This is a genomic window from Spirosoma terrae, from assembly GCF_010435915.1.
Classification (GTDB): domain Bacteria; phylum Bacteroidota; class Bacteroidia; order Cytophagales; family Spirosomataceae; genus Spirosoma; species Spirosoma terrae.
This window is the reverse complement of record NZ_JAAFZH010000016.1, coordinates 57672-115342: the sequence shown is the minus strand read 5'-3', so window position 1 is coordinate 115342 and position 57671 is coordinate 57672. Positions and strand designations below refer to the sequence as shown.

Annotated in this window: 54 protein-coding genes (2 of these 54 cut by a window edge); 28 read left to right on the top strand and 26 right to left on the bottom strand. The window is 46.8% G+C overall.

Annotated elements, in window-relative coordinates; translation table 11 throughout:
• The 7 genes from GK108_RS25680 to GK108_RS25650 all read right to left on the bottom strand — a co-directional run.
• Positions 1–591, bottom strand: the 5' end (the start) of a protein-coding gene (locus tag GK108_RS25680; protein WP_163954442.1) for a hypothetical protein. 1437 nt of this gene lie to the left of the window's left edge; the window shows 591 of its 2028 coding nt (coding positions 1–591); the start codon lies at positions 589–591; the stop codon falls past the left edge of the window.
• 178 nt (positions 592–769) lie between these two features.
• Positions 770–2665 (bottom strand): YgiQ family radical SAM protein, encoded by a 1896-nt coding sequence (locus tag GK108_RS25675; protein ID WP_163954441.1) that lies wholly within the window; start codon positions 2663–2665, stop codon positions 770–772.
• Positions 2666–2768: 103 nt separating this feature from the next.
• Positions 2769–3137, bottom strand: a complete 369-nt coding sequence (locus tag GK108_RS25670) for a nuclear transport factor 2 family protein (protein ID WP_163954440.1) — start codon at positions 3135–3137, stop codon at positions 2769–2771.
• 14 nt (positions 3138–3151) lie between these two features.
• Complete coding sequence (locus GK108_RS25665) at positions 3152–3607, bottom strand: DUF2147 domain-containing protein (RefSeq protein WP_163954439.1); 456 nt, start codon at positions 3605–3607, stop codon at positions 3152–3154.
• Positions 3608–3966: 359 nt separating this feature from the next.
• Positions 3967–5103: an efflux RND transporter periplasmic adaptor subunit gene (locus tag GK108_RS25660; protein WP_163954438.1), complete on the bottom strand. Its 1137-nt coding sequence runs from the start codon at positions 5101–5103 to the stop codon at positions 3967–3969.
• Positions 5100–8342 carry an efflux RND transporter permease subunit gene (locus tag GK108_RS25655; RefSeq protein WP_163954437.1) on the bottom strand — a complete coding sequence of 1081 codons (3243 nt, stop codon included), beginning with the start codon at positions 8340–8342 and terminating at the stop codon, positions 5100–5102. The genes GK108_RS25660 and GK108_RS25655 overlap by 4 nt, the downstream gene beginning before the upstream one ends.
• A gap of 111 nt (positions 8343–8453) precedes the next feature.
• A complete protein-coding gene (locus GK108_RS25650) occupies positions 8454–9887 on the bottom strand; it encodes a TolC family protein (protein ID WP_163954436.1) in 1434 nt (477 codons plus the stop codon).
• Between the two features lie 193 nt (positions 9888–10080).
• Between GK108_RS25650 and GK108_RS25645 the strand changes: the two genes are divergently transcribed.
• Positions 10081–10401, top strand: coding sequence for a hypothetical protein (locus GK108_RS25645; protein WP_163954435.1), 321 nt, complete (start codon positions 10081–10083; stop codon positions 10399–10401).
• A gap of 9 nt (positions 10402–10410) precedes the next feature.
• Here the strand turns inward: GK108_RS25645 and GK108_RS25640 are convergent, their stop codons facing one another.
• Positions 10411–11007: a Crp/Fnr family transcriptional regulator gene (locus GK108_RS25640; RefSeq protein ID WP_163954434.1), complete on the bottom strand. Its 597-nt coding sequence runs from the start codon at positions 11005–11007 to the stop codon at positions 10411–10413.
• A gap of 170 nt (positions 11008–11177) precedes the next feature.
• On the opposite strand from GK108_RS25640, the gene GK108_RS25635 reads away from it, so the two are divergent.
• Entirely contained in the window at positions 11178–11594 is a 417-nt protein-coding gene (locus tag GK108_RS25635; protein WP_163954433.1) for an OsmC family protein, read from the top strand.
• Positions 11595–11649: 55 nt separating this feature from the next.
• Here GK108_RS25635 and GK108_RS25630 read toward each other — a convergent pair whose 3' ends face one another.
• From GK108_RS25630 to GK108_RS25620, 3 genes are read right to left on the bottom strand one after another with little or no spacing between them, the layout of a single operon-like run.
• Positions 11650–11961, bottom strand: coding sequence for a peroxiredoxin family protein (locus tag GK108_RS25630; RefSeq protein WP_262887462.1), 312 nt, complete (start codon positions 11959–11961; stop codon positions 11650–11652).
• 14 nt (positions 11962–11975) lie between these two features.
• Positions 11976–12734: a DUF4369 domain-containing protein gene (locus GK108_RS25625; protein WP_163954431.1), complete on the bottom strand. Its 759-nt coding sequence runs from the start codon at positions 12732–12734 to the stop codon at positions 11976–11978.
• A 54-nt stretch (positions 12735–12788) separates the two neighbouring features.
• Positions 12789–13826 carry an aldo/keto reductase gene (locus GK108_RS25620; protein WP_163954430.1) on the bottom strand — a complete coding sequence of 346 codons (1038 nt, stop codon included), beginning with the start codon at positions 13824–13826 and terminating at the stop codon, positions 12789–12791.
• A 255-nt stretch (positions 13827–14081) separates the two neighbouring features.
• On the opposite strand from GK108_RS25620, the gene GK108_RS25615 reads away from it, so the two are divergent.
• From GK108_RS25615 to hemF, 6 genes are all read left to right on the top strand, one after another.
• The gene (locus tag GK108_RS25615; protein ID WP_163954429.1) at positions 14082–14759 is read left to right on the top strand and encodes a response regulator transcription factor; all 678 of its coding nucleotides are present in this window, start codon (positions 14082–14084) and stop codon (positions 14757–14759) included.
• On the top strand, positions 14756–16051 hold the full coding sequence (locus GK108_RS25610; RefSeq protein WP_163954428.1) for a sensor histidine kinase: 1296 nt from the start codon (positions 14756–14758) through the stop codon (positions 16049–16051). Before GK108_RS25615 ends, GK108_RS25610 begins: the two co-directional genes overlap by 4 nt.
• Positions 16052–16236: 185 nt before the next feature.
• Complete coding sequence (locus tag GK108_RS25605) at positions 16237–16707, top strand: hypothetical protein (protein WP_163954427.1); 471 nt, start codon at positions 16237–16239, stop codon at positions 16705–16707.
• A gap of 251 nt (positions 16708–16958) precedes the next feature.
• Entirely contained in the window at positions 16959–17228 is a 270-nt protein-coding gene (locus GK108_RS25600; RefSeq protein WP_163954426.1) for a hypothetical protein, read from the top strand.
• A 227-nt stretch (positions 17229–17455) separates the two neighbouring features.
• On the top strand, positions 17456–18082 hold the full coding sequence (locus tag GK108_RS25595) for an AlbA family DNA-binding domain-containing protein (protein WP_163954425.1): 627 nt from the start codon (positions 17456–17458) through the stop codon (positions 18080–18082).
• A gap of 24 nt (positions 18083–18106) precedes the next feature.
• Positions 18107–19021, top strand: a complete 915-nt coding sequence (gene hemF, locus GK108_RS25590; protein WP_163954424.1) for an oxygen-dependent coproporphyrinogen oxidase — start codon at positions 18107–18109, stop codon at positions 19019–19021.
• A gap of 54 nt (positions 19022–19075) precedes the next feature.
• Here the strand turns inward: hemF and GK108_RS25585 are convergent, their stop codons facing one another.
• Positions 19076–20182 carry an o-succinylbenzoate synthase gene (locus GK108_RS25585; protein ID WP_163954423.1) on the bottom strand — a complete coding sequence of 369 codons (1107 nt, stop codon included), beginning with the start codon at positions 20180–20182 and terminating at the stop codon, positions 19076–19078.
• Between the two features lie 94 nt (positions 20183–20276).
• On the opposite strand from GK108_RS25585, the gene lpxK reads away from it, so the two are divergent.
• The 4 genes from lpxK (at position 20277) to GK108_RS25565 (ending at position 25902) form a co-directional block, all read left to right on the top strand.
• Positions 20277–21332: a tetraacyldisaccharide 4'-kinase gene (gene lpxK / locus GK108_RS25580; protein WP_163954422.1), complete on the top strand. Its 1056-nt coding sequence runs from the start codon at positions 20277–20279 to the stop codon at positions 21330–21332.
• Positions 21333–21384: 52 nt separating this feature from the next.
• Entirely contained in the window at positions 21385–23355 is a 1971-nt protein-coding gene (locus GK108_RS25575) for a putative porin (protein WP_163954421.1), read from the top strand.
• Between the two features lie 86 nt (positions 23356–23441).
• The gene (locus GK108_RS25570) at positions 23442–25187 is read left to right on the top strand and encodes a GMC family oxidoreductase (RefSeq protein ID WP_163954420.1); all 1746 of its coding nucleotides are present in this window, start codon (positions 23442–23444) and stop codon (positions 25185–25187) included.
• Between the two features lie 79 nt (positions 25188–25266).
• A complete protein-coding gene (locus tag GK108_RS25565; protein WP_163954419.1) occupies positions 25267–25902 on the top strand; it encodes a gluconate 2-dehydrogenase subunit 3 family protein in 636 nt (211 codons plus the stop codon).
• 92 nt (positions 25903–25994) lie between these two features.
• On the opposite strand, the gene GK108_RS25560 is transcribed toward GK108_RS25565, so the two are convergent.
• Positions 25995–26678: an SDR family NAD(P)-dependent oxidoreductase gene (locus GK108_RS25560; protein WP_163954418.1), complete on the bottom strand. Its 684-nt coding sequence runs from the start codon at positions 26676–26678 to the stop codon at positions 25995–25997.
• A 241-nt stretch (positions 26679–26919) separates the two neighbouring features.
• Between GK108_RS25560 and GK108_RS25555 the strand changes: the two genes are divergently transcribed.
• The 4 genes from GK108_RS25555 to GK108_RS25540 all read left to right on the top strand — a co-directional run bounded on the left by GK108_RS25555 (position 26920) and on the right by GK108_RS25540 (position 29916).
• On the top strand, positions 26920–27480 hold the full coding sequence (locus tag GK108_RS25555; RefSeq protein ID WP_163954417.1) for a hypothetical protein: 561 nt from the start codon (positions 26920–26922) through the stop codon (positions 27478–27480).
• Between the two features lie 77 nt (positions 27481–27557).
• A complete protein-coding gene (locus GK108_RS25550) occupies positions 27558–28250 on the top strand; it encodes a 16S rRNA (uracil(1498)-N(3))-methyltransferase (RefSeq protein ID WP_163954416.1) in 693 nt (230 codons plus the stop codon).
• Positions 28247–28906 carry a DUF4159 domain-containing protein gene (locus GK108_RS25545; RefSeq protein WP_163954415.1) on the top strand — a complete coding sequence of 220 codons (660 nt, stop codon included), beginning with the start codon at positions 28247–28249 and terminating at the stop codon, positions 28904–28906. Before GK108_RS25550 ends, GK108_RS25545 begins: the two co-directional genes overlap by 4 nt.
• 200 nt (positions 28907–29106) lie before the next feature.
• A complete protein-coding gene (locus tag GK108_RS25540; protein ID WP_212592885.1) occupies positions 29107–29916 on the top strand; it encodes an acyl-CoA desaturase in 810 nt (269 codons plus the stop codon).
• A 79-nt stretch (positions 29917–29995) separates the two neighbouring features.
• Here the strand turns inward: GK108_RS25540 and GK108_RS25535 are convergent, their stop codons facing one another.
• From GK108_RS25535 to GK108_RS25525, 3 genes are all read right to left on the bottom strand, one after another.
• The gene (locus tag GK108_RS25535) at positions 29996–30523 is read right to left on the bottom strand and encodes a 5' nucleotidase, NT5C type (RefSeq protein WP_163954414.1); all 528 of its coding nucleotides are present in this window, start codon (positions 30521–30523) and stop codon (positions 29996–29998) included.
• Between the two features lie 114 nt (positions 30524–30637).
• Positions 30638–32050, bottom strand: coding sequence for a dihydrolipoamide acetyltransferase family protein (locus GK108_RS25530; protein WP_163954413.1), 1413 nt, complete (start codon positions 32048–32050; stop codon positions 30638–30640).
• Between the two features lie 51 nt (positions 32051–32101).
• Positions 32102–33367, bottom strand: coding sequence for a competence/damage-inducible protein A (locus GK108_RS25525; RefSeq protein ID WP_163954412.1), 1266 nt, complete (start codon positions 33365–33367; stop codon positions 32102–32104).
• Positions 33368–33504: 137 nt separating this feature from the next.
• Here GK108_RS25525 and GK108_RS25520 point away from each other — a divergent pair, with 137 nt between their 5' ends.
• Entirely contained in the window at positions 33505–34263 is a 759-nt protein-coding gene (locus GK108_RS25520; protein WP_163954411.1) for a DUF4197 domain-containing protein, read from the top strand.
• A gap of 58 nt (positions 34264–34321) precedes the next feature.
• Here the strand turns inward: GK108_RS25520 and GK108_RS25515 are convergent, their stop codons facing one another.
• Complete coding sequence (locus GK108_RS25515) at positions 34322–34723, bottom strand: group III truncated hemoglobin (protein WP_163954410.1); 402 nt, start codon at positions 34721–34723, stop codon at positions 34322–34324.
• A gap of 33 nt (positions 34724–34756) precedes the next feature.
• Positions 34757–35104 (bottom strand): ArsC family reductase, encoded by a 348-nt coding sequence (locus GK108_RS25510; RefSeq protein ID WP_163954409.1) that lies wholly within the window; start codon positions 35102–35104, stop codon positions 34757–34759.
• A 109-nt stretch (positions 35105–35213) separates the two neighbouring features.
• Between GK108_RS25510 and gldC the strand changes: the two genes are divergently transcribed.
• From gldC to GK108_RS25495, 3 genes are all read left to right on the top strand, one after another.
• Positions 35214–35564, top strand: a complete 351-nt coding sequence (gldC, locus tag GK108_RS25505; RefSeq protein ID WP_163954408.1) for a gliding motility protein GldC — start codon at positions 35214–35216, stop codon at positions 35562–35564.
• A gap of 66 nt (positions 35565–35630) precedes the next feature.
• On the top strand, positions 35631–36818 hold the full coding sequence (locus GK108_RS25500; protein WP_163954407.1) for a thioredoxin family protein: 1188 nt from the start codon (positions 35631–35633) through the stop codon (positions 36816–36818).
• 131 nt (positions 36819–36949) lie between these two features.
• Entirely contained in the window at positions 36950–39355 is a 2406-nt protein-coding gene (locus GK108_RS25495; RefSeq protein ID WP_163954406.1) for an outer membrane beta-barrel protein, read from the top strand.
• A gap of 82 nt (positions 39356–39437) precedes the next feature.
• On the opposite strand, the gene GK108_RS25490 is transcribed toward GK108_RS25495, so the two are convergent.
• The 4 genes from GK108_RS25490 to ispG form a co-directional block, all read right to left on the bottom strand.
• Positions 39438–39992, bottom strand: coding sequence for a tetratricopeptide repeat protein (locus GK108_RS25490; protein WP_163954405.1), 555 nt, complete (start codon positions 39990–39992; stop codon positions 39438–39440).
• Positions 39993–40031: 39 nt separating this feature from the next.
• On the bottom strand, positions 40032–40409 hold the full coding sequence (locus tag GK108_RS25485) for an MmcQ/YjbR family DNA-binding protein (protein WP_163954404.1): 378 nt from the start codon (positions 40407–40409) through the stop codon (positions 40032–40034).
• A complete protein-coding gene (locus GK108_RS25480; RefSeq protein WP_163954403.1) occupies positions 40406–40594 on the bottom strand; it encodes a DUF6728 family protein in 189 nt (62 codons plus the stop codon). The genes GK108_RS25485 and GK108_RS25480 overlap by 4 nt, the downstream gene beginning before the upstream one ends.
• An 88-nt stretch (positions 40595–40682) precedes the next feature.
• Positions 40683–42695: a (E)-4-hydroxy-3-methylbut-2-enyl-diphosphate synthase gene (ispG, locus tag GK108_RS25475; protein ID WP_163954505.1), complete on the bottom strand. Its 2013-nt coding sequence runs from the start codon at positions 42693–42695 to the stop codon at positions 40683–40685.
• 309 nt (positions 42696–43004) lie between these two features.
• Here ispG and GK108_RS25470 point away from each other — a divergent pair, with 309 nt between their 5' ends.
• A complete protein-coding gene (locus GK108_RS25470; RefSeq protein ID WP_163954402.1) occupies positions 43005–43349 on the top strand; it encodes a hypothetical protein in 345 nt (114 codons plus the stop codon).
• Between the two features lie 62 nt (positions 43350–43411).
• On the opposite strand, the gene GK108_RS25465 is transcribed toward GK108_RS25470, so the two are convergent.
• Positions 43412–44284, bottom strand: coding sequence for a lysophospholipid acyltransferase family protein (locus GK108_RS25465; protein ID WP_163954401.1), 873 nt, complete (start codon positions 44282–44284; stop codon positions 43412–43414).
• Between the two features lie 84 nt (positions 44285–44368).
• Here GK108_RS25465 and GK108_RS25460 point away from each other — a divergent pair, with 84 nt between their 5' ends.
• Together GK108_RS25460 and GK108_RS25455 are read left to right on the top strand one after the other, a co-directional pair.
• On the top strand, positions 44369–45076 hold the full coding sequence (locus GK108_RS25460) for a WbqC family protein (protein WP_317166577.1): 708 nt from the start codon (positions 44369–44371) through the stop codon (positions 45074–45076).
• Between the two features lie 146 nt (positions 45077–45222).
• The gene (locus tag GK108_RS25455; RefSeq protein ID WP_163954400.1) at positions 45223–47754 is read left to right on the top strand and encodes an ATP-dependent Clp protease ATP-binding subunit; all 2532 of its coding nucleotides are present in this window, start codon (positions 45223–45225) and stop codon (positions 47752–47754) included.
• 70 nt (positions 47755–47824) lie between these two features.
• Here GK108_RS25455 and GK108_RS25450 read toward each other — a convergent pair whose 3' ends face one another.
• Together GK108_RS25450 and GK108_RS25445 are read right to left on the bottom strand one after the other, a co-directional pair.
• Positions 47825–49579 carry a GMC oxidoreductase gene (locus GK108_RS25450; RefSeq protein WP_163954399.1) on the bottom strand — a complete coding sequence of 585 codons (1755 nt, stop codon included), beginning with the start codon at positions 49577–49579 and terminating at the stop codon, positions 47825–47827.
• A gap of 153 nt (positions 49580–49732) precedes the next feature.
• Entirely contained in the window at positions 49733–50482 is a 750-nt protein-coding gene (locus GK108_RS25445; protein WP_163954398.1) for a phosphatidylinositol-specific phospholipase C/glycerophosphodiester phosphodiesterase family protein, read from the bottom strand.
• Between the two features lie 153 nt (positions 50483–50635).
• On the opposite strand from GK108_RS25445, the gene fabG reads away from it, so the two are divergent.
• The 4 genes from fabG (at position 50636) to GK108_RS25430 (ending at position 54377) form a co-directional block, all read left to right on the top strand.
• A complete protein-coding gene (fabG, locus tag GK108_RS25440; RefSeq protein ID WP_163954397.1) occupies positions 50636–51382 on the top strand; it encodes a 3-oxoacyl-[acyl-carrier-protein] reductase in 747 nt (248 codons plus the stop codon).
• Between the two features lie 106 nt (positions 51383–51488).
• Positions 51489–53630 (top strand): VWA domain-containing protein, encoded by a 2142-nt coding sequence (locus tag GK108_RS25435; protein WP_163954396.1) that lies wholly within the window; start codon positions 51489–51491, stop codon positions 53628–53630.
• Positions 53631–53731: 101 nt separating this feature from the next.
• Positions 53732–53899 (top strand): hypothetical protein, encoded by a 168-nt coding sequence (locus GK108_RS31110; RefSeq protein WP_170305418.1) that lies wholly within the window; start codon positions 53732–53734, stop codon positions 53897–53899.
• Entirely contained in the window at positions 53877–54377 is a 501-nt protein-coding gene (locus GK108_RS25430; RefSeq protein ID WP_163954395.1) for a DUF6169 family protein, read from the top strand. Before GK108_RS31110 ends, GK108_RS25430 begins: the two co-directional genes overlap by 23 nt.
• Positions 54378–54399: 22 nt before the next feature.
• Here GK108_RS25430 and GK108_RS25425 read toward each other — a convergent pair whose 3' ends face one another.
• Positions 54400–56859: a helix-turn-helix domain-containing protein gene (locus GK108_RS25425; RefSeq protein WP_163954394.1), complete on the bottom strand. Its 2460-nt coding sequence runs from the start codon at positions 56857–56859 to the stop codon at positions 54400–54402.
• 133 nt (positions 56860–56992) lie between these two features.
• On the opposite strand from GK108_RS25425, the gene GK108_RS25420 reads away from it, so the two are divergent.
• Positions 56993–57671 carry the 5' portion of a Smr/MutS family protein gene (locus GK108_RS25420; RefSeq protein ID WP_163954393.1) on the top strand. Its footprint extends 350 nt past the window's final position, so the window shows 679 of its 1029 coding nt (coding positions 1–679); the start codon lies at positions 56993–56995; the stop codon falls past the right edge of the window.

Sequence of the window (57671 nt, the reverse complement as noted above, 5' to 3'; positions counted from 1 at the left end):
CCATTTTAGCGTTAGGTCTTTATCCAGTTTCACGAGCAGAACATCCAGGCGGACTCTGGGCGTATTTAACGTCGACTCGTATCCGGCAATCAGGAAACCGCCATCGGGCGAAGGAATCAGATCTCGTACTGTTCGCTGTAGGTTGTTGTCAACAGGTAACGGTAGGTATTGATTAAGAAGAAGTGCTCCGTCAGCGCCAATTTTGGTCAGTATAATATTGGCAGGATTAGAATCCGAATTACTGACAATCAGAAAGTCGCCCGTTGTAGTTGTTTGTACGCTATAGGGCGTACCAAACGTTGCCAGCGATGTGGTCCATAGTACGTTGCCGCCTGGCCCTAACTTCGTGATAAAAGGCTTACCGGTAAAAGCCGATTGCGACACAACAACACAGCCTCCATCCGTAGTACGAGCCATCGATAGTGAAAGGACGAGTTCTGATCGGAACTCTATCGGCAGAATAGTCCGGTCAAGCGTACGCTGCCAATAAACAGGAGGGACTGACTGTGCCAGTACCGTGGATGTTACGCCTAGCAGCCAGACAAGAATCAGCCACCCGGCGATGATTCGTTTGTGGTAGTTATTTTTCATAGATCGATAAATAGAAATGTGAGTTTTTTCATTTATCGAGCTATTGGCCGAAAGGTGAATGGCCATTCAGGATTTTTATTTTTTTAGAAATCGCGTTTCGGTTCTAAGGAAAAGGCCGTAAAAAAAGCCCAGCTTTTAGCTGGGCTGAATAGGCGAAAATCAAAAGTAACTACCGATTTTATCGTCTCTTTTTACCAGAAAACTTTCCTGACTGTTTGGGTTTACCCGTGTTTTCTTTCTTGGGGCTACCCAAAAGACGGTCAACCAAATCGGGGCGATTGAGTTTGTTAAGCCGATTCCGTATCCAGTCTTTGTGTTCGGCCTTGTACCAGAAGAAGTAGCGGTTCTGCGCTTGTTTCTCCTCGCGGGTTTTGGCCGTCCTAACCGGCTTCAACGTGTAAGGGTGAACTCCCGAATAGTAAATGACCTCGGCCACCGTCATTGGTGTCGGCGTAAAGTCCTGAACCTGTTCGAGCTGGAAGCCCATGTCTTTAGTCTCAGCGGCCAGATTCGCCATGTCCTGTTCTTCACAACCCGGATGCGACGAGATAAAGTACGGAATCAGTGGCTGTTTGAGGTTGTGTTTTTCCTGAATCTTGTCGTATTTCTTTTTAAACGTTTTGAAATACTTGAACGATGGTTTCCGCATGATCCGTAACGTATCGTCGGAGGTATGTTCAGGAGCTACTTTCAGTCGGCCCGATACGTGGCGCGTTGTCAGTTGCTCCATATATTCGTCGTGGTTGCCGTCTTCATTGTTTTTATTGAAATCATCGACCAGTAGATCATACCGAACGCCCGATCCAACAAATGCTTTTTTGATGGCTGGATTCGCATCTACCTTCCGATACAGTTCCGTTAACGGTTTATGCGACGTATCGAGGTTCGAACAGATAACGGGGTGAATACAGCTTGGACTCTGACAGCGGGCGCAGATCGCTTCGTCTTTGCCCTTCATTTTATACATATTGGCCGATGGACCGCCCAAATCCGAAATGTAGCCTTTAAATTCAGGATGCTTCGTGATTTCATCCACTTCTTTTAGCACCGATTTTTCGCTACGTGATGCAATAAATTTGCCCTGGTGCGCTGAAATCGTACAGAAACTACAACCGCCAAAACAGCCCCGGTGCATATTGACCGAGAACTTGATCATGTCATAGGCCGGAATTGGCCCACGCTTTTTGTATTTCGGATGAGGGAGACGGGTGTAAGGCAAATCGAACGATTTATCGATTTCGGCTTCGTCCATCGTTTTAAATGGCGGATTGATCACCAGCACCTGATCGCCCACTTTTTGGGTAATCCGGTTCGCCTGCCACTTATTCGATTCTACTTCAACAATCTTAAAGTTGGCTGCGTATTTTATTTTGTCTTCCAGACACTCTTCATGGCTGGCCAGAGCAACCGTGTTCCAGTTATTATAATCCCGGAGTTCGGTTTGATTGTTGTGCATAAATGCCACCTGATTGATGTTCCGCATCGACGAAAACGGTACACCTTTCTGGGCGAGTTTCAGAATTTCGCGGAGGGGCTGTTCGCCCATTCCGTACACCAGCATATCGGCCCCCGAATCGACCAGAATCGATGGCATAAGCTGATCCTGCCAATAGTCGTAGTGCGTTACCCGACGCAGCGACGCTTCAATACCACCGAGCAAAACCGGTACGTCGGGGTAAATTGTTTTAAGAATCTGGCTATAAACAATGGTAGCGTAGTCGGGACGGAAACCAGCTTCACCACCCGGCGTATAAGAATCGTTGGAACGTAACCGTTTGTTGGCCGTATAGTGATTGACCATCGAGTCCATACAACCCGCCGTTACGCCAAAGAAATATTTAGGACGCCCAAACTTTTTGAAATCACGCAGATCGTCTTTCCAGTTCGGTTGGGCGATAATAGCAACCCGAAAACCTTCGCTCTCCATGATGCGGCCAATCACAGCGGTTCCAAAGGCTGGATGGTCAACATAGGCATCCCCCGACACCAACACAATATCCACCTCATCCCAGCCTCTTTTTTCGACTTCTTTCATTGTCAGAGGCAACCAGTCTGTAAGGGGTCTTTCAATCATGAGTACATAAATTTGCTACCAAAAGAACATCGAATTTACAAAATAATTCAATGATTGATAACGAATTGTACCGATAAGTTCATTAGTTTTTATCCGTCTCGGTTTAGCTATAGTCGCTGATGCGACTAATTTTTCCCTGCTTCACTTCGAAAATACTTACTCCCCGAAGTTGTAGCTGCTGACCGGCTTTTAACCCGTTGGGAAGGTCCTGGGCTAACGTAGCAACGTAGTCAATTTCGACGGCAGCAGCCTCCGCGCCCTGCACGAGAAAGCGGACAATTTGCTTGCGCTCAGAGAAATAGTTGACAGATTGTAGTGCCAATTGCTCAAATTCCTGTCTGGAATTGAGCTGCATTACCCCAGACGTATTAGAAACGTTTTCAAAGATGATCTGCTCATCTAGCAGCGCTACCATGGCGGGTACATCTTTATTGTTGTAGGCGTCAATGTAGCCTAGAATGATCTCTTCCATAGTGGGTGTGAGATTTATTTAATTCGGGTCCACGTACTGGTTTTGCCCAGTAGCGGAATCCCCATGACGTAGCCATGCAGGTTGATGGCATTGGCATCTTTCATGGTTATATCGCAGTCGTATGTTTTCCCATCTTCCGGATTATAAATCTGACCACCTACCCATGAATTGTTGCCTTTATAGACCAGATTGGTCATAATATCCATGTGCATCAACGGCCGGTTCCGTAGTTTTTCGTCTGGATTCTGACGGTCAAGTTTCGGTCTTTTCGTAGATGGGTCGTCGGGTTCAGCCATCCAGACCAGCTTGCCATAATACTTATTGCCCTGCCTGTAAATTTCAACCTGATTCTTTTTGCGTGCGCTAAGCCATCGACCAACCAGGGCATCGGCATTATCAGGTTGAGGAACATAACCCGTAAGCGTAATGAGTAGGATTACCAGAAACGTTGAGAAGCGGAACGCAGTCATATGTTGGTAAAAGGGTTCATTGATCGTGTGATATAAACGCAAATCAGTGGGTGTTTGCTTTCGCAGACTGAAAAGTGATTGTGTGAAATTATCAAAAGACAATAGAACACAGATTGTTATGATTACTATGGTTTACGCTGATCTTACTGGAGAAAAAATGGGATAGAATAATGGTGGACAGGGTCGAATAAATCATAATTAATCATAACGATCTTAACAATCAGCGTTCTATTCCAGGTATTCAGCAACTTATTCATTTTGTTTAGAGTGTAACAGTTGGAGAAGGTTTAGCCTAAAAACAAAACACCCCGCAAGTACTTGACTGACGGGGTGTTGATTGAAAAAATACAGAGAGATAGTTAATGAGCTTTAACCGTCTGACCATCCCGGATTTCTTCGGTTGCCACTTTCACGATGGGTTCCCCCTGTTTCAACTCACCAAACACTTCAACCAGGCTATCGACAACATTACCTTTTTGGACCGACACCCACTGTGCATGGCTATTGTTAACCCGAATAACAAACATCTTCTCGCTTGAACTAACGACAGACGTAGTAGGCACAAACAGGGTACGGCCAGAGCGCTCTACGGGCAGGGTTACTTCGGCATACATGCCTGATTTTAGTTCGTGCGCGGCATTATTAACGTCGAATTCGGCCATCATTGCCCGATTGGCTTCTACCAGACTTTCAGCGCTACGGGCCAGTCGGGCATTAAACAGACGCTCAGGCATTGCGTTGACGGTAAACGATACGTTGCTTTTGCTACGTAGCTGATTGGCAAAGTTTTCCGGTATGGCCACCGTTAAACGGAGCGTACGGCTATCTTCCAGTACGAAGAGTGGTTTGCCACTATCGCCCGCACCAACCAGGGCTCCTGGGCTGATGTTACGTTCGGTAATCATCCCATCGAATGGAGCCGTAATGGTCAGGTATTGACGAAGCTCACTTTTAGCCTGATAGTTTGACCGGGCCGCCTGAACTGTTCCTTTCGATACGGCAACCATAGCACTGTCGGCCTGCATTTTTATTTGCGCCTGGTCCAGCTCGTTGGCTGAAACGGCCCCTTCCATCTTGGCCGTTTGCAAAATCCGGTTGTAGATTAGTCGGCTGGCACGTGCCCGAGTGGTTTGTTCAACCAGCGCGGCTTCCTGAGCCTGTAACTGGGCCTGTGCCTGACTGAGTTCAGATAATACTTCTGGGGCCTCCAATCGGGCCAGCAACTGGCCTTTACGAACAAACGTACCTCTGTCGACTGGAATCTCGCGCACGAATCCTTTGACTTTGGCATATATATTTACCCGATTCCAGGGTTTTAATTCGCCCGGCAACGTAACGCGTTTGCTAGGCTGCATTGCCTGAACCGTTGCCAGCGCAACTGTAGAGGCTTCCGGTTCTTTAGCCGTTTCATGGGCCTTGTCGTTGCCTGATGATGAGCAGGCAGCGATACCAGCCATAAGCGATACCGGCCAAACAAGTCTTAAGAGAGGTTTCATATGGATCGGGCCGCTGGTGCGGGAGTCAGTTGTTTGTCAAAAAATTTGCTTTCCGGATCTTCCGGGTCAAGTGATACCGATTGAATGCTGGCTTTAGCCTGAAGCTGATTAAATACGCAGGGAAGAATCAATAGAGCCGCAAACGTGGAAGCGACCAGACCGCCAATAACGGCCTGCCCGAGTGGTGCAATCTGATCGCCACCTTCGCCCAGACCCGATGCCATTGGCACCATCCCGGCAATCATGGCAATACTGGTCATCAGAATAGGACGAATCCGGCTGTTGGCAGCCAGCACTACGGCTTTTCGGGTATCGCCAACTTCCAGCCGCAGATTCTCGGCGTTGGTCACCATCAGAATGGCATTGGCAACCGATACACCGACCGACATAATCAAACCCATGTAGGATTGGAGATTCAACGTAGCACCGCAGGCCAACAGCATCAGCAACGCACCGGCTACCACCGCAGGAATGGCCGAAAGAATAACCAGTGATAATTTAAACGACTGATAGTTAGCCGCCAGCAACAGGAATATAATCACGATGGCAACCAGCAGACCCGTTTGCAGGCTACTCAGGGTGTCGGTCAGCAGATTGGTCTGACCACCCATTTCGACAATGACACCGCGTGGCGGTTCTCCCGCATTTTTAATGGCTAGTTCTACGGCTTTTTGAGCCGATCCCAGGTCCTTTTTCTGGAGGTTGGCCGTTATCGTTACCAGGCGGTTTGGCCCGGCCCGGTCATATTCGCCGGGGGCCGTTCCTTCCGAAAAGGTTGCTACGTCGGATAAGAGCGGATGCATTTCACCACTACGTAGCGGAATGTTGCCGATATCGTTTGTACTGCTCATTTGAAATTCAGGTATCTGCACCTGAACCTGATAAGCGAGGCCTTTCGATTCGTCGAGCCACAGGTTTTTGTCGGTAAAGCGGCTCGACGACGTAGCGGCTACCATCGAGCGGGCTACCTGCGTCGACGTAACGCCTAGTTGTCCGGCCCGTTCGCGGTTCATTGTTACGTTCAGAACCGGGTAGGACAAAGGCTGGGCAATCTGGACATCCCGCAGGAAGTCGATTTTAGCCATCTGCTCGCGAATCTTGTTGGCAAAGCGTCCGGCTTCTTTCAGGTCTTTGGCCGCAACCGTTACTTCGATTGGCGTTGAAGCACCCTGACTCATAATTTTTTCGGTCAGCTCAATCGGCTCAAACGAAATGGCGGCATTCGGAAGATCCTTAGCAATCCGTTTGCGAAGCGACTCTTTCAGATCATCCATGTTAACCGAATGTTCTTCGTTCAGCGAAACCTGCAAAACGGCTTCGTGTGGGCCACTATTGAACACGAAAATGTTAGACGTACCGTAGCTGGAAGGCACTGTTCCGACGTAGGCCGATGAAATTTCTACGTTTTCGGCGCCTACTTCGCTTTTGATAATATCGAGTACTTTCAGGGTTGCCAGCTCCGTACGTTCTACGCGCGTACCGTCGGGGATGCGCAGACGCATCTGGAATTGGTGACTATTGCCGTGTGGTAGAATATCAGTTCCGATAACCATAAAGCAAACCACAATAATAGTAATCGTGCCTGCCAGATAGCCGCCAACCACCAATCCCCGGCGATTAAGAATATTCTCCAGGAAATTCGAGTAGCGTTGTTTGAACTTGTCAAAACCCGTTGGATTTTTGGCGGGGTGCGCGGCTTCGTCAAGAATAGCGTGGCGTTCCTGCGCATCGAGAGCCAGCGTTGGCGCTTCGTGGGCGGGATGACTTTTCAGGAGCCAGTTGGCCAGAACCGGAACAAAGGTCTGAGAGAGCAAAAAGGAGGCAATCATGGCGAAACCGACGGATAACGACAGCGGCAGGAACATGGAACGTGGTACACCGCTCATTACGAATGCAGGCGCAAACACCGCCAGAATAGCCAGCAGAATCAGGAATTCGGGAAAAACAATTTCCTTACAGGCATCCCAGATTGCAACCGCCTTGGGTTTCCCCGTTTCCAGATGCTGGTGAATATTTTCAATCGTCACCGTGGCTTGGTCGACCAGAATCCCGATAGCTAGCGCCAGCCCCGAGAGCGTCATTATGTTAATCGTTTGCCCAAACAGGTTGAGCATAATGACCGCCGACAGAATCGAAATCGGGATAGTCGTTACCACGATAATAACACTACGCCAGTCGCGCAGGAACAACAATACCATCAAACCAGTCAGCACGGCACCTAAAATCCCCTCGGTAACCAGACTTTTCAGAGCATTCGTTACGTAGACAGACTGGTCAAATTCGTACGAAATCTTCACGTCTTCTGGTACGGCGGCCTGAAGTTCGGGCATGGCTTTCCGGATGTTATTGACGACATCCAGGGTAGAGGCATCTGATTTTTTGACCACCGGAATGTAGACCGCCCGCCGTCCGTTGACCAGCGCGTAGCTAACCGTTACGTCGGCTCCATCTTCAACCGTACCGATGTCGCGGACAAAAACTGTTGGCCCTGAACCAACCCGAATAGGAATGTTCAGGAAGTCTTCAGGCTTTTTAACGAGCGAGTTAACGGGCGTCATCAGCGCCTTATCGCCAATGCGGATATTACCCGCTGGCGACGGCTGGTTATTGGTAACGATCGATTTAATCACTTCTTCGGGTGTCAGCTGATAACTACGTATCGACTGTGGATTGACCCGGATAACAATGGTACGTTGGTTACCGCCGAATGGGGGAGGGCTCGATACACCAGGAATACGGGAGAACATGGGTCGTACCCGCGATGAGGCATAATCCTGAATTTCGTTCAGAGATCGGCTCGGACTTTCAAATACGAGCTGGCCCACCGGAACCGAACTGGCATCGAATCGGACCACCTGGGGCGGCACTGTTCCCTCGGGCATATAGGCTTTCGCCCTCGATACGTTGTTGGCTACCTCGGCGGCTGCCTGTGCCATATCGGTGCCGGGATAAAACTGCAGTTTGATCAACGATAGACCCTGAATGGTTTTTACGTCGATGTCGCGGATACCGGATACGTACAGAAAGTGATCCTGGTAGCGGGTGGCGATAAAGCCGTCCATTTGGTCGGGGGCCATTCCACCGTAGGGTTGTACGACGTAGATAGTCGGCAGATCAAGGTTCGGAAAAATATCGACGGGTATGGTGAACAGAGACATCACCGAAAAAAACAGGAGTCCCAGCACCGCCACAACCACCGAAATAGGTTTCCGTAAAGCGGATCGAATGATGTTATACATGGTTTATAGAGTGATTCTTGTAGAGACGCAATACGTTGCGTCTCTCATTGGCGTCAGCAATAATCAGTAATAGGCAATCCATCCGGTCAGGAGATGCAAGGTATTGCGTCTCTACAGGGCGTTCATAAACAGTGATAAATCCCCGTCGGCGGCAGCTTTTAGTAGCAGAAACCGCCAGACATTGCTGATGGCTACGTAACCATCGACTTCGGCGCGGTTCAGCGTAACCACACTTTGCAGCAGGGTTGGCAGGTCGGTTAAACCGCTCTGATAGCGCGATTTTGCCTGATTGTATGCCTGTCGGGCGGCCAGCAGCTGAATAGGGGCTTGCCGGGCCTGCTCAAGAGCCACCTGGTATTGGGTTTCGGCTTCCTGATACTGCCTGGAGATCTGCAGACGTTGGGTATTGAATAACTGCCGCGACCGTTCGACTAAAAACTGATCGGCCTGGTAGTCGTGGCGGGCGCGTAGAAGGCTCGTAATATTCCAGCGAGCCGTAATACCGACCAGATAATTGCCAACCTGATAGCCGAGTCCATTCAACTGATTGGTCAGGAACATATCGCCCGAGTTGGAAAAACCGGAACCACGGGCATTGCCAGCGCCAACAAAAGCAATCAGCGGCATACCCGACCGTTGCGTGGCCAGGCTCCGGGCCGCCGACAGGTTTATCTGCGACTGAAATAAACGTAGCGTCGGATTGCTGGGCGATAGTGAGTCCGATTTGAATGCCCCATTAGGTAGCGAGGTGTAGAATCGCATACTATCGATCTGCATACCCGGCTGGAGTTGGCCGATTAGCTCCGACAGTCGTAGTCGCTGTACTTGCTCCTGCTGCTGACTCTGTAGTAATAAAATCCGGGCGCGGGCTGCTTCGGCAGTTGCCAGTGCGCTATCGACTCCGGCCCGCATTCCGGACCGAACGCCAGCGTCAACTACTCGTTTGAACGTATCGGCCCGCTCCTGATTGCTGCGTTGAATCTGAACGAGTTTCTGATTGATGAGCAAGAGCAGATAGGCATCGATGGTACGCACCTGATGCTGGAAAAGCTCGTTTTCATAATCGGCCTGACTACGTTGCAGATCGGCTTTGGCTACGCCAATGTTAGCTTTGTTTCGTCCGAACGTAATGGCTCGCCATTCGATCGAAGCGCTCGTATAACTGCCAAAACTAGCCTGAGCAATCGGGTTAGCCCTAACCCCGCCTGAGGTTGATACGTTCGTAGCCTCGTTGGGGAAAAATGAATTGTTCAGGCTATTGCTGGTGGCATAATTATACTGATCCTGAACCATCATAATGGGTAATAGATCGGTTCGGCTGGCCTGCAACCGGCGGGTCGCACTACTGATTTCCGCTTGTTTGGCTTTCAGCAGCGGATACTGTTGGGTACTCTGCTCAACAACCTGATTCAGCGTTACCGACTGAGCCTGTGCCTGAACAGAGAAGAGACCAGTTCCCAGCCAAAGCAGCCAGCTCTTTGTTCGTCGGTATCTGACAACAGTTGGCAACGGTTGTTGAGTCCTCAGAAAATTGACATTAATCATTGGTGTCGACTTATCCGGATATGGTCTGGGTCACGGATAAGTGCCTGCAAAACACGGTGTCAATTCTGGAAACATTTGGGAAAAAGAGCCACAGCCGGTCGATTTAGTAGGTAATTTGTCGGAGATAGGCTAAAATCTTCTATCAAAAAGCCCGTTACGTTGTTAATAGACTAAACAAAACGTTTTTGTTCGGATGACCATCGAATTATACGCTGTTCCAGGCAATGTTACGTCGGAGTCAGTAGAATCACCTATTTCCAATGCGTCGGGAGAATTGCCGGAACAGGAACCAACGCTCGATCTCGGCGATTTGATCGGAAGTTATGATTCGGAAGAAGAAATTTTAGCGTTCTTAAACGAACAGCTTTCGGCCAGGAATCAGACCCTAACCGACAGTCAGATTGTGGCGTTTGATCCATACACGCATGTCAAACGCCTTCAGCTTACTATTCAGCACGAAGATCAATCCACCAATCAGCAGCATTACTACCTGGTAACTGACGAAGGGTACTAATTGGCCACCTTATTTATGGCGGGCCACCTGCGAACGGATTCGACTGAGCGAAGGGCCCTTAATCCCCAGATACGACGAAATATGACCCAGCGATACGCGGTTGAGGATGTCGGGATTGTTTTCGATTAAGTCAACGTAACGTTCTTCGGCTGTTTGGGTAAGCAAGCTTTCTGAACGGGCCTGATTAAACATGAAATATTGTTCGGCCAGCAGGCGACCAAACCGTTCCCAGCCGTGCGACTGCTGATACAGTTGTTGCAGATGATCATAGTCGATGACCAGTAATTCGGCATCTTCCAGCGCTTCTATCAGATAAGGGCAGGTAGTTTTGGTGAGTAGGCTTTTCAGCGAGGTCAGGAAGGCATGTTCAGTGATAAAGTAGAGATTATGCTCCAACTCTGTTTTAGGATCGACGTAGTACACCCGGAAGATACCTTTCAGGATGAAACCAACCTGACGGCAAACTGAATTCTGAAAATTAAAAAGATCGTGTCGGGCAATAGATCGAACTTGCCATAACGAATCGGCCAGTTGAAGGTCCTCGTCAGAAAGCTGCGCAAACTGACGTAGGTGGTGATGTAAAATAGGTTGTTTAGACTGAATCATTCGTACTATATAACTGAAAGAATAGGCTTAGTTGCTGCTCAAAAAAACTACGTGACAACTTTTTTCGGTGATACGGTCACTTTTTAACATAGGTGAAAAATAGGCCGGAAAACACCACATACCTTTGGGTCATCAAAAATGAATTGCAAACAAATCTAAATCATACTTCCATGAAAATTACACGTAATGCATCAGCACATTGGGCCGGAACTGGTAAAGATGGTAAAGGAACGCTAACCACAGCCAGTACAGTTCTGAACCAGACCCAATATTCGTTCAACACTCGTTTTGCTGATGGCGTCGGAACCAATCCTGAAGAGTTAGTAGCGGCTGCTCACGCAGGTTGTTTTGCCATGCAGTTAGCCTTTAATATTCAGCAGGCTGGTTTTGCGGCCGATTCGCTGGACGTATCGGCGGCTGTTACGTTAGAAGATGGTGGTATTACCAGTTCTAAACTGACCCTGAAAGCCAGCGTGCCCGGTTTAGATAAAGCCAAGTTCGACGAGCTGGTTGATCATGCCGAACACAATTGTCCTATCTCAAAGCTGTTCAATACGACAATAAGCGTTGATGCTACGTTAGCATAAACGAATGGTTACTAATAAAACCGGCATAGAGGTGAATCTCACCCATATGCCGGTTTTATTCCTTAAGGAGCTGGGCTAGTTTGGCTTCCAGTTCGTGCATGGTTAGGCCTCTGGCTATTACTCGCCTATTCGTGTCCAACAGAATAGTGTCGGGGACTCGATCAACAGCTAAATCGTGGGTTAGTGTTTTGGATAGTTCATTATTCAGGATCTGAATCCAGGGTAGATTGTTTTGACTGTCTTTTTCCTGAGCAGACCAGATGGTAATGATCTCCAATCCGGAAGATTTATAGTTTGTATAAAGGTTTCTAAGCATGGTATGTTGGCGCTTACAGGCCAGCATGTATGTCATTGAAAAATCGAGCAAAATAAAGCGACTCTTTAGAATGATACGTTGACAGGTGAATTTTCGTGGGCTGAGGTAGCAAAATCCTGAACGGTAACGCCCAGCTTTTTAAGAGTCAGTTTATCGGATAGTCGCTTGTAAGACGGATAGGAGGAAAAAGCACCTAGCTTGTCGAATAAGGAATAGGTTTGATCGTAGGCGAAATCGTTGGTTGCAAACGTGTACCAGCTTAGCGACAGATCTGGATTGTTCAAAATCTGTTTAATAAGCGCGTTTGTTTGGGCGATACGTAGCGAATCGATCTGATTTTCAAGTTGAAAAGCAGCTAACGTATCGCCTTTTACCATTGCCATCGCTATTTCCTGACTTAACTCCCGGTCGGTATTCTGAAAATCGTTTGACCTATAAAGTTGCTCTACCCATAAGTCGCTACCGGGAGAGCCTACCACTAACGAATGAGTGGAAGAAGTTGGATCAATGCTGATATCGATACGTGGTGAATCGATAAAAAACGGAATGTCGTCTTTATTACCTTCAACCCATATATAGGCCGGGCATGGCTCTGCTACGTCAATGGTAAAGACTGCCATTCGATTCAAAACGACAGCCGTGTCAAGTTTTGTTTTCTGAGCCAATGGCTGTGCCACAAGCAAAGCCTGTCGGCCTTCCCATGATTTTGGGAGCAGACACGTAACAGTACTAGAGAGTTGCGCATACAGATGAATAGGACTGACTAGCATCAGACTCAGGCATAAGAGCGCCGAAATGATAATCAGATACCTATTCCTGGTCATTATAAAGAAGAGTTGTGGTACCAGAAAAGTCTCCGGTACCACGATGGTTACCGGTTAAGACTTATAAAAATCAGGAAGCGGATTCAGGACTGGCGATTTCCGTTGGTGCCAGTAGGGGTAAATTGGATGACGGTCGCTGGCCTCGTCCAACCTTTTAAGCTGATCAGCCGACAGCTTCCAGCCAACAGCGCCCAGATTTTGCATCAGTTGCTCTTCATTCCGGGCACCAATCACTACGTTACACACCGTTGGACGTTGCAAAACCCAGTTCAGAGCTACCTGCGCTACCGTTTTGTCTGTTTCTGCGCCAATCTCATCCAGTACATCAACAATGCCGAATAGGAATTCGTCGGAAATGGGTGGGCCTTCGCCACCACCCTGAGCAATCCGGCTATCTTCCGGGAAAGGTTGGCCACGGCGATATTTCCCGCCCAAACGACCCGCTGAGAGTGGACTCCACACAATCGTGCCGATATGTTGATCGAGGGCAAGCGGCATTAGCTCCCATTCAAATTCGCGGCTAAGTAATGAGTAATGAGCCTGATGGGCTACGTACTTAGACCAGCCGTAACGTTCCGAAACGGACAGTGACTTCATCAGATGCCATCCCGAAAAATTGGAGCAGGCAATGTAGCGCACTTTGCCGCTTTGGATAAGCGTGTTCAGCGTATTCAGGGTTTCCTCAACAGGGGTTTTGCTATCGAACCCGTGCATGTGGTAAATGTCGATATAATCAGTTTTCAACCGACGCAGACTGTCTTCGCAGCATTTGATCAGTCGATGGCGCGACGATCCTAAATCATTGGGTCCACTGCCCATTTTAAACGTTGCCTTCGTAGAAATCAGCACTTTGTCGCGCAGCCCACTGAGCGCCTGCCCAAGAATTTCTTCCGATAGGCCCAGCGAATAGACATCGGCCGTGTCGAAAAGGTTAAGACCTGCGTCGAGACATAGATTGACCATCCGCGAGGCTTCATCCACCTGGGTAGCGCCCCAGGCTTTGAAAAAAGTAGTTCCACCACCAAACGTTGCCGTTCCAAAACTCAGCACCGGAACTTTTAGGCCCGAAGCCCCTAGTTGTCTGTATTCCATTGCAATGACTTGTTAGTTTGTATGTGCCGGCAAGAGAAAACCTTTGCCGTTTTGATTTATTGCTGGTCAGTAGCGTGAAGAAAGCTGTAAGTTACTAACTATGCATTAGTCTGCCATTTTTCTTATCGGAGGGTGGTATTGCTACGTTATAGAGTTGTTACGTAGCGTTAGTCGCGTGGCATAGTACGTAATGCGCATCCTAAATCTTTCCAGAATTGGTCAATAGATTAGCCTGATAATTATATCAGCAACGATATGAAAGTTTTAGTAGTTGAAGATGAGTTGGGATTAGCGGAAAGCATATCCGACTATATGGTAAAAGAAGGGTACGTATGCGAAACGGCTGCTACGTTTCGGGAAGCCGACGAGAAAATTTATCTCTATACGTATGATTGTATTATTGTTGATTTAACCCTGCCCGATGGCGATGGTTTTCAGCTGATTAATAGTTTAAAGAAGTTAGTAGCCACCACAGGAGTTATTATAATTTCGGCTCGTAATGCGCTGGAAGATAAGGTAAAAGGGCTTGAGATTGGTTCGGATGATTACCTGACAAAACCATTTCATTTATCGGAGCTGAATGCACGGGTAAAATCACTGATGCGTAGGCGGCAATTTGGTGGACACACAGAAATTCGGTTTCAGGAAATTGTTGTTGTGCCGCATACCCGGAAAGTTTTTGTGAAGGGCCTGCCAACAACATTGTCACGAAAAGAATATGATTTGTTGCTCTATTTTCTGTCCAATGTCGATGTAGCGTTAACAAAAGCGTCGATCGCCGAACATCTTTGGGGCGACAATATCGACTCCGCCGATTCATTTGATGTTGTGTATTCTCATATCAAAAATCTGCGCCGGAAATTAATTGAAAAAGGAGCTGCCGATTATGTACAATCTATTTACGGAATCGGTTATAAATTCAGTCAGTTTTGAAACTACTTGCTAAAACGAATCGAATTTATCTGGGCTTTTCGCTGATCATTTATTTGTTGACAGCGCTGGCTTTTTACGAGATCATTCGCTTTTTAATTTATGATGAAGTCGAAAGTCGCTTACAGGTTGAGCGGCTCGATTTCGAAGCGTATGTTAAAGCGCATGATACGTGGACGAGTAGCCCCTATTTTGTTGAGAACAAAATTGAAGTCAGCCCAGTCCAGAATTATCCTGAAAAACCAGGAGAGGTCTTCACGGATACATTGATACGTAATCGATACGACGGAGAAGTGATGCCTTTTCGTCAGCTTACGTTTTATAAGCCTATTCATGGGGTAATGCATCGGGTTGAAATTAGAAAATCATTGATTCAGACGTATCGGCTTATTGAGGTTATAACAATAACTATGGCTATTTTTCTGGGCTTACTACTATTGGGAACATTCTGGTTTCAGGGTAAGCTATCAGGTCGTCTTTGGCATCCTTTCTATGAGACACTCCAACGGATTAAAGGCTTTAACCTGAATAGTGGAGTTGCCTTGCAACTGACTCATTCTGAGATTACTGAATTTACGGAACTCAATGAGGTGCTGAAGAAGATGGCCGATAAGATGCAACAGGATTATAGAAGCTTAAAGGAGTTTACGGAAAATGCCTCTCATGAAATGCAGACACCGTTAGCGCTCATTAATGCCAAAGTTGAACAACTGATTCAAAGTGAAACGATAACCGAAACGCAAACGTATTGGATTGAAACAATATACCAGGCTTCGAGACGGATGGCTCGACTGAATCAGGGTTTATTATTATTAGCAAAGATTGAAAATCATCAGTTTCAGGACAGTCAGTTGGTCAACTTATCGCAACTTTTTAGCGAAAAACTGAAGGATATGGACGATGTCTTGGCGTTTAAAGAAATTGCAGTTCAGGTGCGTATACACGACAGCTTCGGTGCGCAATTGCCAGGCCCTCTGGCCGAAATTCTAGTAACAAATTTAGTTAATAATGCTATCAAGCATAATCAGTTAAATGGTTGTATTGAATTGGAGTCAACGATAAACTATTTATGTTTGAGCAACACCGGTGGCACATTGGTATCGGAGCCAGAGAGGCTCTTTGAGCGCTTTAAAAAAGAAGCTACTGGACCAGATTCTGTAGGTCTGGGATTAGCTATTGTAAAACAAATCTGCGACAGTAATGAATTAGCGATAACGTATAAACAAACCAATGGTAAACATGAATTTCGGTTATCAAAACTGTATGCAGAGTCAACGAATACTAATAGTATGTAAATACTATCGCTTATTTGTTACGTACTCCATTTTACTCGTTTTTATATGTTTAGTAGGTAACGTTTGAATTAATTGGACAATAAACGGGTGAATTTTAGTAATAATAAATTTATGTACGATAATATATAATCATAGTTCTTATATTCGCGTTTGAATCTATTATAAGATATTGAATAGACTGTACTATGAAAACAACCCAAATTCGCTTCTTCTCTCCTTTAGAAAATAGTAAACCAAAAGAAAAAAAGGCGGCTAAATCAACACCAGTTACAGGCTATATCTCTCAGGCTGGTAAACTTGTATTTCCGGTAAAATCAATTTCACAGCTAGACTTTGATCCCGCGAATGCTAAATTCAAAATTGGTGTACAGGAAGGAAAACGGAAAATAAAAGCCCTTTATCTGGTATTATCCGGTGATGAAGAAGGAACGTTTGTTTTAGAAAAAGCGGCTAAAAGCTATAGCGTTTCATTGCCTGTAATTCTGCAGAACAATGGCGTAGATTTTGCAAAAACAAAGTATACGTTTACGGTAAAACCGTTTGATTACGACGATGACGTAACGGGCTACGAGCTTCAATTAAATGATCAGGCTCCTAAAGCTCCTTATACAGGTAAGCCTCGCGGTCGCAAGCCGCTTAACAAAACGGCAGAATAAGACATTAGGGTAAGCTTATCTATAAAAAAACCTCCTGAGCCAATCATCAGGAGGTTTTTTTTTATATAAATAGTCATTTCAGGGGGGAGTATAGCAAAATAATTTTGATATTTCTATAGATAGTTGTGTTATATGTTTGTTGATTTACCAATTAGTAAATTTGTTATTTTGTTGATGGTCAGATCGTAAATCAATAGAGGTTGGGTTTTACTTTTAGGATAGTTAATACCTTCCTTATTGTACTCCCTACTATGAAAACGCTGTTAATTTTTGGTACGATAGCCTTTGCTGTATTTATTGGTTGTATACTCTATTACCGAATAACGTTTATTAATCGCTGCCCCAACTGCAAACAGGCAAATTCGCAGGAACGAATAGCCCGGCCACTTCTCTTTAAATCATTATTATTTTTTATTCCAAGTCGAGCCTACATATGCTATGCCTGTATGAAACGCTTCGTCGTGATTGGTCATGCAGAAAAAGCGAAGACAGTAGCCACCGAAAAGAAGCTGGAAGTCTGACCATTGACGTAATGGTTTTCTGAAGACGAATTACAGGCTAATAACTTGGGCTAAATACTAATTAATACTTGTTTTTCTCCCTAAAAACAGTTAATTGCATATAGAAAACAACCTTAAATTTTCTATATGATAACAGGAACGAAACAAAGAAGTCAGGGCAACTCAATAGCAAGGCTATGTAATACAAGTACTTGTCGGCAAATCTCTGACTTTTTAGTTTTCTGTATATGACGAGAAACGAGCTTAATGATGCAATTGCTCAGGGAGAAAGTGCCCATCTTGAGTTTAAACGTTCCATCTCCTCGCCTTATCGAATTGCCCGGACTCTGGCCGCTTTCGCTAATACATCAGGCGGGAAATTACTGATCGGTGTGGCAGATAATGGTAAAATCGTTGGCGTGTCCTCTGAGTTTGTTGAAATACGAAAAATTGAAGAAGCCACCGATCAACTAATTGAACCAGCGTTGACAGTTAGCTATGAGGTTCTGTCGCCAGATGGTCGAACGGTGTTGATTGTTAAAGTTTCCGAGAGTGAAGATAAGCCTCATTACGCCATCGACGAGTCTGGGAAGCGGACTATATACGTACGTACCCGCGACAAATCTGTGCCGACAAGCAAGTTAATTATTGGCCAGGAAACGGCGCAAAGCCCCTTTGTGAAATCGCAGATGGGCCGCACATTAATTCAGTTTCTGCGCCGGAACGATCACATCACTGCCGACCGATTCGCTAAGTTGATCAACGTGTCAGACTATCGGGCGGGCAAGCTGTTACGTCAGCTTACGGAGCAGGGTTTGTTGTTAATGATCGATAAACCACGGCCTGTTCGCTATGCACTGAAGCTTACAGAATGATCATGTCGTATCTTTGTCGATACTATGACATCAGATCAACTAATTACCCGAGACGTAGTTACTGCCTATTTTACAGACCTTCAGGACCGTATCTGTCTGGCATTGGAAAATGCCGACGGATATGGAACGTTTCGGGAGGATAGCTGGGAGCGGCCGGGCGGGGGCGGTGGACGCTCACGAACAATGGCCAACGGAGCTGTTATCGAAAAAGGGGGCGTTGGTTTTTCGGCTGTTCATGGCGAAGCTACGGAAGCCACGCTGAGAACGCTTAATCTGACAACACCGGCAGAGTTTTTTGCTACGGGTGTCTCCATCGTTTTGCATCCCAATAGTCCAATGGTACCGATCATTCACATGAATGTTCGGTACTTTGAAATGAGCACCGGGCAGTGCTGGTTTGGTGGCGGCATTGATCTCACTCCGCATTACGTTGTCGATCAGGATTCAGTATGGTTTCATCAGTACTTGAAAACGATTTGCGATCAGAACGATCAGACCTATTACCCAACCTTCAAGAACTGGGCCGATGACTACTTTTTTATTCCTCACCGCCAGGAAACCAGAGGAGTTGGTGGCATTTTCTTCGATTATCTGAAGCCGACCGATGAGGCTCATAAAGCCAGTTTGTTTGGCTTTGTGCAGGCTGTTGGGAATGCTTTTGCGCCAATTTATACGCATTTCATGAATCAGAATCGTGCTCTGCCTTTTGGTGAGCGCGAAAAACAATGGCAGTTGTTACGTCGGGGACGCTACGTAGAATTCAATCTGGTATGGGACCGGGGAACAAAGTTTGGGCTTGAAACCAATGGCCGAACAGAATCTATATTGATGAGTATGCCGCCACAGGCTAACTGGATCTATGATTTTCGGACGGAGGCTGGCAGTCAGGAAGAACGAACGTTGAGCCTGCTACGTAAGGGAGTCGACTGGGTGCGTTGACGACACGTTCAGGGAAGAGCATAACATACTACGTAACGTAATGGGAGCGGGCGGTTATTTAGACTGAACGCTTCCGTTCAGCAGCGACGAGAAGTCCCAGAAATGCTCAGGGTTATAATGCAAATGCCCTTTCTCAATAGAAAGTGGACTGTCGAAATTGTTATGATACAATTGCCCCGTTCCCAGACCCTGGGGAATCAGATGTTTAAATTGAGCCGTATACTGGGCAATAGCATTTAGGCCTATATTTGATTCAAGTGCTGAGGTTATCCACCAGCCAATATTGAGTCGTCCCGCCAGTTCAATCCATTCGTCGCAGTGGCGTAAGCCGCCCAATAGCGTCGGCTTTAGAATAATAAACTGAGGTTGAATTTTCTTTAGCAGACGAAATTTATGGACATACTCCATCTGGCCAATTAGTTCTTCGTCCAGCGCTATAGGAAGCGGAGAGTGCTGGCAAAGGTCGGCCATGATTTCTGGCTGACCAGCCCGAATTGGCTGTTCGATAGAATGGATACCAAAAGATGCTAACCGCTCCAGTTTTTTCATGGCATCCTCGGGCCGGAAAGCACCGTTGGCATCGACACGTAGCGTAATCTGGTCGGGAGAGAACCGGCTACGGATCATGGCCAGTAAATCACATTCTTCCTCGAAATCGATTGATCCTATTTTAAGTTTTAACGTAGTATATCCTTCGCGAAGCTTGGCCTCAATTTGCTCTCGCATGAAGTCAGGGGTTCCCATCCAGATCAGCCCATTAATTGGCAAAGCACGCTGCCCAAGGGTAAAGTCTGTATCCTTAACGATCCGTTTGCCCCCGCCCAAAAAATCAAGCATGGCAGTTTCGAAGCCGAACAAAATACTGGGAAACTGTGGGCTGATTAGCTGATTGAGTATAATGGGAACATTCCAGCTGAACAGCTGTAAATCCAGATCACTGAATTCTTTACAGTTTTGGGCCAACTGATCCTCAAAATCGGATCGGTCGTCGAAGCTTAACCCTGTCAGTGGACCGCATTCTCCATAGCCAATTACCGATGTATCGTCATCGTCGTAGACTCTAATTATATACGACGTTTTTTCCGTAAGTATGCCGCGCGACGTACCCGCTTCAAAGCGAAAGTGTAGGGTGTATTTAAGGTAGTCGGCTTTAAGACTCATTGTACCAATACGGTATGGCGGGCGTTATCAATCCTAAAAGTACTACTTTTGGTAGCTCAATAAAGTCAATGTTACGAAATTATTAGCGAAGCCATTGTCGCCGTTTTTATTACTCTTGCCATTTAGTAGAATTTATGGATCGATAACCGATTTTCGTAATTGGTTGTATGATAGGAATTTATATTCCGTGTTTTATCCTGAGGTCAGCCTCATTGCCGTTGGGAACTTAACTGTGGGCGGAACCGGAAAAACACCCATGATCGAATATTTGATCAAACGGTACATAACAACTAGGCCTGTGGGGCCTGTTGATATAGCCACGTTGAGTCGTGGGTACGGTCGAAAGACAAAGGGTTTTCGATTAGCAACCGAGCAGGATAATGCAGAAACAATAGGGGATGAGCCCTTCCAACTTTACCGTAAGTTTAACCCGTGGGTGACTGTTTGCGTGGGCGAACGTAGAGCCGAAGCCATTCGGCAGCTTCAGCAACGTCAACCGCAAACAAACTGTGTTTTACTGGATGATGCCTTTCAGCATCGGGCCGTACAGCCACATCTGAATATTTTATTGACCGATTACAGCCGACTTTTCTACAAGGATCACCCGTTTCCAGCCGGGCGTTTGCGCGAACGACGGCATGGGGCCGAACGGGCAGATGCCATTGTCGTCACTAAATGTCCGGATCATCTGCCGGAAACTGAACAGGCGATCATAAAGGAAGCTATCGGTACGTATGCACGTCCGGGTGTTCCTATTTATTTTGCTGGCTTACGATATGGGACTCCGATGTCATTTGCCACGCAGCAGCCCATATCGAACGTAACGTCTGTGGTGCTGGCGTCTGGGCTTGCTAATGCCGACCCACTGGAAGACTACGTAAGAACGGCTTTTCGCCTGATAAAGCATCACCGATTTTCGGATCATCATACGTACACTCGGGCAGAATTTGACAAGTTGATTGATTCCCTTAAGTCGGGTGAGTGTTTAGTAGTCACGGAGAAAGATTGGGTGAAACTGGATGCGTTGCTGACTGATCAGGAGCGTGCTACGTTACCGGTATATTATCTGCCGGTAGAAATTGAATTCCTTGATAGCTACAAACAGGATTTCGACCGATTGGTAGATAATATCCTACTTAAAAATCCTTAATCAATACCGTTCTAATCCGTGCATCTGGTGGTTTTGGTGTACTTTTGACCTAATGAATCGAAGCGTACTTTTTCTTTTCTTGTTCATAGGGCTGACTCTGACGGCTCAGGCACAAATACCCAATGGACTTCAGGTTCCCAATGGATTTGGCCAAACAACATTTCCCGGAAGTACCACTGGAGGAAGCACCAGTTTTGGCGGTATTGATGACTCCACAAAAGTTATCTACGGCCCAAAGTCGACCCGGTATATTCTCGAAGATGATGTGTTCAATAATCGGGAGAAACTCTATACCATGGATACAACCATGGATGATACGCACCGGTTTCTATACGTTCAGCGCTTGCAGAATCTTTATCAGGACCTAGGTAATCTGGGTACGCCCATGAAACCCGTTTTTGTGGACGTACCGCAGCAACTAGGTGCTCAAACCGGTTATTCTGTTTTTTCTCCCTACGCTTACCAACCCGCGCAGGTTAAGTATTTCAATACCAAATCGCCGTTTACCGATATGTATCTGGCGCTGGGAGGCCGAAACCAGAATATATTACGTTTCGATTTTGCGCAGAATATAACACCTCGCTGGAATGTTGGTTTTAATTCGCAGCGCTTTACCTCCCAAAAGCAGTTTGGTACGAGTGGTTCCAACGATCCTACCAAGCTGCTGGCTCAGAACTGGGGTTTTCTGGGGCATACTAATTATCGTTCCAAGAATGATAAGTATACGCTACTGGCTCACTTCATTAATATGAACCATAGTATTGATGAGCAGGGGGGCGTAATACCCGGAACGAATCTGGATGGAACACCAAATGATTATGCCTATACAGGTGATGCCTTACTGGTGAGTGCCTCAACCAATACGCAGGGACCGCATGGAAATGAGATACGTAACGATTGGCACGTATATCATCAATACGTTCTTGATCAGGGTATTCAGGTCTTTCACCGGCTCGATTACAACCGCCACAAAAACTCCTATCACGACGAGAATCTGGCTACGAATTTATCCTTTTATCCTACTCTTCTGGGCGATACGTCGAGTATACACCAGGATGCCCGCTTTCGGTTACTGGAAAACCAGTTTGGACTCAAAGGGATTTATAAACGTAACGAGTCCGCATTTAACTACCGGGCTTATCTGCGCAGTCGGATTTATGGGCAATATACTCGTTATAATACGTCGGGGAGTAATTTTAATGAATACGAAACCCGCCGGACGGAAACATTTTTGGGCGGTTGGTTAGGCTATTATTTTCCTGATAGTCTGTCGCAACTGACGGCTGAATTAGAGTACCAGATTGGGGGTGGGTACCGTTTAGAAGGACAGCTTAACAGTAAATTTTTAACCGCCGGCTATTCATCGATTTTGGCTAATCCAACCCTCTTACAGGAACGATTCCAAAGTCATGTGTTTTTCTGGCGTAATAACTTCAGTTTACGGGGCTATAACCATGCTTTTGGTAAATTAAACCTGCGCTATAAAAAACTACTGCTGCAACCAGGTTTAGACTACTATTTGCTAAGTAACTATGTATATTTTGACACAAATGCAGTGGTTCGTCAGGATCAGGGCTCGTTCAGCGTATTAAGGGCCGGGTTGGGTTATCATTTTGAATTAGGAAAGTTTCTAGCTTCTGGACAGGCGTATTACACCGTTCAATCTCGACAGGATGCACTCCGAACGCCACCGTTCTTCATGAATGCTCGTTTGCAGTATGAGTTGCTGTATGCCAAAGTACTTTACATTCAGGTTGGGGTGGATCTGCATTATAAATCACCTTATTATGCCGACGCTTATATGCCGCTCACTCAGCAGTTTCATCTCCAGAATCAGCAGCGAGTAGAAGGTTATGTCTTGGCTGATGTATTTGCAAACTTGAGAGTGAACCGAACCCGGTTGTTCGTAAAGCTAACCCATGCCAATCAGGGTGTGTTTCAGCCCGGTTATTTCGTTGCTCCCAATTTCCTGGCTATGCGGAGGGGTTTTGCGTTTGGCGTCGATTGGTATCTATTTGACTAAGGATAGGTAACAGCGGACGTTTTCGTTCTTTACGTAGTATATTTAAGCAGTAATTTTAGCGTACTTAATTAACATCAACTTTTTCCATGGACTCCTTTCAGATTAAAAAAGCTCCGGCACAGTATGACGTAGCAATTGTAGGCTCCGGCGCAGGGGGCGGCATGGCCGCTTATATCCTCGCCAAGGCTGGTGCTAAAGTCGTATTGCTCGAAGCTGGCGGCTACTTTGACCCGGCTGATCCTAAGTATATTACCCAACTGAAATGGCCCTGGGAGTCGCCCCGACGTGGAGCTGGCACTACCCGCGCCTTCGGTGATTTCGATGCAGCCTGGGGTGGCTGGCAAATCGATGGGGAGCCCTATACAACGGCAAAAGGTACCGAATTCCACTGGTTCCGTTCTCGGATGCTGGGCGGCCGTACCAACCACTGGGGACGGATTTCGCTCCGCTTTGCTCCCGACGATTTTCGCCGGAAAAGCATGACGGGTGTTGGCGAAGACTGGCCAATTGGTTATGATGATCTTAAACCTTTTTACGATCGGGTTGACAAGCTGATTGGGGTTTTTGGTTCCGTAGAAAATATGCCATCCGAACCAGATGGAATTTTCCTGCCACCGCCCAAGCCTCGTCTGCACGAATTAATGATTCGAAAAGGAGCACGTAGCATCGGTATTCCGGTTATTCCGTCGCGTTTGTCGATCCTGACCAAGCCGATCAATGATGAGCGGGGTTCCTGTTTCTATTGTAGCCAGTGCGGCCGTGCCTGTCAGGCTTACGCCGATTTCTCGTCGTCGTCGGTGTTGGTAAAACCAGCCATGAAAACCGGCAACGTAACGCTGATCAATGGCGCTATGGTACGTGAAGTACTGACCGATCCGGCTACCGGTTTAGCGACGGGCGTTAGCTACGTTGATACGTTGTCGTTGCAGGAGAAAACAGTGATGGCTAAGTCAGTAGTATTGGCTGCCAGCGCCGGTGAAACTGCACGATTGCTCCTGAATTCGAAATCAAGTCGTTTTTCGACCGGTCTGGCCAATAGCAGCGGTGTTGTTGGTAAGTATATTAATGACTCAACCGGAGCCAGCCGTTCGGCGTTTATTCCGGCCCTGATGGACCGTAAGCGCTACAATGAAGATGGCGTTGGTGGTATGCACGTCTTTACCCCCTGGTGGCTGGACAACAAAAAACTTGACTTCCCTCGTGGCTATCACATCGAGTACTGGGGTGGCATGGGGATGCCCGCGTATGGATTCGGTTGGGGCGTAGAAGCCCTGAACGGTATGATTCCGGGACGTGATGGCAAAATGAAACCTGCGGGTGGTTATGGTGCCGGGCTGAAAGACGATTTCCGTCGTTTCTACGGCGCTTACGTTGGTATGGCTGGTCGGGGTGAACCCGTACCGCTTGAAAGCAACTACTGCGAAATTGACCCGAACGTAGTGGATAAATACGGTATTCCTGTGCTACGCTTTAACTACAAATGGTCTGATTATGAAGTGAAGCAGGCCAAGCACATGCAGGACACCTTTGAGGAAATTATTCATTCGATGGGTGGAATTGCCCTGGGTAATAAGCCCGGTCCAGAGAACAGTTATGGCCTTGAAGCACCTGGTAAAATTATTCACGAAGTGGGAACCGCCCGTATGGGTAATGATCCCAAAACATCGGCTCTGAATAAATTCCAGCAGGCTCACGATGTCAAAAACCTGTTCGTTGTTGATGCCGCTCCGTTCCCATCGCAAGGCGATAAGAACGTAACGTGGACGATTTTAGCGTCGTCTATGCGTACCTCTGAATACATTATTGACCAAGTGAAAAAGAAGAATATTTAAAGTTTTGGGTACGTAGTTTATTATAATTTGACCTTCACGGTCTTTTTAATACTCTACCTAAGCCTAACCAAGACAAACTATGAAACGCAGAGATTCTTTAAAAGCATTTTCACTTGCCGGGTTTGGTCTGGCGGTATCTCCAGTTGAAGCAGCTGTACCAGCTCCACCGACGACACCAATCAAAGTGCCGGGTGGACGGCAGAAGTTTGAAGCCGAGCGCGACGCCAAGCTGCAGGCAGAAAAGTTCTTTACCCCTCATGAGCTACAGACCGTAACCGTATTGTCGGATATTATCATTCCGGCTGATGAGCGTTCGGGGAGTGCTTCGCAGGCGGGTGTTCCGGCTTTCATTGAGTTCATGATGAAAGATCAGCCCGGTAATCAGACACCAATGCGCGGAGGCATTCGCTGGCTCGATAATACCTGCGTAAAACGGTATGGCAAGCCATTTGTACAGTGCACAAAAGCGCAGCAAATCGACATGGTCGAACAGATTGCCTACCCTAAACAAGCCAAGCCTGATATGAGTCAGGGTGCGTCTTTCTTTTCGATGATGCGCAATATGACGGCTACGGGTTTTTATACCAGTCAAATGGGTATTAAAGATCTTGGGTACGTTGGTAATGTCCCTAACCAGTGGGACGGCGTTCCGGCTGACGTATTGAAACAATACGATCTAGCATATGAGGAGCGGGAAATGACGCAAGGCAAGTAATCCATACGAGTGACAACAAAAGGGGGCATTTTGAATAAGATGCCCCCTTTTGTTGATTTAAACAATGCTCTTTCTGAACAAAGCAATAGCTGTTAGGACTGATTGTATAGTTTCAATACGGGCTCGCTGATTGATTGGCCCGTGTCCGACAAAAGGAAAGCAATTGTTTTGCTGATGTCCTGGGGAGAAACCCATTTCGACGGATCGGCATCAGGCATAGCTTCCCGATTGGGAGGTGTATCGATGATGCTTGGAACGATAACGGTGGCTGAAACCCGCTTCTTTTTCCCTTCTGCATTAACAAGGTTCGCCAGTTCAAAAATTAACGATTTGCTAAGTGAATAGGCCGTGAGACTTTTGCCCGCTTCAGGCTCCAGGGCCGGGCGTGCGCCAATAAATACGAACTGTCCACCACCCTGTGTTTCAAATTGGGCAAGCAGTGGTTTAACAAAATTAAAGGCCGACAGAAAATTAAGCCGGTACATATCTTCCAGATCGGCTACGTTGGTGTCATGAATCGTTCCGGCGGCAAAACCACCCACCAGTAGGACCGCAGCCTCAATAGTGTGCCCATCCAGCTTTTTTAGGAATGCTGTTACCTGGTCGGCATCCAATACGTCAACGACATAACTGTCAACGTTGGACAGATGGCTGAAAAGTCCCAGTTTTTTATCCGAGCTAAACGTAGCAACAATGTGATAGCCCTGTTGATGTAATTCCTCGACAACAGTAATGCCAAGATTGCCGGACGCGCCGGTAACAAGTACAGATTTCATGTGTTATATCGTAGGCGAATGAAAAGTGATCGTTCGTTTTAACAGTATTAGCCTTATGTCAGCAAGCTACGACTTTTTATATTTTGCCTGACAGGAGACTGTAGGCAATCATGGCTGTAGCCAGGAAGCAGGGCATCAGACGTAACGCTTGTGACTCAAGAAAGATAGGGAAACAGATAGCAGATAGATAGTATTCGTCGTTATTCATAACAGATTACCTATTAACCATTACTTTTGCTCTATGGCAAATTATAAAAACGAAGGGTTTAACCCCACGGAAATAAACGCTCTGAAAGAAGAATGTCAGCAGGAAGGAAAGTCGTTTGTGTATGTAGAAGACGATGACCTTGACGTACTGGAGTCGGGCGAATGCGTTCACATTCAGTTTCCAGGGAGTTATCAGGGACAAGAAGTGATTTTTGATGCATTAGTCTATACGTTACGCTTGCATCACAGCAGTCTGGTCTATGAAATGGCCGTTGAGCAGGTGCAGAAGGCGTATCCCGACTATATTCCGCCCGAAGAACGTAAAGAGAATTATAAAATCAGCCCTGAGCTGGAAGAAGAAGCCGAAACGGCTTTGACCGAAATTATTGAAGAGATTGAGGAAACCGAAACGGTTAAAGTTCAGGAGCACGTTGAGATTGATACTGAATTTGACTACGGAATCAGTTTGGACGTATGTCTGAACGTAGAGGAAGTTACCGATGAAGTCATCGAGGATTTTATTCAAAACTTTAAAGCCAATACACTTCGCCTGGATAATACGTTGTATTCGTTCACAAGCGAGGGAGACGAATAATCGTTATTACTTACGGACGTCCAACAACGTAGTGTCAGTACTTTCTAAAAGTACTGACACTACGTATTTTTGCGGCTATGCATTTATTTTATCAGCCCGATCAGGTTTCCTTCCTGACCGAAGATGATTCCCGACATGCCGTTAAAACACTTCGACTCGGAGTTGGCGATGGTATTGCGGTAACCGATGGACACGGAAATCGGCATTCTGCCGTTATTACACAGGCCGACAGTCGACGGTGTGGGTTCCGCATCATCGAAACGCAGACAACCCCTTCCCGCCCTTTTTCAATCCGAATTTGTGTGGCTCCAACCAAGAATATAGACCGGATTGAATGGTTTGTTGAAAAAGCAGTTGAAATCGGTATTGAACGGATTAGCTTTTTCTTCGGGCAACATTCCGAACGGCGGGTGCTGAAGCTGGAACGTATTGAAAAGATTGCCATAGCGGCTATGAAGCAATCATTACAATCGTATCTACCGCAGTTGGATGAAGCCGTTTCATTCAGCGATTTGCTTGAAACGGTTAATGATGAACAACGATTCATTGCCCACTTGCCTGATAACAGTGCGCCTACTAACTTAGCTAAAATAGCAACGGCCCAACGTCGATACGTTGTTTTAATAGGACCGGAAGGCGATTTTTCGGAAAAAGAAATACAACAGGCTGTTGCCGCTGGTTTCCAGATGGTAACGCTTGGCCCCAATCGATTACGTACTGAAACGGCAGCCCTAACCGCCTGTCAGCTTTTAAATTTCCTGAACGTATGAAAAAACTGCTTATTCTAGTCATCATTCTTCATTCTTCATTTTTGATTGCAAAAGGCCAGTACGCTTATAAAATCGCCAAGCTGAAATACAACGGGGGGGGCGATTGGTACGCCAATAAAACATCGCTTCCTAACCTGATCAAGTTTGCGAATGCTAATCTGCGCATGAATATCTTTCCGGAAGAAGATATAGTTGAGCCAGGTAGCCCCGATTTGTTCGGTTATCCGTTTGTTCACATGACTGGTCACGGCAACGTTACGTTCAGCGAAGCCGACGTTCAGAATATCCGCCGTTACCTGATTTCGGGCGGCTTTCTTCATATCGATGATAACTATGGGCTGGATAAGTTTATCCGTCGCGAGATGAAAAAGGTTTTTCCCGAACTCAATTTTGTGGAACTACCCTTCAATCATCCTGTTTACCAGCAGAAATTCAAATTCGCTACTGGATTGCCCAAAGTACACGAACACGATGGAAAAGCACCACAAGGATTCGGGCTGATTTATCAGGGAAGGCTAGTCTGTTTTTATAGCTATGAGTGTGATCTTGGGAATGGCTGGGAAGATCAGAGTGTTTATAATGACCCTGAACCTATGCGGCAACAAGCCCTGAGAATGGGGGCTAATCTGCTACAATATGCGACCACCACGAATTAGCTGTCTGATTTATGTAGACTAAAAATGGCCTTCCTGATTAATATAAGGCTATAAGCTATCTTGTGGGAAGTTGTTAGAAGAACTTTAGCGAATTAAATAAAGTATTATTTGGAGAAGACAAGCCAAATCCGTTTAAATTTCGTTAGTTTTGTAGGAGTTTTCTTATGTCAACTCAGTTGTTCACCCTTTAAACAGTCAATATGGTGATTGTACTGGCCGCATTCATCGGACATTGGTATCTGTCCCTGTTCTGCCAAACGTTTTTCTTACACCGCTATTCGGCCCATAAAATGTTCTCCATGAGCAAATTTTGGGAGCGGTTTTTCTATTTCTTAACCTACTTGTCACAGGGGTCATCATACCTAAGCCCTCGGGCCTATGCGGTATTACACCGGATGCACCACGCCTTTAGTGACACGCCTAAAGATCCTCATTCGCCCCATCACACAAAGAACGTATTCACGATGATGTGGCAGACAAAAAATATTTATAACGCCGTATTGCACCGTAAACAACCAATTGAACGCCAATTCGATCGGAATTACCCTGAGTGGAGTTTCGTTGAGAAGATAGGGGATTCGTGGATTTCGCGAGCTGGCTGGGGTATATTCTATAGCCTGTTCTACATTTTCGCATTCATTTATCTGGATATGCACTGGGCTTTTTTCTTTCTGCTGCCCGTTCATTTCGTGATGGGACCCGTGCATGGTGCCATTATCAACTGGAGTGGTCATAAATATGGTTATTCGAACTTTGATAACCACGACCAGTCGAAAAACTCGTTAATTCTGGACGTAGTGATGATGGGTGAGCTATTCCAGAATAATCACCATAAGCGTCCGAATGCTGCTAACTTCGGGGCTAAATGGTTTGAGTTCGATCCTACGTATCCAGTCATTACCATACTTCACAAACTGCACATAGTTCGCTTGAGACCTTCTGCTGAAGCCAAGAAAGCGCAGCATGAAGTTGGACACGACAGGCTGGTTGAAGATGAGACAGAAGCTTAATTTTTTGAATGCACCCTGTTATTGAAAAAGCCCCAATTTCGGGGCTTTTTTAGTTAGGGCTTTATCGAGTTATACGTTGTTATAACAGTATTTTGGCAATATCCTGCCAGGATTTAACCCTGCGAAATTCCTGATCGTCGCGATTATGTAGTGCGTCGAACAGTAAGCCTTCGCCCTGAAAGGTACGGAGATTTCGCGGTAGATCGTCGATAAGAAAGTCGGTGTTTAAAACACTCTTGTCGCCCATGAAAATGTAGTTGCGCCAACTGATGGCCGGAAAATGTTCCTGGAGCCAATCCCATTTTTCACGTAGTGAGTTAGGAAATTCCTGGGCTGCTGATGCGATATAAACATCATATTTTTGTTGTAGCTCAGTAATCACATCCTGAGCCCCTTCCATCACTGGAATATCGCGGAAAAAACCAACCTCGTAGACACGCTCCGAAATAGCTTTATACTCATGCTCATCAAATAACTCGTGAAATGATTTCTCCTTTAGTTCATCAAGTGTGTAGCGAGGCATTTCACCTTCCAGATAAAGTTTGATGAACTTGGCGTGTGTGTCGGCCATGACATCGTCCATGTCAATAGCAATACGTTGTTTCATGTTGTCGGAACCAGGATTACGCCGATTTTAAGATAAAAGGGATTTTGTTAACTGTAAGCGCTTCAGGGAAGCGAAAACAAAATCCCCTTCATCCTAAAATCGGCGTGATCCCGGTCAGATTTTGCGGTTTATATCAAATTTTTCAAGATAATCAGCGACACGGCGGACAAACTGACCGCCTAAAGAGCCATCGACCACGCGATGATCGTAGGAATGAGACAGGAACATCAGCTGGCGAATACCAATAAAGTCGCCTTGCGGTGTTTCGATGACAGCCGGTTTTTTGACAATAGCACCAAATGCCATGATAGCTACCTGTGGCTGAACAATGATGGGCGTTCCCATCAGATTGCCAAATGTACCGATGTTTGAAATGGTATACGTACCACCAGCCAGATCGTCGGCTGTCAGCTTGTTTTCGCGGGCACGTTTGGTAAGATCGTTGACTTTTTTGGTCAGCCCAACCAGGTTGTATTGATCAGCGTTATGAATGACCGGTACAATTAAATTGCCGTTGGGCAAGGCTACCGCCATACCAATATTGATGGGTTTCTTCACCAAAATGGTGTCGCCCTCTACCGATACGTTGATCAATGGAAAATCATTGATGGCTTTCACGACCGCTTCAACCAGGATAGGCGTATAGGTTAAATTTTCGCCGGTTTGCTGTTTAAACTGATCTTTGACACGTGTTCGCCACTCAACAACAGGCGTCATGTCGGCTTCGACAAATGAGCTGACGTGAGGAGAGATCTGTTTAGACTCGACCATCCGTTGAGCGATCATCTTGCGCATCCGATCCATCTGAATGATGTCCGTCTGGCCGTTGACTGAGCGAGATGGCTCTGACGTAGCAACGGGTGATTGCGCAAACGAGCTGGCAGGTTTGGCCGCAACAGGACTTACGTGGTCACGATCTTGTAGTCGGCCTTCGGCGCGGTCGATTACATACGCCAGTATGTCTTTCTTGGTGATTCGATTTTCGGCGCCAGAGCCGGTAATCTGATCCAATTCTTCCCGCGACACACCTTCTTCTTTGGCAATGTTCAGAACCAGAGGTGAGTAGAATCGGGCTGACGTCTTAGACTGACGACCAGCCACGGCGACATGTTCTGTCGTAGATGCGGGTGCACGGCTGCTCATCGCCACAATGCTTGTTTCCAGCTCGCGAGCCGACTCGGAAACCTCATTGCTTTCTGATTCATCCGGAACATTAGCGACATCGCCAATTCCTTTAGGTGTTTGGTCTGGCGATCCAGCAGTAGCGTGAGCTGATGGCTGATCGGTGTCTATTTCGATACGGGCAATAGGAGCTCCAATGGCCACTACGTCACCATCGTGGACCAGAACTTCTTTTAAAATTCCATTTTGAGGAGCCGGTACTTCGGTATCCACTTTGTCGGTGGCAACCTCCAGAACCGATTCATCGGCTTCGATACGATCACCTGGTTTTTTGAGCCAGGTGATGATCGTGCATTCCATTATACTTTCGCCCATTTTGGGCATCACCATATCAATAAGAGCCATTTCTTTAGTACTGAAAAGTGAATGCTGATGTTTGGCATAAACAGGATGTTTTTAAACCTCGGCATTCATGGATAAAAGTTCTTCACGTAGCATATTCAATACGTAAGTTGACGTAAGCTGTATGTTTTGATCACGATACTGGCCAAGTCGAAGTAGTCGGGCAACCGTACGTTGTTCGGTCGAACAGGCAATCCAGATAGTGCCCACTGGCTTATCGGGAGTTCCGCCATCCGGTCCGGCAATCCCACTTGTGGCAATGCCGACGTTAGTGCCTAATGCTTTACGAACTCCTTCGGCCATCTGACGTACTGTTTCTTCACTGACGGCCCCAAATTGGTCGAGCGTACTGGGGTCAACACCTAATTGATTAACCTTGACCACATTACTATAACTAACAACACTCCCCCAGAAATAGGCCGATGAGCCAGGAATTTTCGTGATTTGCGATGAAACGAAACCTCCGGTACAGCTTTCGGCAATGCCAAGAGTGAGGTTTCTTTCCTGTAACAAGCGTCCGACAACAACTTCTAGTTCATCCTCATCGAAACCAAATACGTTTTTTTCGATCAAAGGCAATACTTTTTCCACCTGGTCGGCCAGTTGCTGGTCGAGTGTGGCTTCGTCGTTGCCAGTGGTTGTCAATCGTAACTTCACACCGCCGAAGCTAGGTAAGTACGCTAACTTGATGGATTCGGGTAAGGCATCTTCCCAGGCTTCAATGCGTTCGGCCAGGAATGATTCGCCAATGCCCACCGTTCGAATCATTTTGTGTTTAATAACGGGCGTTTTGAAATGCTCACGTAACTTAGGCAAGATCCGATTACTCATCAGATGCTTCATCTCAAACGGAACACCTGGTAGGGAAACGTAAATACGCTTATCGTGTTCGAACCACATACCCGGCGCAGTGCCCCAGTCATTCTGGATATACAGAGCGTTGGCAGGCAGATCGGCCTGGGCGCGATTAAGATCAGTCATGGCTCGTCCGCGCTTCTCAAAAAAGCTCGTTACCAAGGCAAGTGCCTCGGCGTTACGTACCATGCCGACGCCAAAGTAGGTGCAAAGTGTTTTCTTGGTAATGTCGTCTTTGGTAGGCCCTAATCCACCGGTGATGATAATTACGTCGGCTCGTTGGTGAGCTTCGTGGAAGATCTGCAAAATGGCATCAGCCTGGTCACCTACTGACGATTTACGCGTTACGCGAATCCCAATATTGGTTAACTCGGTTCCAATCCACTGCGTATTCGTATCGGTAATTTGCCCGAATAAAATTTCGTCGCCGATCGTGATTACTTCGGCACGGATCATGTTAGTCATAAAAGATGCGGCCCGAGAGTCGCTGTAAGTGGAGAAGCGATATTGAATTAAACCTTCGCTTCTGGCAGCGGTCAAAAGTACAAAAAAACGATTTAGGGCCGTTGACCGTTATGGAACTGCAACCTAATTTATCAGGAATGAAAAAACGTATTCTCACCACTACGGTGCTGGCTGTACTAATAAGCACAGCCGGTTTCAGTCAGGATTCCACTCGTCAGAAACCGGCAAGCGGAATTTTCGGTAAAATCCTTGATGCCGTTACGCAGCCATCGGCTGGAACGGCAGGCGGTTTAACCAATAGCGATATTGCGTCTGGACTGAAAGAAGCGCTACGTATTGGTGTCACAAATGGCGCTTCGCAGGCGTCTAAATTAGACGGGTATTTCAAGAATCCTCTATTGAAGATCGCGTTCCCACCCGAAGCGCAGAATGTAGCTAACAAACTCCGGCAGATTGGCTTTAGCAAACAGGTTGATCAGTTTGAACTATCACTCAACCGGGCGGCTGAAGATGCAGCTAAAAAGGCAGCTCCGGTTTTTGTTAAGGCCATTACGTCGATGAGTATTCAGGATGCTGTCGGAATTTTGGGTGGCACAAACGATGCGGCTACGCAATATCTGCGTCGGACGTCCGGCCAGCAGTTAGTTACAGAGTTCACGCCAATTATCGATAGTACGTTGAAAAAAAATAACGCTACCAAGTACTACAGCGACCTGGTTAATACGTATAATAAAATCCCATTCGTTCAGAAAGCCAATCCAAATCTGACCGAATATGCGACTAATAAGGCCGTTGATGGCTTATTTATTTTGGTCGCGCAGGAAGAGAAAAAAATTCGCGAAAATCCGGCGGCTCGGGTTACTGATCTGCTAAAACGGGTTTTTTCTAAGCAGTAAGAGAGCTGATTTCTAACAAAAATACCCCTGAACAGCTAAGCCTTTCAGGGGTATTTTGTTAAGAACCCATATACGAATCGTTGTTGATATACTCTAGTTTATTGGCCCACACCAGAGCAATCTGAGTGGCTCTTTGCCTCACTTGTTCAGCGGTTTCGCCCTGAAATTCTTCGGAGAGAGTGGCTGTAAATAAGCGTAGCCACCGTTCAAAATGCTCAACGGTAATCGTATGCTTTTGGTTGACAATTAAATGAGGGCGGAACGGATGACCATCATAGGCATTGTTGCCTAAAATAATACTTTCCCAAAATGCGTACATCTTGGGGAGGTGCTTTGACCAATCGACCTGAGCAACATCCGTGAAAATGGGCCCGATAAACGAGTCTGCCTGTACTTTTTCGTAAAAAGAATCCACCAATAACCGTACCGATTCAGGGGAGTCTAAGGTTGGCTTTGTCATGGTAAAATAGGGAGTACCGAACGTAACAACTCACTACTTCTGAAAGGTGTCTGTGTATTGTTCCGCTTTAAATCCCAACGCTACAATCTGACCATTTTGTTCAATCAGCGGCCGACGAATAACTGACGGTTTTTCTATCATCAACGTAATGGCCCCTTCTGCATCGGTTGGCTTTTCTGCATCAGGCAGCTTTTTCCAGGTCGTGCCAGCCCGGTTTACCAGTTCGTCCCAAGGTTTTTGGGCTAACCAACGATCAAGAGTTGGCCGATCAACTCCTTGTTTTTTATAGTCATGAAATTGATACGTAACATCGTGTTCTGCCAGCCAGGTGCGGGCTTTTTTGACCGTATCGCAGTTGGGGATGGCGTATAGGGTGTACATGCGTATGAATTGAATTAGTTACGAAATTAATAAGGCCAACGGAAACCCCCACCGCATATACTGATGTTTATTGCGCGGGTTTCCACCCGCACTATGTAAATTTGTACCCATGAAAAAATCAGACATTCATTTTACAGTCGAGTTAGATAATCAGAATATTCCCGAAAAAATTTACTGGGACGCAACCGACAACCCCAACGAGGGCCTGAGTGATACCCGTGCGATTGCTATTGCGCTTTGGGATCAGTACCATAATAGCACCCTCAAAATTGATCTTTGGACGAAGGAGATGGAAGTAATCGATATGAAGCGCTTCCTGATTGAAATCATGAGCGGAATTGCCGATACGGCGATAAACGCAACTGGCGATAAGCGCATGGCTAATGATATTGAAAATACCTGCCGGGTCTTGAGCAAACGGCTCGATGAGGAAATTAAAGAGCAACAAAAGCAACAGTAACAACACCGAAGCTCTACAGTTGGTCGTTTATTTGCTAAGAGCTGTCTAAGCCACGATTGTTTTTATATGAGAAAGATTCTTCTGCTACTGTTTGTTGCCCATATTGCTGTTGCCCAAAAAGCAGGTGTTCAGTTTAAAGAAATCTCGGTAGAAAAAGTATTTCAGGAGGCACGACGGACGGGAAAACCGGTTTTCGTTGAGATATTTTCGCCTACGTGTCACGTTTGTCAAAGCTTTATTCCGACGTTGGCTGATGCTCGCGTAGGTAAGTTTTATAATAGCAAATTTCTCAGTACAAAGCTTGATGTCGGTCAACCATCGACACGGGCTTTCCTGGACAAAAATCGTTTGTTTGTGCCCTCACTGCCGTTGTTTCTTTATTTTGACCCTCAGCAGAATCTGACTCATTTTGCCATGAGCAATAATACGACTGACGAAGTGATTCGGCACGGAACCAATGCCTTGAGTCCCCAGGCCCGTAGTCAGAATATGAAATCGCGCTATCAGCAGGGCGAACGTTCGGCCGCTTTTTTGATTGATTATGCGATGTTAGGACGGGTTACCAGAGACACCGTAGCCAATATGGCGGCCATGAACGAGTATGCCAAACAACAATCGCCGGCCACCTTTGCGAATCAGACCAACTGGCTGGCTTTGCAAAAGCTCGTGCTGGATTTTGAGAATCCAATGTTCCAGTATATGCTGGGCCATCTTGATACGTATCGGAAAGCGTACGGTGCTCAGGAAACGCAGCAGGTCGCCGAGAATATTCTTATGTCGTCGTTATACAGTGGCCGGGGAGCGCAGTTTCCGGTAGCCAAGATTTTGCAGATTCGTCAGGATCTGGTCAAGATTGGCATTGATCCCAAGATAGCGGCTAATCGCACCTTGTTGCCGGAAGTGAATGCGTATTTTCGGGCAAAGCAAACAAACAAAGCGGTTGAGCGGATGGATAGTCAGGTAAACTCGAATCAGCTGTCGGTGCCTGAGTATATCTACATATCGCGTTTGTTTAATCGGGCAAGTCCTGATGCCAGCGATGTGCCAACCATTGTGAAATGGGTTAATAAAGGCTTAGCGGCTAAAGCTGCTCCTAAAGAGCAGGCGGACCTGTATTATGAGATGGCAGAAGCGTATCGCCGGAGTGGAAAGAACGCCGATGCCCAAAAGGCAGCTCAAAAATCAATGGAGCTTGCTCAGGCCAGCCATCTGGATACACGCCGGAACGTTGAGCAGATGGGTAAGTTGAAATAAAAACAAACTTCCTGTATAGCGTGCTCATATTGATCCATGAGCACGCTTTTTTTATGGCGCGATCGCTTTCCGTGAAATTCGTCAAGAATGCTTTAAATAGTATTCTATCCTGCTTATCATAAACTCACTTCATGAACAAAGCACTACGACTGTTGTATGGCTGTTTACTAGCAATCAGCCTGTCATCATCTTTGCTTTTTGCCCAGTCTGGTACGATTTTAATTAATGTCCGGGAAGCCAATCAGCAGCCAGTTATCGGCGCTACGTTGCGGCTCACAGATCGGGCTGACACCACCCGTAAGTTATACGCTATTAGCGATACTGCCGGAAAGGCATCTTTTCGCGTAACGGCGGGGCGGTCTTACCGATTGCTGGTTACGTCGATAGGGTACAAGCCACTTCTGCACGAATTGCTGAATGCTGCTGATCAGCTAACGCTGATTATGCAATCGGATAATGTTCAGCTTCAGGGGGTATCCGTAACGGCTGCGAAACCTCTTGTCAGGCAGGAAGATGATAAAACCATTGTTGACCCGGAACCGATTGCGGCTACCAGTACCAGTGCCTACGAATTGCTGGAAAAAACACCTGGTCTTTTCCTGGACCCGGATGGCAATGTGTATCTGAGTAGCACGACACCGGCTACCATTTATATCAACGGACGGGAGCAAAAGATGAGCGCAGCCGATATTGCTTCATTGCTAAAAAGTCTGCCTCCGAATAGCATTGCCCGCATGGAAGTGTTACGTACGCCTTCGGCGCGTTACGATGCCAGTAGCAGTGGCGGTATTGTGAATGTAATCCTGAAAAAAGGTGTCAACATTGGCATGACAGGGTCGGCGAATGCCGGATTCAATCAGGGGCGATTTGGCAATCAGTTTGTAGGGCTTAACCTAAACTACAACCAGGGCCGTCGGTCATCCTATCTGAACCTGAATTACACGCGTCGAAATACATACGAGCAAATCCAGACGAACCGGGCTTTTTCGACTGATTCGATTCTGCGACAAAATGCCTACACTACGTATCCAGCCCAGATTTTTTATACAGGTTACGGAGTTGGTTTCGAAGTGTCTAAAAAGTGGGATTTGAACGTTGATGGACGTTTTTCATGGAATGAATCGAATTCATCGGCCAGCAACATGAATCAGATTAGCCAGATCAGTACGGATCGTTTGCTTTCCGACAACCTAAATCAGATTGATGGAAGTAACCGGCTGCTATCGGTTACGCAGGGCGTAACGGCTAAATATAAGATTGATACGTTGGGCTCGGAGTTGATAACCGACGTATCATATAATTTTATGGGTAACCGGGGGAGCCAGGATTTTTCGACACAATATCTGCGGCCTGAATCACCCCGAACCTCCGGCGACGGCGATTTTGATTCACAACGAAACTTGCTGGCTGTTCAGGTTGATCTAAAATATAAGCTGACAAAAAGTATTACGCTCGAAACAGGGACGAAAGTCACCTGGCAGCAATTCAATAGTCGACAGGATTACTTTACCTGGCGGTCGAATCAGCGCGTGCCGGATGCCGGACGAACCAACGCGTTTGATTATCGGGAAAACATTAATGCGGCTTATGCCCAGATCTCCAAGTCGTTTGGTGCATTTCTGCTGAAAGGAGGGGTTCGATTTGAAAACACGAATATGGACGGCCATCAGCGTGTGCCTGTCGATACTACGTTCAAAATCAATCGTACAGACCTTTTTCCGTATGTGTACCTGAGTCGTCGGGTGGCCAAGGTTGCCGGATACGAATTGCGGAGTTATCTGGTCTATCGTCGGTCCATAACGCGCCCGGCTTACGATTACCTGAATCCGGCGGCTCGTTACGTCGATCAATACTTATTTGACCGGGGTAATCCGGCCTTACGTCCTCAGTTTACGGAAAATTATGAAGTCAATATTAGCGTAGAAGACCGGCCTTTGTTTGCGATTGGTCAGAATAATACCCGCGATATTTTTACGAACGTAGTCTATCAGGACCCGGCCCGGCCAAGTATTGCCTACCGTACGTATGACAATCTAGGCGTCAATAAAGAAACGTATTTCCGGGCGCTGGCGGGTATTCCGCCAATTAAACGCTATTTCTTCGTAGTGGGAGCGCAGTATAACTACAATGAATACTCGGGAATATACGAGAATAAGCCCCTAAACTTTAAGCGGGGAAGCTGGTCTTTCTTCACCTACCACTCGCTGAAAATCGATACCCGTTCGACGTTTACGCTCAACGGATTCATCCGGACGCGTGGCCAGCTTCAGTTCTATGAGCTAAGCAATTTTGGCGGGCTCAACATGAGCCTGAACCGGAAGTTTATGAAGGATAAACTGATGGTGACGCTTACGGCAAACGACATCTTTTTCACCAACTACTATCAGTTTACGCTACAGCAGGGTAGTGTTTCGGCCGACGGGCTCCGTCGCAATGACACGCGCCGATTTGGGTTGACGCTACGGTATAACTTCGGTTTGCGTAAGAAAGAAGAACGGACAAATATGTTCAACATGGAAGCCCCGGCTCAGAATTAAGAGGGCTTTATAGTGATAAGTAACAGGAAGCTGCCACTATTTATCAGCTTGAATTGATTCAATTTGATGCCAGCGAGTTGAGCTATTTCCGCTGATAAATGGGCTGGGTGAATGGAGGCTGGAGCAGCAAATGAAACGAGTTTTCGTCGCCCAGCGCAACAGCCCGACGTAAATCATTTTCTGCCTGAGCTATTTGCCTAACTTTAATACGAGCTAGTGCCCGCCAGCGGTAGGCATCGGGCTTTTCGTCGCGGAAATGCCATACGGCTTTATCAAATTCGCGAAAAGCATCATTAAATTGGTCGGTGCTGTAGTAGGCAATACCTCTATCCAGATAACAGTCTGCCAGTGTGTTATCGCGATTGATGGCTTGAGTAAGATCGTAAATAGCCGAATAATAGTTTTGCTGAAAAAGCTGGCATTTACCCCGGTAGGCGTAGCCAATGGCTGACCGGGGATACTGACGCACTACGTCGTCGAAGTAACGATGCGCATCCTGAATATTTTTAGTTCTAACTAATTCGATACCCTTCCGAAAACGTTTTCGGTCTTTGTCGGCCGGTGTATCATGGTCTATCACGTAATATCGAATAGTAATATAAGCGATAAAAAGTAGACCTAACAGCGCAACTTCCATAATCCTGCCTGGTTTTCAAACGCAGCGAATTTACAAATTTTACTCCTCTTTTGATCGATCAGCGGTTTGTGTTAACTGATCCCGAACTGCTTTCGGTAAACTTTTTCGCACCAGATCATACGAATGGTCGATCCATTCCTGCAAATCGCTGCTACGTATACTGCTATTTACGGTTATGGTATTCCAGTGCTTTTTGTTCATATGGTAGCCTGGCTTTACTACCGAAAATTCTTCACGCAGAAGAACCGCCCGTTCCGGATCACATTTCAGATTGATCGTGGTTGGACGGCTTTCAATATCGAGCAAGGCGAAAATTTTACCACCGACTTTAAACACTAACGTTTCCTCGCCAAATGGGAAAGACTCGGTAGCGCCATCCTTTGCTATACAGTACTCGCGGAGGATTTCGGTATTCATCGGGTACAATGGCGGATAGTATAAACAATCACGGCGAACAGAAACATGATGATCGAAATGCGATTGATACCATGCATCATCCGTAGGTTTACACTGGTCGGCCGATTAGGATCTGGCTTGCGGAATACGCGAATGAAATACGCGAAAACCGGCCCTATTTTAAAATAATCCAGAATACGATTCATAGCAAGAGATGGGCAGTGATACGTAACAGTCTACAAAACGATAGAAGGACTGCCCTTATTTAGCTAACAAAAATTATCGCCTATTAAGTCAGAATACATCAACTTTTTCGGGTTCTATCCACCGATCATCTTCCCGGATCAGCTCAATTAATTCATCGACAGCCCGTTCGGCCGGAACCGATTTTTTGATAACCTGCTGACCCCGATACAGCGCAATTTTATCCCGGCCAATACCTACGTAACCGTAATCGGCATCCGCCATTTCGCCGGGGCCATTTACGATGCAGCCCATAATCCCAATTTTTACACCTTTAAGATGGTCGGTACGTTGACGGATGAGCGCAGTTGTTTCCTGTAGATCGAACAGCGTACGGCCGCAGGAGGGGCAGGATATATATTCGGTTTTGGTGATACGGGTACGAGCCGCCTGCAGAATGCCAAACGACAGATTGTTAAGCCGTTTCAGATCATCGGCTGAACCATTGGTTGACGATAGCATGATACCATCGCCCAGGCCATCAATTAATAAACCACCTGCGTCGGTGGCCGCGAAAAGTGGTACGTCTTCTTCGGGAACAGCTTCATAGCCTCGCTTGATAACGACAGGCGTTGAAAGACCTTGATTGATAAGTTCGACCACTAACCGACGTAGTTCTGGCATAGCATGCGCATTGTCGGTGCTAATCAATAGAACGACTGTCTTGTCGGAACGTAGGCATGTAAGTAGCTCCTCCGATAAGTCGGGCAGTGTTACGTTAACAATATTTAATCGACCGTGAATTTTAATCGACGTTGAGACGGCAGTCAAGTATTCGGCTGCTGTCAATAGCGGGAATGTATTGATTTTATCCGCAGCGGTTTGCCAGACAGCAAAATCCTGAATTTCCTTTAGGCCGTTAGGCAGCATAAACTGCGCTGGATGGGAACCGGTATAGATGTAATCGGCCCCCAGGTCATTCATCCGCCATTTGTCGGGAACAGGCAGATAGAAATGACCGACTGGTTGCAGTACGTCGTGCTCGGTAACCGGTGTCTGACTATAATCGGCAATGACGCGTGGCACATTCTGTCCGCCAATATTGGCGACTTCGTGTGTACTCCGCCGAGTATACTGGAATGGATCGATCGGATACGTAGTGACAGGAGGAATTGGTCTGCTTATAGCGGCTCGATTCGTATAGCGGTCAATAAGAGCCTGCGCAACGGGAGCTTCTCGTTCCGGTTCTTCGGTGAGTGATACGCGTACCGTATCGCCAATACCATCTTCCAGCAACGTACCAATACCTAAAGCTGATTTAATACGTCCGTCTTCAGCTTCTCCGGCTTCTGTTACGCCTAAGTGTAGCGGATAAGGCTTTAGTCCTTCTTCGTCCAATCGCTGCACGAGCAAACGATACGCCTGTACCATTACCTGCGGGTTGCTCGACTTCATCGACAGAACGATATTATAATAGTCCTCGGCTTCGCAAATACGCAGAAACTCCAGCGCTGACTCGACCATGCCGGCGGGTGTATCGCCATAACGGCTCAGGATACGGTCAGAGAGGGAGCCGTGATTCGTACCGATGCGCATAGCGGTACCATATTCTTTGCAAATACGGACCAGTGGTAAAAACTTGGCGCGAATCCGATGAAGCTCAGCAGCATAAGCTGCGTCGGTGTAATCGATGAACTCAAAACGCTTGCGGTCGGCGTAGTTGCCCGGATTGATCCGAACTTTCTCAACGATCCGTGCTGCCAATTCGGCTGCGTTGGGTGTAAAATGAATATCGGCTACCAAAGGTGTTGTATAACCCTGCGCTCGCAGACCCTTCCGAATATTTTCCAGGTTCTGGGCTTCCTTGACACTGGGAGCGGTGATACGTATGTATTCGCAACCGGCTTCGATCATTCGAATACTTTGCTCAATCGAACCCTGCGTGTCCATTGTGTCGACGGTTGTCATCGACTGAACCCGAATCGGGTATTCAGAGCCTAATGGTACGTCGCCTATGTTGACCGTAATGGTTTTACGCCGAACATATTGCGTTAACGAAGGAGTATACAGCACCGGAAAGTTGGTAGCAGCCGAAATAGAAGGAGTGAGCAGCGAATCGAGCATACAAGTAGCGGGCGAAGCCGTTTGACTAGACAAAGGTACGGAAAAACAGCTTCCCCGGTTTTGTATAGAGTAACGGGAAAACATCGGCGCTGCTGCAAATGTTCGCTACGTTACGTTCACTGCTCCAGGCAATCTCATGACTATGCTGGCAAGTAGGCATTAATCAGATTAATTTTTAGTTAGAAAGGCGGACATAAAATATCATGTAAAAACAATTAGCCCGTCTGGCTGTTAAATAAGCATACGTAGCGTCTTGAGAACTTATCAGGGCCTACAAAGAAAAAAGGTGAATTGTAAATTCAATACGTTATGAAAACCAAGATGTTAGGTGCATTTGCACTCGCTTTTATGCTTACTGTTGGTGCTTATGCACAGGACGACATGACTAAGCAGGAGAAGAAAGAAATGCGGAAGCAGGAAAAAGCTGAACGCAAGGCTCGCCTGAAAGAAAATGTGAAAGATGCAGGCCAAAATATAGGTGATGCGGCTACCGAAGTAGGGCAGGGCGCTAAACGGAAAGCAAAAGTTGCTGGACAGGCTATTGGCAACGAAGCTGAGAAAGTCGGCAATGCCGTTGAAAGCGAAGCAGATAAAGTAAAATCAAAGCGTGAAGCGAAACGTGCCGAACGTGAAGCTCGTCGTGATACGCTGTAAGAACGAAATAGTTCTGAAATACAAAAGCGCTGGCAATCAATAGAGATTGCCAGCGCTTTTTGTTAAGTTAATTTCGCGCCCACTTTCGGGTATTTCGCACGCCAGTGCTTCCAGCGTTTATGCGACCAGAGCCAGTCGGAGGGGTTTTCCCGAATCGTCTTTTCCAGAAGATCTCTATATCGGTCTAGAATAGTGCCCAATGGCAATTGATCATAGGGTGCTTCGCCAATCAGGGTGAATTTTACTTCGTAATATCCCCGCTTTACTCGTTTCAACTCGGTGTAAAATACGGGTAGGTGTCGACTACGGGCTAGCCGTTCCGTACCGGGGTAAAAAGGTGTATCCTGATGAAGAAAGTCGGTCCAATAAGCCTGTTCAGGCACATCGGGTACCTGGTCCGCTACTAAAGCGATAATACGTGGTAGATTTTTGGCTTCGACCATACGCCGTGGGAGCGTATGCATGGGTATAGGCACAGCGCCGAAACTTGACCTCACTTCCCGCATTAATTCTTCGAAAAAGGGATTGTTCAGTGTTTTGTAGATACTATCGGTTGGCATGTCGTTCAAGACAGATGCCGATGGAATCCATTCCCAATTGCTTGAATGGGACGCCATCCCGATGATCGCCTGTCCGGCCTGAAGCCGTTCTTTAACGAGTTCAGGGTTAACGAAGTGGACTCTGCGATGTAGCTCATCGGCAGAAAGTGCTGGCATTTTGATTGTTTCAACGATCAGATCGGTAAGGTTTCTATAAAACCCTTTGGCAATCCGTTTTATGTCAGCTGGTGACTTCTCGGGGAAGGATAATTGTAAATTTTTCAACACAACCTCACGGCGATAACGGATGAGGTACAGCAATATAAAGTACAAGATGTCAGACAGGCCGTACAATATACCAAGCGGGAGTCGAGACAGCAGACGAAAGAATAGCATTCGTTACGTGAAGGGCAGCTTAACACAAAATAGAGGTTTTGTTGCAGCGATACCCAAAAAATTAAAAATTTATAAATTCATTTGGTGGTATTGATTTTTTGCCTTACTTGTGAACGGATACGTTTGTTGTTATTGGAAAAGTACCAACTACAGCCTGATCCGGTCGGAACAAATCCGGTCCAGTTACTCATTGAGCTGCATTACTTACCGAGTTTGGATTACATAACTGGTTTAATGCAATTTCAGCGTGTACAGATTGAGGCTCATGAACATTACCAGAAGCAAAGTTACAGAAATCGTTGCTACGTTCTGACGGCAAATAAAGTAGATGTGCTGACAGTACCGGTCGTGCAGGGGACGCACCATCATCCTATTCGAGAGCTTCAGATAGATAATGGGCAGTCCTGGCAACTGCGTCACTGGCGGGCAATTCGGGGAGCTTATGGCAAATCGCCATTCTTTGAATACTACGCACCTGATTTTGACCGTATATATCAAAAGCGGTGGACGTTTCTGTTTGATCTAAATTATGAGTTACTGACAATTTGTCTGAAATCGATTGGGGCTTCTATCTCATTGAACCTGACAGATTGTTATGAAAAAGCTCCGATAGAAGGCTTATTTGATGCTAGATCTCGAATAAATCCAAAAAGTAGGGATAGTTCGTATGTATTTTATAAGCCAGTACCCTATCAACAGAACTTTGGCTTTGATTTTGTACCAAACCTGAGTATACTAGATTTAGTGTTTTGCCAGGGACCAATGGCTAAGCATTTTTTAAGTTCAACGTAGTATAACATTTTCGGTTATCCAACGGGCACTTTTGCCACTGAATACCCAAAAGTCGATAACTATACATTGGTCGCTGGTGGTAGTGAACAAATCCTCAAAACTCTTCGTTAAGCCTGTATACGCTTACCTAAGGAAACCCTAAGCGAATGGAAGCAAAATTCTCAAACCGCGTCAAGGAAGTTATAACGCTAAGTCGTGAAGAAGCCTTGCGCCTAGGCCACGACTACATTGGCACCGAGCATCTGCTATTAGGCATGATTCGCGAAGGTGAAGGTGTGGCCGTTGGATTACTGAAAAAACTCGGTATTTCACTCGATGAACTCCGGGTTACTATTGAACAGGCTACGAAAGGAACGGCTACAAACAATGTGAAAAATCTGGCCAATATTCCGCTGACTCGTCAGTCGGAAAAGACGCTGAAAATCACATACCTTGAAGCCAAAATCTTCAAAAGTCCTCTCATTGGAACGGAGCATCTTTTACTGTCGATTCTGCGCGACGAAGATAATGTTGCCACGCAGATTCTGAACAAGTTTAATGTTAATTACGAAGTCATTAAAGAAATGCTCGAATATCAGTCTTCGGGAAGCCGTCCGGTGATGGGCCCCGAAACCGACGATGACGATAACGATCGTGGCATGTTCGGTGGTGGCGGTAGTTCCGGTTCGGGCAAAGATCCGAAAGGCTCCGAAAAGTCGAGAACACCCGTTCTTGATAACTTCGGCCGCGACCTGACCAAACTTGCAGAAGTCGGCAAGCTAGACCCAATTGTTGGTCGTGAGAAAGAAATCGAACGCGTTGCTCAGATTCTGAGCCGCCGGAAGAAAAATAACCCGATCCTGATCGGCGAACCGGGCGTTGGTAAAACGGCCATCGCTGAAGGACTTGCGCTGCGCATTGTGCAGAAGAAAGTATCGCGGGTGTTGTTCGGTAAGCGTGTTGTTACGCTTGATCTTGCATCGCTTGTTGCTGGCACCAAATACCGTGGTCAGTTCGAGGAACGCATGAAAGCTGTGATGAACGAACTTGAGAAATCACCGGAAGTTATTCTGTTCATCGATGAGTTGCACACTATTGTAGGCGCTGGCGGTGCTTCTGGCTCACTTGATGCTTCCAATATGTTCAAACCAGCTTTGGCTCGGGGCGACATCCAATGCATTGGTGCTACGACTTTAGATGAGTATCGTCAATACATCGAAAAAGATGGTGCGTTGGCCCGTCGTTTTCAGATGGTGATGGTTGATGCTACGTCGATCGACGAAACCATCGAAATCCTGAATAACATCAAGGATAAATACGAAGATCACCACCACGTTAACTATACGCCCGAAGCTATCGAAGCAGCGGTAAAACTGTCAGAGCGTTATATCTCTGATCGCTTCCTGCCCGATAAAGCAATCGACGTACTGGACGAAGTAGGTGCTCGTGTACACATCTCCAACATCACAGTTCCTGATGATATTCTGAAGCTTGAAGAGCAGATCGAGAATATCAAGAAGGAGAAAAACCAGGTTGTTAAGAGTCAGAAATACGAAGAAGCTGCCCAGCTTCGCGATAAGGAGAAACGCCTGATCGATCAACTTGAACGTGCTAAGCAAGCGTGGGAAGAGGATACGAAGAAACGTCGTTATACGGTTAACGAAGACAGCGTTGCTGAAGTCGTGGCTATGATGACGGGTATTCCGGTCACCAGCGTTTCGAACGATGAAGGCAAGAAGCTTGTCAACATGGGCGAAGAACTGAAAGGTAAAGTGATTGGTCAGAACGCTGCGATTGAGAAGCTCGTAAAAGCGATTCAGCGTACTCGCGTTGGTCTGAAAGATCCGAAAAAACCAATTGGTTCGTTTATCTTCCTGGGTCCAACCGGGGTTGGTAAAACAGAGCTGGCTAAAGTTCTTGCTACGTACCTCTTCGATAAAGAAGATTCGCTGGTTCGAATCGATATGTCGGAGTACATGGAGAAATTTAGCGTTAGCCGTCTGGTTGGTGCTCCTCCGGGCTACGTTGGTTACGAAGAAGGTGGTCAGTTAACGGAAAAAATCCGTCGCAAACCATACAGTGTTGTCCTGTTGGATGAGATCGAAAAAGCACACCCAGATGTATTTAACATTCTGTTACAAGTGCTTGACGACGGTATCCTGACAGATGGCCTTGGTCGCCGGGTGGACTTCCGGAACACGATCATCATCATGACCTCGAATATTGGGGTTCGTGATCTGAAAGATTTCGGTGCCGGTATCGGTTTTGCTACCAAACGTTCGGCTGAAAGCCAGGATGAGTTGATGAAGAGTACGATTCAGAGCGCTTTGCGTAAGGCATTCTCGCCTGAATTCCTCAACCGTCTGGACGATGTGATTGTTTTCAATTCGCTACTACGCGAAGATATTCACAAGATCATCGATCTGATGCTGGGCAAATTGCTTGGCCGTATCATGAATCTGGGTTACTCTGTTGAACTGACAGAAAAAGCGAAAGATTTCCTTGCCGAAAAAGGCTACGATCAGCAATACGGTGCTCGCCCACTAAGCCGGGCTATCCAACGCTATCTCGAAGACCCTGTTGCAGAAGAAATTCTGAAAGGCGAGCTGAAAGATGGTGATAAAATTCTGGCTGACTACAGTGGTGAAGGTGAAACCCTGACAATCACCGTGAAGAAGTCTGAAGAAGTAGTCGAGTAGACTCTCTTTCAAATAAATAAGAAAAGGCCCATGCTACGTAGCGTGGGCCTTTTCTATTCGATAATTCTATTTATATATTCTTCTGTTTCACCTGGTCAATGAGGTATTCAGAGGTACGCATAGAGGCCGCCAGAATTGTCCACGTTACGTTCTTATCGCCCTGCGAAACAAAGGGTGCTGCGTCCACTACAAAGAGGTTTTTAACTTCGTGGGCCTGCTGATATTTGTTTAGAGCTGATGTTTTAGGATCATTACCCATACGTACCGTACCAACTTCGTGAATGATACGTCCCGGAGCGGCCAAGCCATAGCCGTGTGCCGTATCTGGACCTGGTTTGGGACCTAAGGCAATTCCACCCATGGCGTGGATAATTTCTTCGAATGTATCCTGCATGTGCTTGGCCTGTTTCACTTCATAATCCGACCATTTGTAGTGGAAACGTAGTACGGGAATACCATACTTGTCTACCTTGTTGGGGTCGATTTCGCAGTAGTTGCTTTCAAGCGGTACGGGTTCGCCACGACCTGACATGCTGATATAAGCGCCGTAGAAACGACGGTAATCGTCTTTTAAGTCTTTCCCGTAACCTCCACCGGGTTTCATTTTGCCATCACGGCCCGGAATGGTGCCATTAAGCGACTCAATCCCTGAACCGTAACCGTAACCAGGCATCGTTAATCCTCCGCCGTATTCAATATGATAGCCACGAGGAAAGTCGAGTTTTTTGTTATCCAGCCACCAGGGCGTAAAGACGTGCATACCACCAACGCCATCTTCATTATAGCGCTTACGATCCATTAAAGCGGGTACAAAACCCGACCGGCTGGCCCCTGTTGAATCGTTGAGATATTTACCAACTACGCCACTGCTGTTGGCTAGTCCATTGGGGAAACGGGACGATTTGGAATTTAAGAGAATACGAGCCGATTCGCAGGTACTCGCTCCCAGCATAACGGCCTTGGCCCGAACAGTAATTTCCTGCAAGGTGCCTTTATCGACATAGCTGACGCCGGTAGCTAAACCAGTTTGCGGGTCAGTAGTAACCTCGCGCACCATGGCACCGTTGATCAGCGTTACGTTGCCAGTTTTGACGGCTGGAATGCATAAGACCGAAGACGCTGAAAAATCGGCGTAAGCCTGACACCCGCGATTACACTGCCGACAGTAGAAACAGGAACCGCGTTCGTTGTTAATCGGTTTGGTCAGGATCGACAAACGCGACGGAATGACTGGTATACCGATGCTACGTGCCCCTTTCCGAATCATTAATTCGTGCAGACGAGGCTTTGGTGGAGGCAGAAAAAAACCATCCGGTTCGTTAGGAAGATTTTCAATAGACCCAAAAACGCCGATCAGTTTGTCTACCCGATCGTAGAACGGTTTGAAGTCTTCGTAGGTTACCGGCCAGTCGTCTCCAACACCGGTTAATGAGCGACGTCGAAAATCATCCGGGCCGAAGCGCATCGAAATACGCCCCCAGTGGTTCGTCCGGCCGCCCAACATTCGGGAGCGGAACCAGTCGAATTCGGTACCGGGTTTGGACGAATAGGGTTCGCCTTCTATTTCCCAACCTCCCCAGGCTGCATCAAAATCGCCACCGGAACGATAAGGGGTAGCCGCGCCACGTCGAGGGGATTCCCAGGGCCATTTCAACTGAGTGATGTACTTAGGATCGGCTGGGTCATAATAGCCGCCTGCTTCGAGAAGTACAACTTTAGCACCAGCTTTGGCGAGCATATAGGCGGCCATACCGCCCCCGGCGCCAGAACCTACAATGGCTACATCGTAGACTTGGGGTGCCTTTTTTATTTGTGGGATATCCATCTTGAACGGAGAGAGGTTTTTAAGAACGTAACCAAACAGTGATACGTCTTAAAGGCAAATAGACGATCAGTTTACTGATATACGGTAAAAGCAGATTGGGAGTGTATCCAGGCAAATCGGGTAGCTAAAACACAGTTGCTAAGCGATGGACTGTTATCGCATCGCCTGGGTGGCCTCTGCTACTTTATCCGTGTTAATGATATCGACGCCAATTTTCTTAAGTTGCTTCCAGGCATTTGGAGAGTCGGGAATACCCCAGAAACGGATTAACTTATTGTCGTTGTGCGCCCGTTTAATAACGCGTTTTAGTTTTTCGCGGTCAATGTCGGAGAGTTCGCCAGTGCCATCCCAGCGGGAATACAACCTGAAATTATCACTAATCATCGCTACCCGACGTAGCGTTTCGTCGTCGTAAACTTCGCTGGGCCGACCATCGAACTGAATCAGGAGCGGATATTCCAGATAAGTTTCGAGTTTAGGCCGGTTACCGCTGATAATAACCTGTATGGCTTTAGCATTCCCCGTTCGGTTGAAGGAAGCCAGATTTTCCTGTAGGAGATTAATTATTTTGGGTAATGCGTCAGCTGGATTATCCTTTATGTCGATGACCAACCCAAATGTATAGTCGCGGTCGGGGCTGACTTTATTTTGGTATTGACTGAATAATTTGGCGATCGGCTTTATGTAGAGCGAATCGAGCGTAGGGGCGTTGGCCGTGGGTTTATCGTGCGACACAACCAGCTTGCCATCCTGAAGCCAGACGTCGGCTTCGATAAAATCGGCTCGTTGTTCGTAGGCGCTTACGAACGGTTTAGGCTGGCTATAGTCGTTGTGAGCGTGGATTTTCTGAGCGCTGGCGACTGATGCGGATAGGAGCAGGGGAAGTAGGATACGGAAAGACATAGCCACTACGTAATTTCTGACAAAGTAACACAGCTTATCAACGAAAGCAAAACTAAGCATCAACCTTGCCGTTTCGGCTCAATCTGCTATTTTTGGCTCTTCTTGTTTTTACTAATAGTTCGTTCTGTTTATTGATCGAACGTTGACTAACCAATGGATTTACTGAAAGGAAAAGTTGCGCTGATTACGGGTGCTTCGCGCGGCATCGGGCGGGCTATGGCGCTCAAATTTGCGCAGGAAGGTGCTAACGTAGCGTTTACGTTTTTGTCGAGTGTAGAAAAAGGGCAGGCTCTGGAAGAAGAACTTCGGGCATTTGGCGGGCAGGTAAAAGGATATCGATCAGATGCGTCTGATCATAAAGCCGCAGAAGATTTGATTAATCAGGTTGTGGCGGATTTCGGTAAAATTGATGTATTGATCAATAATGCCGGTATTACGAAAGATGGCTTGTTAATGCGGATGTCAGAAGAACAATGGGATTCCGTAATTAACGTTAATTTAAAGTCGGTCTTTAACCTAACCAAAGCGGCTACGAAACCAATGATGAAAGCCAAGTCTGGCTCTATTATCAATTTAACCTCAGTCGTTGGTATTCGTGGTAACGCCGGACAGGCTAACTACGCTGCTTCGAAAGCCGGAATTATTGGTTTTACGAAGTCGGTAGCTCTTGAGTTAGGGTCGCGCAATATCCGTTCCAACGCCATCGCTCCCGGTTTTATAGAAACCGAAATGACCGGCGAAATTAATGAAAAGGCTGTTGACGAATGGAAGCAGCAGATTCCAATGAAACGGGGCGGACAACCTGAAGAAGTGGCCGACTGTGCTGTTTTTCTAGCCTCCGACCTCTCTCGCTACATCACCGGTCAGGTGTTGCAGGTAGATGGAGGAATGTTAACCTAAAAAGTTTTCAGTCTATAGTTTTCAGTTTTTAGTGTAAAAACCTGAATGCTTCACAAAGGACACTTTAAACTGAAAACTTTAAACTGAAAACTAAAAACGCCAACGAATGCGCTCTGACGTTATCTTTCAATCTTCGCCCTGGTGGATTTTAGTGTGCCTGCTCGTTGGAGCAGCCTATGCCTATGCTATGTATCAGCCGCTTCCTCGTTTGGTCAGGAGTGGGGGCGCTGGTAGTGGCACTACGATTGGCGGCTTTGATAAGCGGACAACGTATGGATTAGCCGCTTTGCGGTTTTTAATCGTGAGTTTTCTATGCTTTCTACTGCTAAATCCACTGATTAGAAGCATTCGTACGTTAACGGAGAAGCCTAAAGTTGTGCTGGCTATCGATAACTCGGAGTCAATGGTGGCTGGTGGACGACCCGCTATCAATAAAACGCTGACGAGTTTACAGACGTTACGTGACCAATTAGTTGATAAAGGACTTGATGTATCTGTCCGTACGTTTGGCGATTCAACCACAGACGCTGATTTAACCCAGATCCCGTTCACGCAACGTACTTCAAACCTATCGGGCATGTTGTCGGGCATTCGTTCTGATTACGAAGGAAGAAATCTGACCGATGTTGTTCTGGTGTCGGACGGAATTTTCAATCAGGGCGTATCACCAACGTTCGGCCAGTACCCATTTGCTGTTCAGACGATTGGCGTGGGTGATACGGTTGCCAAGAAAGATATTCAGTTAAAAGGGATCGTTGCTAACCGGATTGCGTATCTGGGCAATCAGTTTCCGGTTCAGGCCGAAATCGTAAGCAATGGGTTTCAGGGACGTACCGCGACCGTTGTACTACGTCAGAATGGCAAAGAGTTAGGGCGTCAATCAATTGCATTTGGTAAGAATGATACGTTTGATCAGGTAACGTTTCAGACTACAGCTACCCAGAAAGGGGTTCAGCATTACGTAGTTGACGTAATTCCGCAGCCGGGCGAGTTCAGCACACGTAACAACCGGCAGGATGTCTATCTGGATGTAATTGATGGGAAGGAAAAAGTGCTGTTGCTAGCGTTGTCGCCCCATCCGGACATAAAGGCATTACGGAATATTCTGGAACGAAACCAGAACTACGAACTTGATGTCCGAATCCTGACCGGTACGCCCGCCGAAGCCACACCTCCTGCCGATAAGGTGTACGATCTAGTGATTCTTCATCAAATTCCCGACAACGGATCGATGAGCAACACCATAGCTCAAAAATACTTGTCGGGCAAAACGCCCATTTTGTTCGTATTAGGTAGCCAGTCGTCACTGGGGCCATTCAATACGTCGAATCCCGTTATGCACGTAGTGGCTGCTCAGTCGCATCAGAGCGATAAAGTGACGGGGGCGTTTAACAGCGAATTCCGGCAACTTAACTTCGATCCGGCCAAACTCGACTTGTTGAGTAAACTGCCTCCTATGTTGGTGCCCTATGGTGAATTCCGTTTACTGCCGGGCTCTGAGGTTGTCTTGTGGCAGCAAGTTGGTAGTGTTCGTACCAATAAACCGTTGCTGGCCATCAACGTAACGGCTCCCCGTAAAACGGCCGTACTGGCTGGTGAGGGGTTGTGGGGCTGGCGGTTGGAAGAATATGCGTTGACGGATAAGCAGGACGTTGTTGATGAACTGATTCAGAAAATCATTCAGTTGATTTCGGTGAAAGAAGACCGCCGTAAGCTGCGCGTTTATCCGATACGTAACGAATTTGTTGCTGGGGAGAAAGTCATTTTCGAGACAGAGCTATACAACGATATCTACGAGCGTCAATACGATAAACCCGTTCGGCTGGAAATTACAGACGAAAAGGGCCTAACCCGTTCGTATAATTACACGCCCACAGCTACTAATAGCCGTTTCGAGATCAGCCGTTTACCCGAAGGCGCGTATCGATTTAAAGCTACTGTAACGCTCAACAATAAAGCTGAGCAATCATCAGGTCAATTCGTTGTTCGTGAATTGCAACTGGAAGCGATGAATACCACGGCCGACCATGGTTTACTACGTCAGCTGGCTCAGCAAACAGGCGGGAAATACTATAGCGCTGACCGGATGGATGATTTGGTTAGTCGCCTGACGGCCACTTCGCGTCCTGCCCGCCTGAGTAGTACCGAAGAGATGAATGAAATCATCAACTGGCGCTGGTTATTTTTCGTCATCCTGACGCTGGCGGCTGTTGAATGGGGCTTGCGTAAATTTTATGGCGGCTATTGATTGAGCCTGCTGTTACAAACTATTTTACAGGCTTTTACTGTTTTCTCTTTAGCTGGTGAGACCTGCACGGCATATACTCGTCTTAACGCCAATAACCGACAATGGAAACGACACGGAAATCAATGACCGCCCGAGAAAAAATTCGCAGACTTGTAGACGTAAAAGAGCAAGCTCAGCGAGAAGCCCAGGAAAGGTATCGGACTGATCCTGAAATTCGAGCTGTTATCGAAGAGCTAAAGCGAAAGAATGGCGCAAGACATACCAAATAATCAATACGATTTCAGCTTTGCGGGTAGCGAGCAAAATCTGTATTACTTTACAACGCATCTTGAAATTATTTACGAAGTTAAATTCGTTCCCTCTTCCTATTTATTCTTCGATTACATAGATGATCATGTCAATGCTTTTGAAATGGTCATTAGTGTTGTTGATAATCCTATCGGCAAGCGAATTCCTGCAGACCCACTGACTGAACCTACTATTCGAGCTATTTTCTACGACTTTTTTCGCTCGTTAGACCACGTAATCATTTATATATGTGATAGCTCAGACGGAAGGCAGGAGGCTCGATTCCGGAAATTTACCAACTGGTATTACAAAAATATTGCCGTTGATCTGTTCAAAATGGACGCTCGGCTTCCTGATGGCGATCGCTTCACGCTTTTATCCGGAATATTGAGCAAGAAACATCCCCACTTCAGCCAGTTTGTCGAATTATTCAAAAATTTAGCTGAAGCCGATAAGTAAACATAGTTCCGGCTATTTCTTATCACTCCTTCTCCACCTGCATCGCATTTCGGATGAAACGAATTTCGCTGTAGGTAACTCCATTGCCAATCGCCTGTAAGGCATCGCTTAAGCTGACATTTTCATTCGCTTCGTAATAGGAACGAATCGCGTCGATACGTTCGGGAGAAAGTAATTCGCTGACCAATACGTCGCCCGTGGCGATGCATTTTGCCAGATGACTTTCGATGGTTGAGGGAGCCAGCTCACGTTCTGCGGCAATTTCAGCAATGGTTTTGCCTTCCCGAAAAAGTGAAAGCGTGATGTCGATAGAAGGAACTTTAGGAGGCTTGACTTCTTTTGCTTTGGGTTCGCTGGGTTGTTTACGAAGTTTGGGAGTGGATTCACTACGCTCCACAAACGAGTTGATAAGTGCTAATACCTCAGCACCAATTTGTTTGACCTTTGTTTTGCCAAAGCCTTTAATCGCTAATAATTCGTCGGCGGTAGTGGGCCGGACGCGGGCCAATTCGGCAATTGTTTTTTGTGGTAATACCATATAGCCGGACGTATTATGTTCTCCCGCCAGATCATTGCGCCACTTGACAAGTGCACCGTATAATCCACCACGACCCGGTTTTTCAGTCGATGATTCTTCCTGCTGTGGTTCCAGTTTTCGGCGTTCAGGTGTAAAATCAAGCTCTGCCCGATTGCGGGCCTGTAAATACGCCAGGGCTACAAAACCGTCGCGACAGTTCTCGAAGCTACGGAGTTTACAGAAAAGCTCTTTTTCCAGATCGTCCAACAGTTCGAGCAGACTTTCTCGCGCTTGTTTGTTATCGCAGTCGGTGGGCGATTGGTAAATGATCGGCAATAAGTCATCGGCGAGTAGCGCCTGAAAATAACTCGTTGCTTTTCGAATACGATCCTGTAGGGTTTCGTTGGCTTCGGGCAGATTGGTGTCTGAAAAATAGCCGGAAAGCTGCTGTTGAAACCGATTGCCAACGTCGCGGGCTTTTGTCTGAATCGTTTCTGCCAGAGCAATGAGGCCCGTATTCAGTTCTTCCGGAAAACTGTCGAGGTACTGGTTCACGATACGTCGGCAGCGATACACCAGCGAGTTCGCCCGTTCGAACGAAAATAATTCCCGTAACAGCTGTTCCTGATTGCTACGTTTCGACTCCTGTAAATGTTGTTCGGTAGGCGTCTGCTGTTGAACCTGCTCATGGAAATCTTCCAGCATCTGCTCCGTTTTGATGCTATACGATGGAATTGGCGTTCGCAGAACCAATCCGTCCAGGCTTTTGCAACGACTCAACGCTACGTAGACCTGGCCGTGCGCAAAGGCTCCGGCTGCATCGATAATGGCTTTTTCGAAGGTCAAGCCCTGGCTTTTGTGTATGGTGATAGCCCAGGCCAGTTTTAGAGGAAACTGAATGAACTTACCGATGGGTTCCGCTTTGATTTCCTTCGTTTCCGGATCGATGCTGTAGCGAATGTTTGTCCATTCGGCCGGATAAACGGCAATTTCCTGATCGTCACCCTGGCTTTTTACGAAGATAATATCATCGTCGATGGCCGTAATCTGCCCGATTTTGCCATTGTAATAAAGCTTATCGCGGGAGATGTCGTTTTTGATAAACATCACCTGTGAGCCAGCTTTTAGCTCAAGGCTGGCTTCGGTGGGGTAGGCGTGGGTTGGAAAATCGCCTTCAACGCTCGCTGTAAACGTATGAAGTTTGGTTTTTAGCGATGCAAGCTTCTGGCTGTTGATCTGTTGAGCCGACGAGTTGTGCGTCGATAACGTAATGAATCCTTCGTTGTCGTTGGGTTGAAAATCAGGAATGTAATGTTGGTTAAGCTCGTTGAGTTGTGTTTGCGTTACGTTCTTTTCCCGAATGCTGTTCAGGATGTTTATGAATCGTTCGTCGGCCTGGCGATAGATGTGTGTTAGTTCAATGGAAACATAGGGCGTGTTCTGCAAGGCCTTGCTGCCGAAGAAATAGCCTGTGTTATAATGCGGTCTGAGCAATGCCCAGTCTTCATCCCGAATAACGGGTGGTAACTGCTGCATGTCGCCGATGAGCAATAATTGAACGCCACCAAACGGTGCCGAATTATACCGATACCGCCGGAGCACTTCATCGATGCCATCCAGTACGTCGGCTCTGACCATACTGATCTCATCAATGACGAGCAGATCGAGCGTACGAAGAAGATTTATTTTTTCGCGATTAAACTTTCGGTTTTCCCGTTGAGTTGAACCTGGTATAAGGGGCCCAAACGGCAGTTGAAATAGCGAATGGATCGTAACACCGCCAGCGTTGATGGCGGCTACACCCGTAGGGGCCACAACAACAAGACGTTTGACGTTCGATTGTTTAATCTGGTGCAGAAACGTGGTTTTTCCCGTTCCGGCCTTACCCGTCAGAAAAATATTCCGATTGGTGTGCAGAACAAAGTTGGTAGCGAGTTCCAGTTTTTCGTTTACTGTCGTTGGCATAAAGCGGTGGGCATGAAGGCCACAAATCTAATCGTTGTACCTTTGAAAAACGATTAATTAGTAACAGATGGATAACAGGATTTATGAATGAATGTATCCTGTCGAGATGGTATTTTTTTAACTAGTGACGACTATGAATATTGGAGATAGAGTTCGGTTACTTCGGGCAAAAGAGCAGGGCGTGGTATCGCGGTTTTTGCCGGGTAATATGATTGAAATTGAAATTGAAGACGGATTCCGTATTCCGGTGCTACGTTCGGAGCTGGTGCCTGTTTCGCCCGTAGAAAGCGAACGGCTGCTGAAAAATAATCCGTACGAACCCCAGAAAACGGTTACGCCTTCGGCCCCGGCTATACTGGCGAGTCAGGGAATTTATCTGGCTTTTGTGCCGGTCAATGATCGGGAATATACCTTGCATCTGATCAATAATACCGATTGGGAGTTTCCGTATGCACTGGGCGAGGAGTCGGCTGGTGCGAGTGGTGGGGTTCAGTTTCATGGGTTGCATGCAGGCGTACTCAAAGCCCGGTCGCAGCAAAAAATGAACGACTTGTACGCCCATGCCAAATTTGAAAACTGGCCAACGTTTGTGGTGCAGGGATTATGGTTCAGAGCCGGAAAATCGTCGCTACGAGTACCGCTGGTGAAACGATTTAAGGCCAGAGCCGCTACGTTCTTCAAGAACAAAACAACAATTCCGGTACTGAACCAGCCTGGTTTTCAGACGCAGCTCGACGCCGATTCGGCACCTGATCAACAGGCACCACCATCGGCTGGCAAACCAGTTGCGGCAAAGCCTCATGTTGTCCGAC

What these genes read in the sequence shown, in the direction of transcription:
- GK108_RS25465 (WP_163954401.1), bottom strand. Translation starts at nt 44,284, where the DNA reads ATGCTATTCTTTCGTCTGCTGTCTCGACTCCCGCTTGGTATATTGTAC.
- GK108_RS25535 (WP_163954414.1), bottom strand. Translation starts at nt 30,523, where the DNA reads ATGAAACAACGTATTGCTATTGACATGGACGATGTCATGGCCGACACA.
- GK108_RS25495 (WP_163954406.1), top strand. Translation starts at nt 36,950, where the DNA reads ATGAACAAAGCACTACGACTGTTGTATGGCTGTTTACTAGCAATCAGC.
- GK108_RS25530 (WP_163954413.1), bottom strand. Translation starts at nt 32,050, where the DNA reads ATGGCTCTTATTGATATGGTGATGCCCAAAATGGGCGAAAGTATAATG.
- GK108_RS25650 (WP_163954436.1), bottom strand. Translation starts at nt 9,887, where the DNA reads ATGATTAATGTCAATTTTCTGAGGACTCAACAACCGTTGCCAACTGTT.
- GK108_RS25450 (WP_163954399.1), bottom strand. Translation starts at nt 49,579, where the DNA reads ATGGATATCCCACAAATAAAAAAGGCACCCCAAGTCTACGATGTAGCC.
- GK108_RS25600 (WP_163954426.1), top strand. Translation starts at nt 16,959, where the DNA reads ATGAAAACGCTGTTAATTTTTGGTACGATAGCCTTTGCTGTATTTATT.
- GK108_RS25660 (WP_163954438.1), bottom strand. Translation starts at nt 5,103, where the DNA reads ATGAAACCTCTCTTAAGACTTGTTTGGCCGGTATCGCTTATGGCTGGT.
- GK108_RS31110 (WP_170305418.1), top strand. Translation starts at nt 53,732, where the DNA reads ATGGAAACGACACGGAAATCAATGACCGCCCGAGAAAAAATTCGCAGA.
- GK108_RS25525 (WP_163954412.1), bottom strand. Translation starts at nt 33,367, where the DNA reads ATGACTAACATGATCCGTGCCGAAGTAATCACGATCGGCGACGAAATT.
- GK108_RS25615 (WP_163954429.1), top strand. Translation starts at nt 14,082, where the DNA reads ATGAAAGTTTTAGTAGTTGAAGATGAGTTGGGATTAGCGGAAAGCATA.
- GK108_RS25455 (WP_163954400.1), top strand. Translation starts at nt 45,223, where the DNA reads ATGGAAGCAAAATTCTCAAACCGCGTCAAGGAAGTTATAACGCTAAGT.
- GK108_RS25620 (WP_163954430.1), bottom strand. Translation starts at nt 13,826, where the DNA reads ATGGAATACAGACAACTAGGGGCTTCGGGCCTAAAAGTTCCGGTGCTG.
- ispG (WP_163954505.1), bottom strand. Translation starts at nt 42,695, where the DNA reads ATGCTCGATTCGCTGCTCACTCCTTCTATTTCGGCTGCTACCAACTTT.
- GK108_RS25545 (WP_163954415.1), top strand. Translation starts at nt 28,247, where the DNA reads ATGAAAAAACTGCTTATTCTAGTCATCATTCTTCATTCTTCATTTTTG.
- GK108_RS25655 (WP_163954437.1), bottom strand. Translation starts at nt 8,342, where the DNA reads ATGTATAACATCATTCGATCCGCTTTACGGAAACCTATTTCGGTGGTT.
- GK108_RS25645 (WP_163954435.1), top strand. Translation starts at nt 10,081, where the DNA reads ATGACCATCGAATTATACGCTGTTCCAGGCAATGTTACGTCGGAGTCA.
- GK108_RS25425 (WP_163954394.1), bottom strand. Translation starts at nt 56,859, where the DNA reads ATGCCAACGACAGTAAACGAAAAACTGGAACTCGCTACCAACTTTGTT.
- GK108_RS25670 (WP_163954440.1), bottom strand. Translation starts at nt 3,137, where the DNA reads ATGGAAGAGATCATTCTAGGCTACATTGACGCCTACAACAATAAAGAT.
- GK108_RS25500 (WP_163954407.1), top strand. Translation starts at nt 35,631, where the DNA reads ATGAGAAAGATTCTTCTGCTACTGTTTGTTGCCCATATTGCTGTTGCC.
- gldC (WP_163954408.1), top strand. Translation starts at nt 35,214, where the DNA reads ATGAAAAAATCAGACATTCATTTTACAGTCGAGTTAGATAATCAGAAT.
- GK108_RS25515 (WP_163954410.1), bottom strand. Translation starts at nt 34,723, where the DNA reads ATGACAAAGCCAACCTTAGACTCCCCTGAATCGGTACGGTTATTGGTG.
- GK108_RS25490 (WP_163954405.1), bottom strand. Translation starts at nt 39,992, where the DNA reads ATGGAAGTTGCGCTGTTAGGTCTACTTTTTATCGCTTATATTACTATT.
- GK108_RS25565 (WP_163954419.1), top strand. Translation starts at nt 25,267, where the DNA reads ATGAAACGCAGAGATTCTTTAAAAGCATTTTCACTTGCCGGGTTTGGT.
- GK108_RS25470 (WP_163954402.1), top strand. Translation starts at nt 43,005, where the DNA reads ATGAAAACCAAGATGTTAGGTGCATTTGCACTCGCTTTTATGCTTACT.
- GK108_RS25605 (WP_163954427.1), top strand. Translation starts at nt 16,237, where the DNA reads ATGAAAACAACCCAAATTCGCTTCTTCTCTCCTTTAGAAAATAGTAAA.
- GK108_RS25430 (WP_163954395.1), top strand. Translation starts at nt 53,877, where the DNA reads ATGGCGCAAGACATACCAAATAATCAATACGATTTCAGCTTTGCGGGT.
- GK108_RS25585 (WP_163954423.1), bottom strand. Translation starts at nt 20,182, where the DNA reads ATGAGTCTTAAAGCCGACTACCTTAAATACACCCTACACTTTCGCTTT.
- GK108_RS25445 (WP_163954398.1), bottom strand. Translation starts at nt 50,482, where the DNA reads ATGTCTTTCCGTATCCTACTTCCCCTGCTCCTATCCGCATCAGTCGCC.
- GK108_RS25540 (WP_212592885.1), top strand. Translation starts at nt 29,107, where the DNA reads ATGGTGATTGTACTGGCCGCATTCATCGGACATTGGTATCTGTCCCTG.
- GK108_RS25550 (WP_163954416.1), top strand. Translation starts at nt 27,558, where the DNA reads ATGCATTTATTTTATCAGCCCGATCAGGTTTCCTTCCTGACCGAAGAT.
- GK108_RS25485 (WP_163954404.1), bottom strand. Translation starts at nt 40,409, where the DNA reads ATGAATACCGAAATCCTCCGCGAGTACTGTATAGCAAAGGATGGCGCT.
- GK108_RS25675 (WP_163954441.1), bottom strand. Translation starts at nt 2,665, where the DNA reads ATGATTGAAAGACCCCTTACAGACTGGTTGCCTCTGACAATGAAAGAA.
- GK108_RS25575 (WP_163954421.1), top strand. Translation starts at nt 21,385, where the DNA reads ATGAATCGAAGCGTACTTTTTCTTTTCTTGTTCATAGGGCTGACTCTG.
- GK108_RS25555 (WP_163954417.1), top strand. Translation starts at nt 26,920, where the DNA reads ATGGCAAATTATAAAAACGAAGGGTTTAACCCCACGGAAATAAACGCT.
- fabG (WP_163954397.1), top strand. Translation starts at nt 50,636, where the DNA reads ATGGATTTACTGAAAGGAAAAGTTGCGCTGATTACGGGTGCTTCGCGC.
- GK108_RS25480 (WP_163954403.1), bottom strand. Translation starts at nt 40,594, where the DNA reads ATGAATCGTATTCTGGATTATTTTAAAATAGGGCCGGTTTTCGCGTAT.
- GK108_RS25435 (WP_163954396.1), top strand. Translation starts at nt 51,489, where the DNA reads ATGCGCTCTGACGTTATCTTTCAATCTTCGCCCTGGTGGATTTTAGTG.
- GK108_RS25635 (WP_163954433.1), top strand. Translation starts at nt 11,178, where the DNA reads ATGAAAATTACACGTAATGCATCAGCACATTGGGCCGGAACTGGTAAA.
- GK108_RS25520 (WP_163954411.1), top strand. Translation starts at nt 33,505, where the DNA reads ATGAAAAAACGTATTCTCACCACTACGGTGCTGGCTGTACTAATAAGC.
- hemF (WP_163954424.1), top strand. Translation starts at nt 18,107, where the DNA reads ATGACATCAGATCAACTAATTACCCGAGACGTAGTTACTGCCTATTTT.
- GK108_RS25665 (WP_163954439.1), bottom strand. Translation starts at nt 3,607, where the DNA reads ATGACTGCGTTCCGCTTCTCAACGTTTCTGGTAATCCTACTCATTACG.
- GK108_RS25560 (WP_163954418.1), bottom strand. Translation starts at nt 26,678, where the DNA reads ATGAAATCTGTACTTGTTACCGGCGCGTCCGGCAATCTTGGCATTACT.
- GK108_RS25595 (WP_163954425.1), top strand. Translation starts at nt 17,456, where the DNA reads ATGACGAGAAACGAGCTTAATGATGCAATTGCTCAGGGAGAAAGTGCC.
- GK108_RS25640 (WP_163954434.1), bottom strand. Translation starts at nt 11,007, where the DNA reads ATGATTCAGTCTAAACAACCTATTTTACATCACCACCTACGTCAGTTT.
- GK108_RS25625 (WP_163954431.1), bottom strand. Translation starts at nt 12,734, where the DNA reads ATGACCAGGAATAGGTATCTGATTATCATTTCGGCGCTCTTATGCCTG.
- GK108_RS25570 (WP_163954420.1), top strand. Translation starts at nt 23,442, where the DNA reads ATGGACTCCTTTCAGATTAAAAAAGCTCCGGCACAGTATGACGTAGCA.
- GK108_RS25510 (WP_163954409.1), bottom strand. Translation starts at nt 35,104, where the DNA reads ATGTACACCCTATACGCCATCCCCAACTGCGATACGGTCAAAAAAGCC.